This window comes from Limnohabitans rimovensis (SeqCode) (assembly GCF_965234775.1).
Classification (GTDB): domain Bacteria; phylum Pseudomonadota; class Gammaproteobacteria; order Burkholderiales; family Burkholderiaceae_C; genus Limnohabitans; species Limnohabitans rimovensis.
In genome coordinates this window covers 111052-165500 of sequence record NZ_OZ248570.1, presented here as the reverse complement: position 1 = coordinate 165500, position 54449 = coordinate 111052, and the positions used below count along the sequence as shown (strand labels likewise).

Sequence of the window (54449 nt, the reverse complement as noted above, 5' to 3'; positions counted from 1 at the left end):
CTCGGTCAATTTGAGCGCCGCCTGCGAGAACAATGCCTTGACGTTGGTATTGATGACTGCCATGAGAATATTGATTCAATCAATATGCTTGTGCAATATTCGTACCATTCGTCGAGATTTATTTGGGTATTTAAGTATTCAAAAAACCCATTTCACTGTCAAAAACATGACTGATCACACAGGTCTGCGTCGGCGGGGTCTGTCAAAGGCTGAGTGCGGCGCCCCCAGCCTGCAGCCAATGGTGGAGGCCAGTGCGCCTTCGGGTGGCAAGGTGCAGTCGATGACACGGGGCAGCCAAAAGGAAATCCATTGTTCATGGAAGATCGCCATGGGTTTGAGGGTTCATGCTAGCCTTGTCCGATGCAATATCTAACCAGGGCCTACCCTCAGATGAGCCATTCAACATGAACCCAGACGAATACTGGCCCTCTTGTGGCCACACCCAGTTGCGCGTGAATGGGCAAGGCCATTTGACGGTGACCGATGACTTTTTGCGTTGGTTATTGCACCGACCGGAGTTGGCCCCGATCGATCAATCCTGCGCGCATGAGCGGGCCTTGCACGAGCGACTCCTGGATCATCCGCGCAGCGACATTGATGCTGCACATTTGGCTCCATTGAAGGATCGCGATGCCGCTGAAAACTACGCCATTTGGGCGCGCTTTCGCCAGCGTTTGTTGGCCAAGCCGACTTTAGAGGCCAGTTATTTGGCCTTGTTTCAAGGCCAGGGCGTTGATGTTCCGCCCCTGTTGGTGCAGCAACTCACACAGGTGTTGCTGCGCCACATCTTGGGCACCACCGCGACGGCGTTGCAAGTGCGCATGGCGGAAATGCTGTTTCGGGTTCAAACCATATCGGTTCAAGAGGATGGCTCGGTCATGGCCGCCGACCGGGACACGGTGGAGCGCTTTGCCACCACCGGTGGTTTTGGCAGCTTGGGCGAGTTGCTGCAGCAAGGTGGCATGAGCCTGCGCACGGTCGATCTCGATGTGTTGCGTGCTGACAATGCGCCCTCCTACTGGGCGCGCAGCGAGTCGTTTGACTGGGTGGTGTGCATGAACCGGGGTGAACCGGCGCTTGACGCCTTGTGCGAGGTGCTGCGCCGGTGGATTGCTCATTTCTTGGGTATCGGTGTGCACATCCAAACCGTGACCGACATTGATGATGAAAACTGGGTCTGGCACACCGGGTTGGATGCCCAATCCAGCGCGATGTTGAATGCCCTGTACCAAGGCCAAGAGGTGGCTCCCGAGCAGATGCAACGCATGATGTGTTTGTTTCGGTTGGACTTCAACGCTCCCCAGGACATGCGTGCTGATCTGCAGGGCCACCCGGTGTATTTGGGCATGGCCGTTGACGAGCGCAAAAACCTGCAACTCAAACCGCAAAACTTGCTGGTCAATTTGCCCCTGGCCCAGCGCTCTTGAGCGCCGCCTGTTTGGTGCGTCCGTTGCGCCCGATGCGGCCTCCGCTGCACGCACACATGGTCTGCCACAAGCCACTGCAAGCTGGCCGCAGTGGCTACACTCGTTGACCACCATGAAAACCGCCACGCGCTTGATTGTTCGAACCTTTGTGATGGCCGCCGCACTCGGTGGGGCTGGGAGCATGGCCAGTGCCGCTGAAGTTTTGGTCGCGGTGGCCGCCAACTTCATGCAACCGATGAAGCAAATTGCCCAGGCATTTGCCCAACACAGCGGGCACCAGGCCCAGTTGTCTTTTGGTGCCAGTGGACAGTTGATGGCCCAAATCCAGAATGGCGCACCCTACCAAGTCTTGTTGTCGGCCGATGCCGCTATGCCCGCCCAATTGGTGCAAAAGGGATTGGCGGTACCCCACACCTCATTCACCTATGCCGTGGGTCAATTGGTGCTGTGGAGCGCAGACCCCAAGGTGGTGGATGGGCAAGGCGATGTGTTGCGCAAAGCGTCGTTTCAGCGCATTGCGCGCGCCAATCCCAAGCTGGCACCTTATGGTGCCGCCACCATGCAAGTGGTGGAGCGCATGGGCCTGGGCGCGGCTTTGGAAAAAAAATGGGTGCAAGGTGAAAACATCAACCAAACCCATCAATTTGTGGCTTCGGGCAATGCCGATCTGGGCTTTGTGGCCCTGTCACAAGTCGGGGCAACCGGGTCTCAACCCACAGGTTCCCAATGGTTGGTTCCCAGCCATTGGCACGATCCCATTTTGCAAAACGCCGTCTTGTTGACCAAGGGCAAAGACAATGCAGCGGCCATCGCCTTGATGGTGTTTTTGAAAACACCCACCGCCCGCGACATCATTCGCCAAGCGGGCTATCGCTTGGACCCCCCATGATGAGCGGATGGTTCTCGGATGCCGCCTCCGCATGGAGCGCCGTGGTCTTGACGGTGCAACTGGCCAGTGTCACCACGGTTTTGTTGTTGATCGTGGCCACCCCTTTGGCCTGGTGGTTGTCGCAAACCACTTCGCGTTGGCGTGCGCCCATCTTGGCGTTTGTCACCTTGCCCTTGGTGTTGCCGCCCACGGTGCTGGGCTTTTACCTGCTGGTGGCGATGGGCCCGCAAGGTTGGTTGGGGCAGTGGACACAAGCCATGGGCTGGGGCTTGCTGTCGTTCACTTTCAGTGGTTTGGTGTTGGGCTCCATGGTGTTTTCATTGCCGTTTGCGGTGCAGCCTTTGCAACATTCGTTTGAAGCCATGGGCCGGCGCCCGATGGAAGTGGCGGCCACCTTGGGGGCACGCCCGCTGGATGCTTTCTTCACCGTGGCCTTGCCCTTGGCGCGACCGGGCATGGTCACCGCCGCCATCTTGAGCTTTGCCCACACCGTGGGTGAGTTTGGTGTGGTGCTGATGATCGGTGGCAATGTGCCAGGCCAAACGCGGGTGGTGTCGACACAAATTTATGGCCATGTCGAGGCCATGGAGTACCCCCAAGCCCACGCACTGGCCTTGGGCATGTTGGTGTTTTCGTTTGTGGTGTTGTTGGCCTTGGCCGCGGTCAAGCGGCGCTGGCCGGGGGTGGGTTCTTGAGCATGGGCCACAACCACATCCGCTTGCGCTTGCAGCGGCCCAACCATCTGTTGTCGCTGGACGTTTCCTTGCCCGACCAGGGCATCACCGTGATCTTGGGCGCATCGGGCTCGGGCAAAACCAGTTTGCTCCGCTGCGTGGCGGGCTTGGAGCGGGCCCAAGACGCGCATGTGGAGATGGGTGGTGTGGTGTGGCAAGACGACCCGCAAGGCGTTTTTGTGCCCACCTGGCAGCGCGCGGTGGGCTATGTGTTTCAAGAGGCCAGTTTGTTGCCCCACTTGGATGTGATGCAAAACTTGGCCTATGGCTTGAAGCGGGCGGGCCAACGTGTCACCACACACAGCTTGGAGCAGGCTGTTGATCTGTTGGGCATTGGTCCGTTGCTGGGCCGCTCCACCGCAGGTTTGTCGGGTGGCGAGCGCCAACGGGTGGCGCTGGCGCGTGCGCTAGCCAGCCAACCGCGTTTGCTGTTGCTCGATGAACCCATGGCGTCCTTGGACGCGGCCCGGCGTCAAGACATCTTGCCTTGGTTGGAAAAAATGCGTGACGAACTGCATTTGCCCATGCTGTATGTGACCCATGCGGTGGACGAAGCCGCCCGCTTGGGCGCACACATGCTGGTGCTGGAAAATGGCCAGGTCAAAACCCAGGGTTCGGTGGCCGAGGTGTTTGCCAACATTGAGCAACCCATGTGGGTGGGCGAAGACATGGGCGCATGGCTGCAAGGCAGCGTGGTCGAGCGCCACGCCGGTTGGCATTTGTGCCGCGTGGCTTTTGACGGCGGGCAGATGTGGCTGCGCGACAGCGGTGTGGAATTGGGACAGATGGTGCGCATGCGCGTCTTGGCGCGCGACGTCAGCATCGCCACCGAAGCGCCGCTTCACACCAGCATCCAGAACCAACTCAGCGCCGTGATCGAGGCGGTGGCGCCCGATGCCCACCCCTCACAGGTGTTGGTGCGATTGCGCGTGGGGCCGTGGGCGGTGCTGGCGCGCATCACCCAAAAGGCGTGGTCGGATTTGTCCTTGCACACAGGCCAAGCGGTGTGGGTGCAAGTCAAGTCAGTGGCCGTGGTGGCTTGAGGGTTTGCGCCGGTGTGGCGCGGCTGGCCGCTTTCTTGCCCTGGACCCTTGAGCGCACAAGGGCCTCGAGCGGCGCTCTCCTGGCGGTGGTTGGGCCATGATTGGCAAATCCAACAGAGTTTTACCCCAAAGGGTGCGCGACGATATATCGCCTCAGGGCTTTAGCAAGGCATGCACCCAGGCCAGTTGCTGGGGCAAACACACCGCGTGCAAGTCGTATTTTTCAACCATGGTTTGGCGTGCTTGCCGCCCCAGGCGTTCGCGCTCAGCGGGGTGGTCCAGCAGGTGGACGATGACCTGGACCCACAGCGGTACATCAAAAAAAGGCACCAAGTGGCCGTTGACCTGGTGCGCCATGACCTCCGCCACAGGCGGGGTGTCGCTGGCCACAATGGCCGCGCCCATGGCCATGGCTTACCTCGTCGCCGCCCACCAATACCACGTGGGCGCGCGGGCGTTGTTGCAGCAAGGCCGGCAAGCAGCGCATGAACACGTGGTAGCCGCGGTAGGGCTCGAGGTTGCGGTTGACAAAGGCCACCACCTCATGGCCTTGTGCCACCAAGGCCGGGGCCAAGTGCTTGAACTGCCCCGGAAAGTTTTGGTGCACCAATAAGATTTTCAATGGATGGGCTTTCAAGCGAAATTCAATCCCGGTAAGTCGGGTCCATCCGATCGAGCATGCGCAGCAGGCCAGGCCACTCCATCACGCCATAGGGGCGGCGGGTTTGGGGTTGGTAGTTGAGGTAGGTTTCTTGCAGCACCGCGTCGGGCACGGTTTGCAAGGGGGTGTTGCAGGCCATGGCTTGCAGTTGGGCGCGGCACGACAGCTCCAGGCGGTGCATCCAGTTGAAGGCCTCGCCCACGGTGCGCCCGCAGGTGAGTAGGCCGTGGTTGCGCAGCACCATGGCCTCGCTGCTGCCCAGGTCGCGCACCAGCACGTCTTGTTCGGCCATGTCGAGCACCACGCCCATGTAGTCGTGGTAGCAGATGTTCAGAAAGCGCATCGAGGTTTGGTTCATCGGCAGCAAGCCGCAGGCCAAGGACGACACCGCCATGCCCGCAGGGGTGTGGGTGTGGATGACGCAGGCCACCTCGGGCCGTGCTTTGTGGATGGCGCTGTGCAAAATAAATCCGGGTTTGTTCAAGCCGTATTTCAGCTCGCCAAAGTCGGGTTGGTGCAGCACTTGGCCGTCATGGTCGATCTTGACCAAGCACGATGCGCTCATTTCCTCGTACATCATGCCGTAGGGGTTGGTGAGAAATGCGTTTTCTTCGTCGGGCACGCGCAAGGTGATGTGGTTGGCCATCATGTCTGACATGCCGTAATGCGCCACCAGCCGGTAGCAAGCGGCCAGGTCGACCCGGGCTTGCCATTCTTCGGGGGTGACATGGGATTTCAGTGAGGGCAGTGTCAATCGTCCCAGGCTCATGGTGTGTCTTTCGTTGGGTGGGTTTTATTCGGGCTTGTCGCCTGGGGTCACCCAGCGCGCATGCATTTGGCGGTCGTCCAAGGCCTTCACCACGGCCGCATTATGTGCACACCCAACTCTTTCTTAAGTGCCTGATCCCCATCAGCGCGCAGCTGGACTTTACCGCTGATGAAAAAGACAACTGCGAGGTGATTTTTGGCACGGCGTTTGACAACATCACCGCCTTTGCCGCGGGTCGGCCGCAAAACGTCGCTGCCTGATGCAGGTTTGGTGGGGCCCCGTCGGGATTGAGCCAACAGATGACCACGGTTTGATGCGACGCAAAAACCGATTGGCATCAAACTGATTTGTCGGCGGCTTTGCTGACCCACAGCTGCTCATCGGCGGCCAGGTTTTCCAGCAGTTTGAGCAGCACCCCCCGCGTGGCCTGGACCTCTTGCGCGCTCAGGCCTTGGGTGCTGACTTGGTTGGTTTGCTCGGCCAAGGGAACCAATTTTTTTTGCAAGGCCCGGCCTTTGGGCGTGAGGTAGACATACATGTTTTTTTTGTTCTCGGGCGCTTGGCGGCGCTCGATGTAGCCCAGCGCTTCCATGGCCTTCATGGCGCTGAAGGTGGTGGGCTCCATCACACCGGCTTGAACACTCAATTCGCGCTGGGTCAGGCCGTCGCTGTGCCACAAGATGCGCAAAAAAGCCCAGTGGCCAAACGGCACCTGGTGCTGGGCCAAGCGCGCTTGCAAGGCCCGGGTGTAGGCGCGGGCGGTGTCGCGCACCAAGTGGGCCAAGCGGTCGTTGGGCACCGCTTCTTGCCAGTGGCGCAGCAGTTGCTGGGTGTCTTTTTTCATGCCACCGGTGCGACTTGGTGGTCAGGGGTCACGGGGCTGCCGCTGTGCGCCGAATGCAACAAGGCCAAGCTCACCGCCGTGCTGGCGCGCGCCCAATGCCCGTTGTGCAAAGTGGTTTGGCCCGATTGGGCCGCGACCATTTCATCGATCACCTCTTGGCGCGGCACCGGGCTCAGCGGGACGGTCTCAAAGCTTTGGTGGTCGTGCCCGTCGATGGCCACGCCCGTGGGCGTCAAGCGCAAATCCGCGCGTTCGCAGCCAATGATGACCGGCCCAAAGTGCGGGTGGGCCAGCGGTGCGCTGTCGGGTGCGGGCGCGCTCCACAAGCGCCCGCCGTAGTTGCGCTCGGCTTTCAGTGCCGCCTCTTGCGCCGCGTCGGCCACGTTGCGCAAACGCGCCCGCGCGGCACCGTGCGTGCCGGGCGGTTTGGCAAAGCCCATTTCGTTGATGCCGTCCATCCACGCATCGCTGTCAAAGTGGCCGTAGCCGCTGTAGCTCATGCTGGCAAAAGCCCCGCCTTCAAACGCCAGCAGCGCGCTGTAGGCGCCTTCGGTGGGGCGCTCGGCGTCCCAGTTGCCGGTGTGGGCCATCACGCTGCGCACCAAACCGCCACCGAGCAAGCGCACCATGTCGACTTGGTGCGCGGCCTGGCTGTGGATGACCCCGCCGCCCGCATCGGTTTGCAACTCCTCGGGGCGGCGTGGGCGGTATAAAAAATCGGTGTATTGAAGGGTGTGGATCATGCGCACCCGGCCGTAGCGCCCACTGCGGATGAGTTGGTGGGCGCGCAGCACCGGCCCATTGAAGCTGTGGCTGTGCCCCACGATCAAGGCCGTGTGGGCTTTCTCGCAGGCCGCGATCATGCGGGTGCAGTCGGCCAAGTGGATGGCCATGGGTTTTTCCACCAGAACATGTTTGCCGTGTTGGGCGGCCAGCACCACATGCTCGGCATGGAATTGGTGCGGCGTGGCCACATAGACCCAGTCCACATCCGGGCGCTGGCACAAGGCCTCCACCGAGCCCACAGGGGGGGCTTGAAAGTCGCGCTCAAATTGGGCGCACGCCAGGGGCTGGGGATCGCAGGCGGCCACCAACTGCACCCGGGGGTCGTGCACAAAGGTGGGCATCATCAAGGTGAAGGCGCGGCCCAGGCCAGCCACACCGATGCGCAAAGGCCTCACAGGTCCAGCTCCAAGGTGGCGCCACCGACCGAGCGCGACACACACGGCATGAGGTGGGTGGCCTGTTCATCGGCCAACAGCACCAGGTCGCGGTGCTCCACCGCACCGGCGAGCAAGCCGGTTTTGCACGAACCGCAGGTGCCGCTCTCGCACGAGCTGGCCACACGCACACCCGCTTGGCGCAAGCTCTCCAAAATGCTGCGATCCGCTGGCACAGTGATGCGCTGGCCGCTGTGGCGCAACACCACCTCAAAAGCTTGGTTCTCGGCCCAACCCTGTTGGCTGGCGCCGAAGCTTTCAAAATGGATGTGGTGGGTGGGCCAATGCCCACTCATGTCGCGCACGCAGTCCATCAGGCCTTGTGGGCCACAGCAATACACATGGGCGGCGCTGGGGGTTTCCAACAGCGGCCACAGGTCCAGCGCTTGGCTGGGGTCGCCGGCGTCGTGGTGGATGGTCACATGGTCACGCCAAGGGGCTTGTTGCAACTCGTTCAAAAATGCCGTGCCCTCGGCGTCGCGGCTGCACACATACAAGTGAAATTTCGCCGCCGGGGTTTGGGCCAGGGTTTGCGCCATGGCATACAAAGGGGTCAAGCCAATGCCGCCAGCAATCAGGATGTGCTCGGGGGCTTGGGGGTCCAGGGCAAACAAGTTGTCGCCGCCGTGAAGGGGCAATTCGTCGCCTTCGTGAACCTCGTCAATCAAGCTGGCCGAGCCGCCACGCCCATTCGCCTCGCGCTTGACCGCAATCGCCCAATGGTCGCGCGCTTCGACAGGGCCGCACAGCGAATAACTGCGGATGTGGCCCTGGGGTGTGGACAAGCGGATGTGTGCACCTGCTGACCAATCTGGCAAGTCCTGGCCTTGCGGATGGGTCAATTCAAAGCGCACGATTTCGCGGGCGATGGGGTGTTTTCGGCGCACCCGCAAGGCGCTCAAAGGGGCGGCTGCCAAAGAGAAATGGGACATGGTTTGTACCAAAGCCCGAAGGCTTGACAAGGTGTAAACTGGATCCATAATCTTAGAGCACTAAGCAAATACGGGCAAGCCATTTCTGCGCCAGCCCAAACCGCCAGCCCAGGAGCGACCATGCTGACCCACGAAGAAAACATGTTGATGTGCCGTGTCGAGGGCGATGCCCCGATGGGCCAGTTGATGCGCCGCCACTGGCAAGTGGTGTGCTTGTCCGAAGAGGTGCCCGAGCCCGATGGCACCCCCGTTCGCGCCCGGGTCTTGGGCGAAAACCTGGTGGTGTTTCGCGACACCGAGGGCCAGGTCGGCGTGTTGGATGAGCAGTGCCCGCATCGGCGCGCATCGCTGGTCTATGGCCGCAACGAGCACGGTGGCTTGCGCTGCCTGTATCACGGCTGGAAGATGGACGTGAGCGGTCATGTGGTCGAGATGAGCTCGGAGCCCACGGGCAGTGGCTTGGTCAGCAAGGTCAAGCACAAGGCCTATCCCACCCACGAATGGGCGGGTGCGGTGTGGGCGTATATGGGCCCGCCGGAGACCATGACGCCCTTTGTGCCCCCGCGCTGGGCACCCACCGACGATGTGCAGGTGTCCATCGCCAAAATCATCATCCCAGCCAACTGGGCGCAAATTTTGGAGGGCCAAATCGATTCGGCGCACAGCTCCAGCTTGCACTCTTCAGACATGTTGCCCGCCCGTGTGGACGGTGCCAAGGCCAACAACGAAAACTGGTTGCGCCCCTCCACCGACAAAGCGCCGCGCATGCAAGTCGAGCTCAACGGCTATGGCTTTCGTTATGCGGCGCTGCGCCGACCGATCCAAAACGCCGCCACCCATGAGTACGTGCGCACCACGGTGTTTGTGGCCCCGGCAGCGGCCTTGATCCCGCCCAACGACCAATACAACGTGGCCAACTTCAACACCCCCATCGATGACGAACACACCGCGTTTCACTTCATCGCCTGGGGCGACCCGCAGACCACGCCCGACACGGCGGCATGGCGCAAGTTTTTGCACACCGAGGTGGGTGTGGATGTGGATACCGCCTTCCATCCAGCGCGCCATGTGGGCAACCATTTCAAGCAAGACCGCGCCGCCATGAAGGCGGGCAATTTCACTGGCATCCCTGGCATTCCGAACCAAGATTTGGCGATGTGGGTGGGCATGGGGCCCATCGTCGACCGCGAGCACGACCGCTTGGGCGCGAGCGACATGGCCATCGTGGCCTTTCGCCGCCAAATGCTGGACGCGGTGAAGTCCTTTGCCAATGGGGGCCCGGCCATCGGGGTGGGCGAGTTGCAAATCCCCGAAGCGGTTTGTTCCTTCCAAGGCGTGATCCCCAAAACCACCGATTGGCGCGTTTATTCAGCCCAGGCCTTGGGCGTGCCCGGCCCAGAGTTGGTCACCTGAACGGTCGCACCCCTGTCAATTTTTTAACCTCTGAATCAAAACACCATGCAACGCAGACACTTTTTGGCCGCAGCCTCATCCATGGCTGTCGCTTCTCCCACGGCATGGGCCCAGGCCTATCCCAGCAAACCCATCAAGTTGGTCGTGCCCTTCCCACCCGGGGGTGGTGCGGACAACCTGGCGCGGGCGGTCGCGCCCAAGCTGGCCGAATTTTTGGGCCAGGCCATCGTGATCGACAACAAACCCGGTGCTGGCGGCAATGTGGGCAGCGAGGGCGTGGCCCGTGCTGCGGCCGATGGCTACACCTTGTTGTACGGCACCAATGGCACCCACGGCACCAACCATGCGTTGTATGCCCGCACGGGTTTTGAGTTGCGCGACTTTGCCACCTTGGGGCGGGTCTCGTTCATCCCTGCGATGTTGGTGGTCAACCCCAACTTGCCGGTTCAAACCGCTGCACAGTTGCTCACGTATTTGAAGGCCAACCCTGGCAAGCTGTCGTTTGCCTCGGCGGGCAATGGCACCACCTCGCACATGGCGGGAGAGTCTTTTCGCCGCATGGCCGATGTGGATATCCAGCACATCCCCTACAAAGGGGGCGGCCCAGCTTTGACCGGCTTGCTGGCTGGGGACGTGCAAATGATGATCGACCTCACCGCCAATCTGTTGGCCCAAGTCCAGGCCGGCAAGCTGCGCGCCTTGGCCGTGACCACACGCCAGCGCGTGCGCGGCTTGGCCGATTTGCCCACCTTGGAAGAGGTCGGTTTGAAGGGCTTTGACCTGGCCGCCAGCGATGGCTTGTATGCCCCCGCTGGAACACCCCCAGCGGTGGTTGAGCGCATCAATGCCGCTTTGCAGCGCGCCTTGTCTGACCCCGAGGTGATGGAGCGTTTGCGCGGCCGCGGTGCCGAGCCGGTGCTCAGCACACCGGCTGAACACCAAGCGCACATCAACCGTGAATTTCCCATGTGGGCACGCTTGGTCAAAGAGACCGGCGCGCGGGTGGACTGATGGCCATGACCCCCGCCGCATTCGTTGGGGCACCGCCTCCACTGCCGGGCAAAATCATCGCCACGCGCCAGTACTTTCAGGCCATGGACAATTTTTTCCAGGTGTTTGCGGTGCGCCCGGGCGAGCGATTGCTCATGCTCACCGACCCGCTGCTCGACCCGGCTGTGATCCAAGCCGTGCAAGGCCTGTGCTTGTCGCGCGGGGCCCATTTCGAGATGTACATGGCCCCCAACACCACCTTGCCCGCCGTGCCAGAAACCGTCAAACCCTTGATCGCGGGCGTGGATGTGGTGGTCTCGACCTGGTTTTGCTCGATCGAAGATCCGTTCAACGTGGCCCAGCGCAAAGCCGGCCAGCGCTGGATCAAGATCACTTACTTCCGGGATCTGGATTTGCTGCACACGCCGCATGCGGCTTTCCCGGTGGATTTGGTCGGCGAGATCATCCGCGCCACCGAGCGGCGTTTCCCCAAGGGGCGTGATTTTGAATTGCGTTTCAGCGACGCACGTGGCTCCGACCTGCGGATTCCCTACACGGCGGCGATGCGCGACGCCATGTTTGCGGGCAACCGCTGGCGCGGCAAGATGAAGGCCGATGAACCCGGCTGCTACGTGCACTACCTGCCCACCCATGGCCCCAATTTTTGGGACAGCACGGCCATGAAACACGATGGCAATGCGGCCATCGCCATTGACGGGGTGCTCTACCCCCAAGGGGCGATTGGTTTCGACCAAGTCTTTGAAGAGCCCATCGCCGTCGAGTTTCGCAACCGCTTGGTCACGGCGGTGCACGGCCACAGCACCGAAGCCGGTTTGTTGCGCGAGATGCTGATGGGCGGCAAACTCATCGAGGGTGGGGGCTGCGGCTTCAATCCCCGCGCACCGCGAAACGTGATTTACCCAGCGGGCTCGAATGCGCCGGGGGCGTTGCACTTTGGCATCGACCTGGCCCAGCCCAGCGACTGGATTCGCCGCCACATGCCCAACTGGGAAGAGCCGCCCGTGCACCAAGACCTGGTGGTGCTTGACGCCACCGTCACGGCGGGCGAAGAAACCATCATTGACCAAGGTTTTTTGTGCGCCTTGCGCGACCCGCAAGTGGTGCAGGCCGCGGCGCGCTATGGCGACCCGGTGTCGATGCTCGAAGCACCCTGACATTTTTCAAGGAATTAAACATGCAGACCTCATCATTCTCACGTTTCAAGTTTGGGCTTTTGTGGTGTTGGGCCGTGGCTGCGGCCATGGGCATGGCCAGCAACGCCTGGGCCCAGGCCTACCCGAACAAGCCCATCAAATTCGTCATCACCCATGCCGCTGGCGGTTTGCCCGACACGGTGGCACGCATTTATGCCCAGCGCTTGAGTGAGCGTTTGGGCCAACCGGTCACGGTGGACAACAAGCCCGGAGCCAATGGCATGGTGGCGGCACAAGCCATGGCCTTGGCCCCCAAAGACGGCTACACCTTCATGGTGACCGATGGGTCGACTTTCTCCATCAACCCCTTGATCAGCAAGTCGCTGAGTTACGACTACAAGCGCGACTTTGTCGCCGTGTCGTTGGCGGCACGCGCGCCGCTGTATTTGGCGGTGCACCCGAAAACACCGGCCAACAACCTGCGCGAATTGATAGCTTTGGCCAAAGCCAAACCCGGTACCTTGACCTATGGCTCTTCGGGCATTGGCAGCACCCATCACCTGACCATGGAGTCGATGAAGGCGTCATTGGGGTTGGAGATCACCCACATCCCGTTCAAGGGCACGGGCCAATCGGTACCGGCCTTGGTCGGTGGGCAGGTGGACATGCTGTTCTCGGCCTTGCCCTCGTTGCTGGGCTTTGTCAAAAGTGGCCAGGTGCGTTTGCTGGGCAACAACGCGGCCAAGCGTTCTGCCCAAGAACCCAATGTGCCAGCCATTGCCGAGACCATTCCCGGCTTTGACTTTGCCCCGATCATCGCCGTGTTTGCTGCCACCGGCACCCCTGTTGCGGCCATTGAGCGCATCAGCAATGAGATGGCCGCCATCGCCAAAATGCCCGAGGTCGTGCAAACCTTGAGCAATGCAGGCATCGAGGCCATTGGCGGCAGCGCCGCCGAATGCCACCGTGCGGTGCTCGAAGAGGTCGATCGCTTGGGCAAGGCCGTGGCCCAGGCCGGGATCCAAAAGGAATGACCACAGCTGCACGGCCCCCAGGCGTTACCCAGCGCACCCACAGGGACCGTCTGGGCTTGGAAGCGGTGCGGCTTTGAGCGCGGTTGCGCTGTGGGACAACTGGTTGTCCACCCCTGGTTTGGCGCTCATGCTCACCGTGGGCGTGTTGTCGTTTTGTGTCGGTGGGGTGGTCAAGGGCGCGATTGGTGTGGGCCTGCCCATGCTGGCCGTGCCCATGATGTCGCTGGTCATGCCCGCGCCACAAGCCATGGCCTTGGTCGCTGTGCCGGTGATGGGCTCCAACCTGTGGCAGGTGTGGACGGTGGGCCAGTGGCGGCAAAACCTGCGCCGCTTTTGGCCGCTGTCGCTGGCGCAATTGTTTGCCACCGTCTTGACCGTGCGCATGACGCTCGAACTCGATGTGCGCCACCTCAACCGCATGCTGGCCGGGGTGCTGGTGTTGGCGGTGGTGCTGATGGCCTTCAAGCCGCAGTTTGACGTCTCACCAAGCCGCGAGCGCTGGGTCAGCGCATGTGTGGGGATGTTCTCCGGCATGTTGGGCGCGGTGTCGTCCTTGACGGGGCCGATCATCATCACCTACATGATGGCTTTGCGGCTCAGCCGCGAGCAGTTCATCGGTGGCATCAGCATCGTGTACTTGTTTGGCTCTTTGCCCCTGTACAGCGCCATGTTTTATTACGACCGCATGGGCCTGGGGGAAGTGGGGTTTTCTATATTGGCCTTGCTGCCCATGGCCGTGGGCTTGTACCTGGGGCGGTTCTTGGGCCAGTTCATCAGCGAAAAAGCGTTTCGCCAAGTTTTGTTCGCGTATTTGTTGACCATGGCGGTTTTGTTGGTATTGCGCTGATCAGGGTAAATACATACAAATATCGCGAATGTGCTTACATGATTAATCTATAAAAATATTATCATCTTTAGCATTTCAATCGAACCAAAACGGTACTTGACTGCGATGAAACAAGATGCAACACGGGATTTGGACGACTTCACGCTGGACGATTCCGTTCCTTATCTCATGATCCGCGTGAGTGGTCTGATGAACCGCCAGTTGGAGTTGGATTTGCGCCCCTTGAAGGTGAGCTTTCAGCACTGGCGCGTGTTGGCGGTGCTGGCCCAAAAAAATGGCAGCTCGATCACCGACCTGTCGGAGTACGCGGTGGTGCCCCATTCCAGCCTGAGCCGCTTGCTCAGCCGCATGGAGGCCGATGGCTATGTGCGCCGCCAAATCGATACCCAAGACGCCCGCACCGTGCGGCTCTACACCACGCCGCTGGGTGAGGCCATGTACCGGCGCATCTTGCCCATGGCCGTGGCCGTTCGCGAGCGGGCTTTGGTGGGCATGTCAGAGACGCAAAAAACCAGCTTGCTGGGATCGTTGAAGCACATGTTGGGGCGCATGCAAGCCGCCTGAACACTCGTCCCCCGCTGGCGTGGCAGCGGGGTTGAGTTTTTTTCCGGCGCTAAGCCTTGGTGGTCGCAGCGCGGGTGCGGGCAGTGACCTCGATCGCGTCGACGATGGCTTCGTAGCCGGTGCAGCGGCAGTAGTTGCCGCTGATGTGGGCGCGGATGTCGCTGCGGCTGGGGCAGCCGCCTTGTTCGAGCAAGGCGCTGGCGCACATCACCATGCCGGGGGTGCAAAAACCGCATTGCAAAGCGTTGCGCGCCACAAACGCTTGTTGCAGGTCTTTGTATTGCCCTTGGGCATCCAAGCCTTCAATGGTTTGCACTTCACAGCCCTGGGCTTGGATGGCCAGCATCAAACAAGCGCGCACGATGCGCCCATCCACCCGCACGGTGCAGGCACCGCACACGCCGTATTCGCACCCCAGGTGGGTGCCGGTCAGGCCCATCTGCTCGCGCAAAAAATCGGCCAGGTGTTGGCGCGGCTCGACCTGGGCTTGGACGGCCACGCCATTGACGTGCAAAGACAAGGGGTGCAAGGGGTTCATGGCAGTCTCGGGGGTGGCTGGTGTCACAGGCGGGGCCAAGCGCGCTGCAGCAGCACAGTGGCCAAGTGGCGCTTGGTGTCGGGCTGGGCTTGCAGGTCGGCCTCGGGGTGCAGGTCGGCATCGATGGCTTGGCGCAGGTCGGCGTAGCTGGGCATGCCGTCGCGGGCATTGAGCAAGGCTTCGGCGCGCACAGCGCGGGTGGGCCGGTCGCCACAACCCAAAAACACCAAGCGGCTGCGTTGGCTGGCCGGGTGCGACCAAGCGGCCAGGCCAGCCATGGCGTAGTCGCCGTGGCGGCGGCTGAATTCGTCAAACACCATGGCGCTGCCTGCCTCGGGCACCGGGATGCGCACTTCGGTGAGCAACTCACCCGGGGCCAGGGCGGTTTGGTACAGGCCTTGGAAAAAGTCGGCGGCAGCCACCTCGCGCGTGTCTTGGTGTGAGCGCAAGTGCAGGCGCGCGTCCAGGGCCAGCATGCATGCTGGCAATTCGGCGGCGGGGTCGGCCAGGCACAGGCTGCCGCCCAAGCTGCCACGCTCGCGGATGGCGGCGTGGGCAATGTGAGGCATCGCCTGGGCCAACAAGGGCAGGTGTTGGGCCACCAAAGGATGGGCCATCACCTGCGCGTGGCGCGCCAAAGCACCGATGCGCAGCGTGTCGCCGTCCAACGCGATGTTGTCCAGGCCGGGGATGCGGTTGATGTCCACCAGGAAACCGGGTTCGAGCATGCGAAACGACAGCATGGGCATCAGGCTTTGCCCACCGGCCAGCACCGTGGCGTCACTGCCGTGCGAGGCCAAGGCGTGCAAGGCTTCATCGAGCGTGCGCGGGCACAGGTAATCGAAGGCGGTGGATTTCATGGGCGCGTTGGGTGGCGGCGGTCAGTGCGGCTGGGTGTTCAGGCTTGCGGGTGTCGAGGCAGGTGTGCGTGCGCGCTGCGTTCAGGGTGCAGCCGGATCGATGCCAACCCAACCGCGGTGCGAGATGTCAAACACAATGCCATTGGGGTCGCGGAATTTGCGCTCAAAGTCCACTCCATTGCCGCCTTTGAGTTCGCGGTGGAAGGTGCCGCCGCTGGCTTTGATCTGCTCGCTCATGGCCTCCAAGTCGTCGACGATGAAGCCCATGTGGTGGATGCCCACAAAGTCTTTGCCGCGCTCGTCACCGGCCGCGTCGTCGGTGTGGAACTTGAGCAAGGTGAGGTTGATCACCCCGTCGCTCAGCGACAAGCCGTCGCCATAAGGGGTGACGACAAAATTCACCCGCTTCAAACCAAAGGCTTGTTCGTAAAAGGCCGCCGAGGCTTCCAGGTCGGGCACGGAAATGGCGATGTGGCGCAGTTTGGCAGTGGTCATGGGGGCTCCAGGGTTCAATCGGTTAAATGGGGGTGGATGGCGGTGTGAAGGGAGTGGGCATCAAGGGTGAGGGTGCGGCCTGTTCATGGCCGTTGGTCAAAGGCCGCCATGAGGTTGGCTTTGTGCTCAAACCCCACACCGGGGTGGGCGGGCACATGGAGGTGGCCATCGACCACCGGCACGCCGTCCCAAAAGCCGCCATACAAACGGCTGGGGTCGGGGGCCGATTCGTGGCTGCCCAGACCGAACGCGGCCACCACATGGGCGGCGAACAAATGGCCGGCATGCGGCCAAAAGGCTTGGCGCGACCATCCCAGCGATTCGGCGCGATCCATCATGTAACGGTACTCGCCCACGCCGTAAGACAAAGAGATGTCCATTTGCAAGCGGTCTTGGTTCGGGCGCAAGCCGCCGTAGCGCCACAAGTTGGTGGCGTCATCGAGCGAGAACAGGTTTTCGCCGGTGGCGACGGGGCCGCTGTGGCCTTGGCAAAAGGCAGTCAAGGCGGCGTAATCGAGCGCCGGGGTGGGCTCTTCCACCCAGGCCAAGCGATGCTCGGCCAGCACCGCCAGCACATCCGTGTGACCGGCTTGCCACTGGCCGTTCAGGTCCACCGCCAAGTGCGATGCCGGCAAGCCCGCGCTCAGGGCGCTGGCGATGCGCTGGGCATCGAGCTTGGCGTCACGCCCGCTGAGTTTGATCTTGACCGTGGTGTAGCCCCAGGCCAGGCACTGGGCGACTTCGTCGCGCAGCGCTTGCGGGTTGGGGTTGTCGGTGAAGTGGCCGCAGGAGGCGTAAGTGGCGATGCGTGGCGGCGCTGAAGTGGCCGCAGCAGTGGTGTGGACTCGCGCCGTTTCATTTGTGGTGGCAGTGGATGGCGCAGTGGCAGAGGTGCCCATGAGGCCCGTGGCATCGCGCAGGCATTGCCACAGCGGCAGGCCCATTTGTTTGGCGCGCAAATCCCACAGCGCTGCGTCGAGCAAACCCACCGCACCAGGGCGCTCGCCGTGGCCGCCTTGTTTCTCGCCGCGCATGAGCACGGCCACACAGCGCGCCGGGTCGATGTGGCCGTGTTCGTCGAGCAAATCGCTGGGTGCCGCAGCCAGCAAGCGCGGTATGAAGCGTTCGCGGAGCAGGCCGCCTTTGCCGTAGCGGCCAATCGAGTCAAACGCCAAACCGACCAGGGCCTCGCCGCCGATCGTTTGATCGGTGCGGATGACCAGGGCCGAGGCGGTCATTTGGTCAAAGGCAATCGAGGCGTTGCGCATCGCCGAACCAATCGGCAGCGTGGCTTCGTGGATGGCGGTGATCTTCATGCGCGTTGGCCCACCCGGCCCAGGGCCTGCAAAATTCTCTCGGGCGTGTAGGGCTGGCTGGCGATGTGCACGCCCCAAGGCGCCAGCGCATCGTGCACCGCATTGGCCACCGCCGCGCCCGCACCAATGGTGCCGGCCTCGCCAATGCCTTTGGCGCCGAGCAAGGTGTGGGTCACGGGGGTGTGCACATGGGCGATCACGATGTCGGGCATCTCACCCGCCATGGGAACCAGGTAGTCGGCCAAGGTGGAGGTCACGTGTTGGCCTTGCTCGTCGTAGCGGCATTCTTCAAACAGCGCCGCGCCAATGCCTTGCACCACACCGCCGCGCAACTGTTCGTCGGCCAGCAAGGGGTTGAGCACGCGCCCGCAGTCTTCCACCACCCAATGTTTGAGCAGAGTGACAAAGCCAGTGTCGGCATCGACCTCGAGCCAACTGGCTTGGATGCCGTTGGAGGCCATGAAGGGCCGCTGGGGCACCGCGCTGGCGCTGGCGATGGCAAAGGATTGGGGCTGAAAGCCAGCGGGCAATTCGTGCAGGCGAAAGTGCAGCATTTGCGCCAGGCGCTGCCATTCCACACTTTGCGTCCCATGGTGAAACGCGCCGTGGCGCCATTGCACCTGGGTGGCATCCACCTGCATCACCGCCGCAGCGAGTTGGGTCAATTGCGTCAGCAGTTGTTGGGCGGCCAGCAACGCGGCCTCGCCACCGACCACCATGCCGCGCGACGCCCAGGTGCCGCCACCGGCGGGCACGCTGTGGGTGTCGCCACGCACCACGCGCACGGCGGCCATGTCCAGGTGCAGGCTTTGGGCCAGCAACTGTTGCAGCACGGTATCAATCCCCTGGCCTTGGTCGGTGCTGCTGATCATGCAGGTCACACCGCCATCGGGCTCCAAGCGCAGCACACAACCGTCTTGGGCGGTGATGGGCGCACCAGCGGCGCCATAAAACGCTGGGCCAGGGGCGGTGAGCTCGACAAACGCCGCCAGGCCCAAACCCAAGTGGCGGCCTTGAGCGCGCATCTCAAGCTGTTGGGCGCGCAAGCCGGGGTAATCCATCAGTTCGAGCAAGCGCTCCAAACAGGCGTGGTGCGACAGGCCACCCAGGTCCATGCCATTGGCGCCGGTGGCGCCATGTTGGGCCGTGACGCGGTAATTGCGCCGGCGCAATTCGGCCGGGTCCAGGCCCAGCGCGGCCGCGCCCGCGTCCATCAATTGCTCGGTGATGGCGCAAGCCACCGGCTGGCCCACGCCCCGGTACGCGCCCACCGGGGCTTTGTTTTGGTAGGCCACGCGCAGCTGCGCTTGCAGCACCGCCCCCGCATAGGGCGCACCGACCAATGACACGGTTTGCATGCCTTCGAGCACGCTGGTGCGCGGGAACATGGAATAGGCGCCAATGTCCATCAAGTCGTCCACCGCAAAGCCCAGCACCTGGCCTTGCGCATCGAGCGCCAGCTGGGCGTTGACGCGGTGAGAGCGCGCATGCACATCGCTGTTAAAGGCTTCAAAACGGTCGCTGATGAATTTCACCGGTTGGCCCAACAAAACCGAAGCCGCTACGGTGGCCATCTCGTCGTCGTACACATGCAGCTTGATGCCAAAGGCGCCACCCACATCGGGTGTGAGCACGCGCACATCGGTCTCGCGCAAACCAAACAACTGCGCCAACAAGGCGCGCATTTGCTGCGGCACCTGGGTCGATTGGTGCACCGTGAGGTTTCGGCTGGACGGGTCAAACTCGGCGATGATGGCGCGCCCCTCCAGCGGAACACCGGTGTGGCGGGCGTAAACCAACTCGCGCTGCACCACGCAATGCGCTTTTGCGGCCACTGCGGCAAAACTGTCGCCGCCGATCTGGTGGGCCAGGGCCAGGTTGCTGCCCAGGCTGGGGTGGATCAGCGGGCTGTCGGCTTGCAAAGCGGCGGCCGCATCGACCACCGGCGGGCATTCTTCCCAAGCGATGTCGATCAAGGCCATGGCGTCTTCGGCCACGGCGCGGCTGGTGGCCACCACCAGCACCACCGGTTGGCCTTGCCAATGGCTTTGGCCATCGGCCAGCGGGCCTTGGGCCGCGCTGCGGTGCTGGGGCAAGGTGGCCAAGGCGGTGGTCCAGGTTTGGCAAATGCCGGCCAAATCGCTGGCTTGCCAGACCCCGCGCACACCGGGCAGGGCGCGGGCCGCACTCAGGTCAGGTGCCGACCAACGGGCATGGGCCCACGGGCTGCGCAAAAAGGCCGCGTGCAGCAAACCGGGCACGCGCAGATCGTCGGTGTAGCGGCCACGCCCGGCCACATAGCGACGCGCGCCCTCGCGCGGCAGGCCTTGGCCAACCCAATCGTGGGGCGGTGCATTCACGCGGGGCTCGCTGTTCATGCGGTTGTGGTGGGGCGTGGGGTCCATGGCGCAGGCCTCACAAGGGGAAGGGCAGGGCGCGGTGCGCGGCATCGGCGTCGATCAGGTCAACGCGCTTGAGGGCGATTTTCAAGCCCTGAGGCGTGCGCTGCAATCGGTGCAAGACCTTGGCGCTGAAGTGGCGTTGCACCCCGGCGCGCTGCTCCACGATCCACTGCATCGAGCTGACCACCACCTGGTGCGCGCTGCTGTCTTGCAAGCGCACTGCGCTCACATGGTGGTGGGTGCGCGAGGGCGGGGTTTGCACATGGGTCATGGGGTGCAGCAAGCGCTCGGCGCGCAGCAACAACACCTCGGGGGTTTCATCAAACAAGGCCAGGGCGGGCTCGCTCTCCAGCGCTTGCGAGTGGGTGGGCATCCAGTAGCGCCCATCGGCGGTGAACAAATTCACCCAAGCGACAAAACCGCGTGCGTCCAGCAAGGCGGCTTCGTCCCACACAAAACGGTGCCAATCGGGCGGGTTCCAGTCGGTGGGGTTGTGCATGCAGCTGGCCTCAGGGGGTGCGCATCCATTGCAGCCAAGCCTGCAATTGGTGGCGGATCGGCAGCTCGCTGGTGCCAGCGGCTTGCCAGTGGCTGGGGCTGATGGTTTGGTCGCCGCCCAAGCCTCGGCTGGTGTCGATCCAATCGTTGAGGCCTTGGCTCAGGCCTTGTTGGCAGCGTTCGAAAATTTCCAGGTCGTCGCTGGCCACCAGGGAGCCCGGTGAGCTGGCGGTGTTCAAAAAGCGCAGGCTCAGGGCGTGCATCTCGGGCGGTGCGCCTTCCATGGCAAAGCAGTAGCTGGTGACCAGGGTTTGGTCCACCGCCAGGGGTTGCACCATGCGCACGGTTTGAAAGCGCGAGTTCACCGATAAATTGGGCCAGATCAGGTTGTTGAAGCGGTCCACGGCCAACACCGCCTGGGTTTTCTCCGGGCCGTGGCGCTGCACCAAGGCGGCTTGGTAGGCGTTGAACACCGGATCCTCGCGCTGTGCGGCGATCACCCCGCCCCGGTAAAAGCCACCCATGTACACATGGCCTCCGGCATGGGCGTGCAAATCCACGCCATCCCATTCGCTGAGTTTCAAACCATTGGCGAGCAGCATCTGGGTGGTTTGCCCGGTCACGCCGTCGTGGGCGGCCCATTCGGGATGCTGGCGCGCCACCGCCACCGCGCCGCCGTGCACAAACATCGGGTGCACCAAGTCGACCGCATTCTCCATGAACAGCTTCCAGTTGCCCTGGTAAAGCATGCGCAGCTTGCCGCCGGTTTGCACCAAGCGGCCGCTGGGCGAGCGGTCGACCATGTTGTCGAGCGCACTGGCGAGACCGCCCAAAAAATCCACCAGGGGAGCCGCTGACTCACTGTGGCAAGCAAAGATGAAGCCGCGGTAACTTTGCACCTGGCGGATGCGTGTCAGGCCACGCTGGGCCGTGTCGGCGCTGGTCGCGTAGCCCTGGGGCAAGGGCATGGCTTGCAATTGGCCATCGAGTTGAAACGACCAGGCGTGGTAGGCACAGGTGAATTGGCGCGCCTGGCCTTGGGGCTGCACCACCAAGCGGGCACCGCGGTGGCTGCAGCGGTTTTCAAACGCGGCCAGGCCGCCATCGGCTTGGCGCACCACCACAATTTCTTGGGTGCCCATGTGGGCCAAGATGTGGTCGCCAGGTGCGGGCAGTTCGCTCTCGTGGCCCACATACACCCAGGCGCGCTGAAAAATGCGTTCTTGCTCCAGGGCAAATACCGCCGGTTCGGTGTAGATGCTGCGATGCACCCGGTGGGGCTGCACCCATTCGTCAGCATCCCATTGTTTGAGGCCGTCGAAGAGGTGTTGGGCAGGCATGTTCATTCGAGCTGGCTTGCCGCTTTAATTGTTTGCAAATGCATGGAGCGAATGCTAGTTTGCGCAAGGGTCATTTGTCAATTCAGGCTAACGTGATGGGCCAACACTTCTGTGGTCTGCCAATTTCAAGCCAGTGCCAGCAAGGCGCGCAGGTGCTGGGCAAAAAACCCATCCTCCGGGCCCATGGCGTACAACATTTCAAAATGGTTCAGGCCGGCACCCATGTGCCAGGTGCTGTCCATCCCCCGGGCTTGCAGGGCTGCGTTGAAATCGATCCCTTGGCGGATGAACTCGGGCGACTCGTTTTGGCCAATCAGCAAGCGCACCGGGTGGGCTATGCGGTCCAGGTGGCGCTGTGGGCTCAAGGCCTCGACCAGTTCGGGGGTGAATTGCACATAGCTGCTGCGTGCGCTGTGGCTCACGGCCTCCAGGTCGTACATGCCGCTGCAGCTGAGCAAACCGCGCACCTTGAGGCCCGCAGGGCGCGTGGCCACAGGCGTGGTGGCCAAGGTGGCGGCCAAGTGCGCGCCCGATGAGTGGCCGACCAAGACCACGCGCTGGGCATCGGCATCGTGCGCCGCCGCATGCTGCACCACCCAGGCCAGGGCGCGTTGCACTTGATCGGCGAGCACGCCGAGTTGGCCGTCTCGGTCGGTGACCGTTGAAAAGTCTGGCACCACCAGGTTGCAGCCCGCAGCGGTGAGCCATTCGGCGGCCATCGCATAGTCTTGGGCGCGACCGCGCCGCCAAGCCCCGCCATGCACAAAAAACACCAGCACGCCGCTGGCCTGGGGGCTGCGGTACCAATCCAGTGCTTCATCGGGGTGCGCGCCATAGGCATGGCGCTGGTGCAGGCCTCGCGCTTGCAAACGCGCTTGCACCGCTTGGCTGAACGCCGCGCAGGCGGGCAGCACTTCGGAGGCGTTGGGCGCGTGGTGGACTTGGTCGTAGGCCCAGTCGAGTTGGGCTTGGGTGAGTTCGCGCCAAGGGGTCGGGGTGGGGATGTGCATGGGATTCAAGGTGTGGGGCAAAGTGCCGCTGGGCAGCGCTTTCGCGGTGGCGGGTCGGGGAGAGGCGGTTTTCAGCGCGCAGCCAGGGCGTCGCGCTTCCACATTTGCCAGGGGCGATCCAGGTGCTGGTCGTTCATTTCGGCGGTGGCGCTGGCTTCGCCGTCGGTGAGGTAGCTGACCTCGCCCAAGGGCATGGACATGGCTTGCAAGCGGGCGTTGTTTTCGGTGTAGATGGCGCGGTAAACCACTTGTTTGATCGAGCTGCCCACCGCCACGCTGCCGTGGCCGCGCATCAAGGCGACAGGGTGTGAGCCCAGCACCTCGGCCAAGGCTTTGCCCAGGGCGTGGTTGCGCACCAACAAATCAGAGCTTTCACCGGCGCTGTGGCGAATTTCAAAGACCGGTGTGGTTGCGCCCAAAAAACCGCTCATGTGGCAGATGGGGCGCAAGCGCGCGCCGGTGACGCCAAACGGGATGACCGAGGGCGAATGGCTGTGGATGACGGCATTCACATCGGGGCGCATTTTGAAAATTTCGCCGTGGATGAAACGCTCGAGATAGGTTTTGCGGCCACGCTCGTCGATCACGTTGCTGTCGAGGTCGCAGGCCAGGATGTCGTCGGCCTGCACCAGGGCCGGGGCCATGCTGCGGGCAATGAAAAAGCGCTGCGGGTTGGCCGGGTCGCGCACGCTGATGTGGCCAAAGCCGTCGAGCACACCTTGGTTGACCAAGATGTGGTTGGCCAGCACCAAGTCGTCGATGAGGGCGGGGTCGGGATGGGTGCTCATGGGGGGCTTCTCCTGTGGACAAATGGGTGGGGGATGAAAACGGCTGACTGTATCGAAAGGCCATGCACCTGGCTTGCGCTTGGGCGACAAGTTGGGGTGCACAGGCGGGGTGGGCCGCAGGCCTAGCGGGTCCCCCGCTCAGCGCGGGCAGGCGGCTTGCAACAAGGCTTGCACGCCGGGGGCTTGGTTCATGCCCCAGCAAGCGGCGATGGCGGCTTGGGCGCGGTCGGCACCAATGACGCCATCGGCCAGGCTGTGGAATTTGGCTTCGAGCTGGGCGTCGCTCATGGGGTTTTGCATCGAGCCAATGGCGTGCTCGACAAACACATGCACTTGGCTGCCGTCTTTGAGGTGGGCAGTGACGTCGGCCGAGGCCTCGTCGATGTGGTCGTCGACCACCGCTCGCACCTTGGCGCGCAAGGCCACGGTGTCGGCGCGGGTGACAAAGGCGTCTTCGTATTCGTCTTCACCGGCGCGGCCGACCATCAAGCCTGCGGCGCAGCCGTGGTAGACGCTGAATTTGGCTTGCAAGCCGTCGGCGGGGGTTTTTTTGCCGGTCAATTCCAGCACCAGCGAATGCACCTTGAGGTCGATGCGTTCGATATCTTCGGGCGCGATGCCCTTGGCGCGCAATTGCAAGCACGCGTCAATGCTGGGATGCACCACGATGCCGCAGGCAAACGGTTTGTAGGTGTTGAATGAAATTTCAAAGCGCTCGCCCAGCTCGTCGGTGATTTCCGACCAGTCGTGTTTGGTCGACACGGTTTGGATGAAGCCGCGCGGTGCCTCCAGGGCTTTGGCGCTGGCGGTGAAACCGCTTTGGGCCAACAAGGCGCTGGTCAAGCCGGCGCGCGCACTGCCACCGGGGTGAAAGGGTTTGGTCATGGTGCCAAATTGCTCGCGCATGCCGATCGGTTGCGAGGCGGCAATGCCCATGGCCATGGCGGTTTGCTGCACATTCAGGCCGAGCAAGCGCGCACAAGCGGCGGCCGCGCCCACGCTGCCGGTGGAGCCCGTGATGTGCCAGCCGCGGTCGTAGTGGTCGGGGTACATGCAGTTGCCAATGCGGCACGACACATCGATGCCCAGCACCAAGGCGTCGATGATTTGGCGGCCCGAAAAATGCCGGTGCTCGGCCAGTGCGAGCAATGCCGACGCCACCGGACCGGCGGGGTGGATGATGGTCTTCAGGTGGGTGTCGTCAAAGTCAAAGGTGTGCGACGAAATGCCGTTGATCAGGGCTGCGGCACCCATGTCCACCCGTTCGCTGCGCCCGAGCAGGCTGGCTTGGGGCGCCGAATCAAAGGCTTGCATGGCGGCCAAGGCGGCTTGCACGCTGTCGTGACCGGCCGCGCCAATGGCGCATCCCACCCAATTGAGCCAGGTGCGCAGGGCTTCATGTTCGACCGCGTCACTCCAACCGCGTGAGGGGTGAGTGGCCACATGGCGGGCCAAGATGTCGGTGATCGGGGGGGCGTTGTGGTCGGCGCTGACTTGGGTGTTGCGGGCCATATCGATCCTTGTGGTGGGGTGTCTTTATAAATAGAGGGCTCTGGCGGGCCACTGGGGTGCGTGGGCACTTCAGCGCGGCGCGTGCCGGGGCGTCAATCGATCTCGATGCCCCGCTCTTTGGCCACCTGGGTCCAACGTGCGATGTCTTGGCGGATGTATTGGGCAAAGGTATCGGGGGCCATGGGCATGGGTTGGATGGCCTCGGCCGACAAGCGTTCTTTGAGCTCGGGGTTGTTGATGGCTTTGTTGATTTCTTCGTTCAAGCGGGCGGTGATTTTCTCGGGCAATTTGGCCGGGCCCACGATGCCATACCACTGCACGCCATCAAACCCGGCATAGCCGAGTTCGGCAAAGGTGGGGACATCGGGGATCAGCGGGTGGCGCTTGAAGCCGGTCACGGCCAGCGCCCGCACCTTGCCCGATTTGATGTGCGGCAAGGCCGCGGCCAAGCCGGGAAACAAGGCCTGGGTTTGGCCACCCATCAAATCGGTGAAGGCCGGGCCAATGCCCCGGTAGGGCACGTGCACACTGAAAAACTGGGCTTGCAACTTGAACTGCTCCATTGCCAAATGGGTCAGCGTGCCTTGGCCGGCCGAGCCGTAGCTCAGGCCCGCAGGGAACTTTTTCGCATGGGCCACAAAAGCCTTGAGGTCGTTGACCGGCACGCCCGGGTGGACCACCAGCACATTGGGCGTGCCGCCGACCATGGCGATGGGGCTGAAGTCTTTCACCGCGTCGTAAGGGAGTTTGCGCACCGCGGGGTTGGTGCCGTGGGTGCCCACGTAGGCCAGCAACAAGGTGTGGCCATCGGCCGGGGCGCGCGCCACATTCGCCGAGGCAATGGCCCCGCCGCCACCGCTTTGGTTGTCAACCACAAAGGACTGGCCCAGCGCTTTGGTCAGGCGTTCGGCCACGGTGCGGGCGATCAAGTCCACCCCGCCGCCCGGGGCCACGGGGGCCACAATTTTGACGGGCTTGCTGGGGTAGTCGCTGGGGCTTTGGGCCCAGCTTGGTGCCAGGCCCAGGGTGCACAGGGCCACGCTACAGGCTGAAAGCCACCGATGCAAAATAAAACGCGCCTGTGACCCGCCAGACCAGAGCCGGCGCGGGCAAGCAGCCTGCCGTTGCCTGGTCACATGCAGGCGCACCATCAATCCAGTTTGATGTTGGCTTGCTTGATCGCCACCGTCCAACTGGCGATGTCGGCGTCCAACAATTTGGTGGTGTCGCTGGGGCTCAAGTAACGCACCTCAATGCCGGCTTGTTCGCCGCGTTGGCGTGTTTCGGGCAACTCCATGCTGCGTTTGACATCGGCAGCGAGCTTTTGCACCACCGCCGGGGGGGTGCCACTGGGCGTATACAGCGCGACCCACGACTCGAGCAAAAAACCGGGCAAGCCGGCCTCGGCAATGGTGGGCACCTGGGGCATTTGGGGGTGGCGGATTTTCCCGGTCACCGCCAAGCCCTTGAGCTTGCCGGCCAACACATGGCCCATCACCGATGGCGGGGTGGTCATGAACACCTGCACCTGGCCCGACAGCACGTCTTGGATGGCCTGGCCTGAGCCTTTGTAGGGCACATGGACCATGTCGGTGCCGGTTTGTTGCTTGAAAATTTCGGTGCCGATGTGCGACACCGAGCCATTGCCTTGCGAGGCGTAATTGACCTTGCCCGGGTTGGCCTTGAGGAAGGCGATGAACTCTTTCAAGTTGTTCACCGGCAGCGAGGGGTGGACCGCAATCACATTGGTGGCCACGGTGATCAGGCCCACGGGGGTCAGGTCGCGCAGCTCCCAGCCCACCTTGTCCATCAAGATGTGGTTGGCCACGTGGTAGCCCGAGTAGGAGATCAACAAGGTGTGGCCGTCTTTGGCCGAGCGGGCCACGGTTTGGTAGGCCAAGTTGCCGCTGGCGCCGGGTTTGTTGTCGATCACCACCGATTGGCCGATCAGGCGGGACAAGGGGTCGGCGACCAAGCGTGCCGAGGTGTCAACCAAGCCGCCCGGCGGGTTGGGCACCACCAAGCTGATGGCGCGGCTGGGGAAGGCCGGTGTTTGGGCCAACGCAGCGCCGATCCCCAGGCTGGCCGTGATCAACAGCATATAAAAGCGGTGGGTGGTTTTCATGGGCAAGCTCCAACAGTGGGTGAGGGACCATTATTCACCAGCTCCCGGGACAAGGGGCCCGGTTTTGCCGCGCCGGCGACAAGGGCTGAGGCGGGCAGGTCAGTGTCACCCAGCGGCGGTAAGATCCATCTCCTGTATGCCTTACCCCACCTGTTCACCGATGACCACGCCAGGGTTTCAGCGCGCTGTGGGGCCCCGACTTCAGGGGGCAAAACACAGATTGACCCCGGGGGTCTGTCGCGGCTCAGCCAAACCAACACCACACACCGGTGCAACGCCCGGTGGTGAGTTGAATCAAGGCGTCAATCACCATGCCGACGGCCAACACCGGCACGCCCAGGTACAGCAGGGCCATGGCGGCTGCGCCCCAGGTCAGGCGCGGTTCGGGCAAGCGGTGCCCCATCACGGTTTGCACGGGGGCGCGGCGAATCCAGCGGGTCAATCGGTTCATGGTGGAGACATTCTAAAACCATGAAAGTCATCTGGGACGGCCACGACGCCAAAGCCTGGGACCTGGACCATGGCCGCTTGGCTGGCGCTTTGCAACAAGACTGGGCTTATGGCGAGACCATGATGGCGCTGGGCGTGGCTTGTTTGCGGGCGCGGGTGGAGCGCGATGGCCAACCCCTGGCCCTGGCCCAGTTCATTGCGCGCCGGGTGGGCCTGATCGCCACCGTGGCCTTGTGCGCCCATGGCCCTTTGTGGTTGCAGCCCTTGTCGCCCCGCGAAAAGGCCCAGGTGTTGGTGGCCCTGAAACGCCAGTTGCCCTTGTGGCGGCCCCGTTTGGCTTTGTTTTCCCCCGACGAAACCGAGGCCACATCGGGCCTGCGCTGGCCGGGAATGACCCGGGTGGTGACCGGCGAATCCACCGTGATCATCAACCTCGAGCACAGCGATGCCCAGCTGCGCGCGGCCATGGACCCGCGCTGGCGCAACCGCTTGGTGGCCGCCGAAGGCGCCGGTTTGCAGGTGCAGCGGGTGGGTGCCAACCCGGCGCAATACGCTTGGTTGATGGAAGAAGAGCTCAAGCAGCGCTTGGCGCGCGGCTTTTCAGGCTTGCCCCTGGACTGGATTCACCACTACATCCATGCGCGCAAACATGTGTCCAAAACCGCGTTGATCTTGCGCGCCGATGCGGCCGGCGAGCGGGCTGCGGCCATGTTGTTTTTGATCCACGGCCAGGTTGCCACCTACCAAGTGGGTTGGTCCAGTGAGGCCGGTCGCGATCTCAATGCCCATAACCTGATCTTGTGGCAGGCGATCCAAGAGCTGCGCCAGCGCGGTGTGCGCCGGCTTGATTTGGGTGGCGTCAACACCCAGCGCAGTGCGGGTTTGGCACGTTTCAAAATGGGCAGCGGGGGTGAGGTCATCACCCTGTGCGGCACCTACATGTGATGCAGCCCCACACCGGTTTGGAAATCCGCGATCTGGCTTGCGAGCGCGGTGGCAAAACCCTGTTCACCGGGCTCAACCTGTCTGTTTTGCCCGGTCAAAGCCTGCACCTGCAAGGTGACAACGGCAGCGGCAAAACCAGTTTGCTGCGCTTGTTGTGCGGGCTGGCGATGCCCCTGGCCGGCCAGGTGCTGTGGGCGGGGCAGCCCACCACCCAAGCGCGCGAAGATTTTTTGCGCGACATGCTCTACCTGGGCCATGCCTTGGCCTTGAAAGAGGGTTTGAGCGCTTTGGAAAACCTGCATTTCGCCGCTGCCTTGAGCGGCCAGCCGTGGGTGCCCGATGCGGCGTTGCAGGCCTTGCACCAAATGGGTTTGCGTGGGCGTGAGCACCTGCCGTTGCAGGTCTTGTCACAAGGCCAAAAGCGGCGTGTGGCCTTGGCCCGTTTGGGTCTGAGCCCGGCGCGGCTGTGGTTGCTCGACGAGCCCTTTGTGGCTTTGGACAGCGCGGCTTGTGGGGTGTTGCAAGTGCTGATGCAAAACCATGTGACGCGCGGGGGCATGGTGGTCTTCACCAGCCACCAGGCGGTGAATTTGGCGAGCGGCGACAACCGCAGCCACCGATTGGGCCGGGTATGAGCGCGCTGTGGTCTTTGCTGCGCCGCGACCTGCTGTTGGCTTTGCGCCGCCCCAGCGAGGTGCTGACAGTGGTGTTTTTCTTTGTGGTGGTGGCCGCCTTGTTCCCCCTGGCGGTGGGCCCCGAGCGGGCCACCTTGCGCATGTTGGCGCCGGGTGTGTTGTGGGTGGGGGCATTGCTGGCGAGTTTGCTGGCGCTGAACCGCTTGTTTGAGGCCGATCACCGCGACGGCACCTTGGAGCAAATGCTGTTGTCGGGCACGCCATTGACCTTGCTGGTTGTGGCGAAAATCGCCGCGCATTGGGTCTTGTGCGGTTTGCCATTGGTATTATTGGCTCCCTTGCTGGGGGTCTTGTTTGACCTGTCTGGCGATGCCCTGGGCGTGTTGGCCCTGTCCCTCTTGATCGGTACCCCCGTGTTGTCTTGTATTGGAGCCATTGGCGCAGCCCTCACCCTGGGTTTGCGTGGCGGCGGTGTCTTGCTCGCCTTGTTGGTACTGCCCTTGTTTGTGCCGGTGCTGGTATTTGGTGCCGGTGCGGTCGAGGCCTTGGCCGCTGGCTTGGGCAGCGGGGCTCATTTGTCGATATTGATGGCTTTATTGCTTTTGTCTGGTTTGTTCAGCCCTTGGGCCTGCGCCCAGGCCTTGCGCATCGCCCTGGAATAAGCCCATGCGCCGCATTGCCTGGACCCATTACGCCGCACCCCAGACCTTTTATGGTTTGGCTGGTGTGTGTTGGAAGCCCTTGGCGCTGCTGGCCTTGGCCTTGGCCCTGGCGGGCATGTGGGTGGGCTTTATGGTGGCCCCTGCCGATGCCCAGCAGGGTGAGGGTTACCGCATCATTTTTGTCCATGTGCCGGTGTCATGGATGTCGATGATCATTTATTTGGCCATGGCCTTTTGGGGCGTGGTGTGTTTGGTGTTTCGCGCCCGAATGGCTGGCATGCTGAGCCAAGCCCTGGCGCCCACGGGTGCGCTGTTTGCATTTTTGTCGCTGTGGACCGGGGCCTTGTGGGGCAAGCCGATGTGGGGCGCCTGGTGGGTGTGGGATGCTCGGCTGACGTCGGAGTTGATTTTGTTCTTTTTGTACATCGGCTTCATCGCCTTGACCTCGGCCATTCAAGACCCGCGCCGGGCTGATCGCGCGGGTGCTTTGGTGGCCATTGTGGGCGCGGTCAATGTGCCCATCATTTATTTCTCTGTCAAATGGTGGAACACCTTGCACCAGGGTGCTTCGGTGTCCTTGACCCGCTCACCCAGCATGGCGCAAACCATGTTGTGGGGCATGCTGCTCATGGCTTTGGCGTGCTGGGTTTACACGGTGGCCATCGTGCTTTACCGCACGCGCAGCCTGATCTTGCAGCGCGAACGCCATGCCGATTGGGTCGCCCAGTTGCCCGAATTGAGTCCTGGGGTGCGGCCATGAGGTGGGAGAGTTGGTCTGCTTTTTGGCACATGGGCGGTTATGCCCTGTACGTATGGGGCAGTGTGGGCGTGAGTTTTGCCCTGCTGGGCCTGGAGGCGTGGTGGGCCCGGCGCGAGCGCGAGCGGACCTTGGCCTGGTTGCGCGCCGAGCAAGCGGCGCATGCGCATGACAGTTTGGGGGGACAACCATGACAGCACGCCAACGCCGGTTCATGTGGGTGGCAATAGGGGTGCTGGTGCTGTGCGCCGCTGCCGCTTTTGTGCTGAATGCGTTCCAGAGCAATTTGGTGTTTTTCTTCACCCCCACCCAGGTGGCCCAAGGTGAGGCCCCCCAAGGGCGCATCTTTCGCATTGGCGGTTTGGTCAAGGACGGCAGCTTGCAGCGCCAAGATGTTCAAGTGCAGTTTGTGGTGACCGACACGGCCCGCGACATACCCGTGGTGTATAGCGGCCTATTGCCCGATTTGTTCAAAGAAGGCAAGGGCGTGGTGGCCCAGGGCCGCTTGGGGGCGGATGGATTGTTCACAGCGACCGAGGTGCTGGCCAAACACGATGAAAACTACATGCCGCCTGAAGCGCAACACGCTTTGGACAAAGCCACGGCGGACCAAGCGGCTCAAACGGTCAAACCATGAAAGACAGCGATGCTTGCTGAACTCGGACACTTTGCACTGATCTTGGCGCTTTTGGTGGCCTGCGTTCAGGCCACCTTGCCTTTGTGGGGGGCTTGGCGCGAAATCGCCGCATGGCAAGCGCTGGCGCGTCCGGCGGCATTCGCCCAGTTTGGCCTGGTGGCTCTGTCGTTTGCGGCCTTGACGGCGTGCTTTGTCAACAACGACTTTTCAGTCTCGTACGTGGCCCAGCACTCCAATTCTTTGCTGCCCACGGTGTACCGGGTGGCGGCGGTATGGGGCGGTCATGAAGGTTCGTTGCTGTTGTGGGTGCTGATGCTGGCCTTGTGGACGGCGGCTGTGGCGGCGTTTTCTTTCAGCCTGCCCCAGGCCATGGTGGCGCGGGTGGTGGGCGTGCTGGGTTGGGTGTCGGTGGGTTTTTTGCTGTTCATCTTGGCCTTGTCCAACCCCTTTGAGCGTTTGCTGCCAGCCGCGGCCGATGGGCGCGACTTGAACCCCTTGCTGCAAGACCCCGGTTTGATCATTCATCCGCCGATGTTGTACATGGGCTATGTGGGCTTCTCGGTGGCCTTTGCCTTTGCCATAGCCGCCTTGATGGCGGGGCGCTTGGATGCGGCTTGGGCGCGCTGGTCACGGCCATGGACGGTGGTGGCTTGGTTGTTCATGACTTTTGGCATTGGCCTGGGTTCGTGGTGGGCTTATTACGAACTGGGATGGGGTGGTTGGTGGTTTTGGGACCCGGTGGAGAACGCCTCGCTCATGCCCTGGTTGGTGGGCACGGCGCTGATCCATTCGCTCATGGCCAGCGACAAGCGCGGCAACTTCAAGGCCTGGACGGTGTTGCTGTCGATCAGCGCGTTTTCGCTGTCGCTGCTGGGCACATTTTTGGTCCGCTCGGGGGTGCTGACCTCGGTGCATGCTTTTGCCACCGACCCCAAACGGGGGGTGTTCATCCTGATGTTTTTGGCCGTGGTGGTGGGTTTTTCCCTCACCTTGTATGCCTGGCGCATGCCCAAGGTGCGCATGGGGCAAGCGGTGAGCTTGCTCTCGCGCGAAACCCTGCTCTTGGCCAACAGTGTGTTGCTGGTGGTGGCTTGTGCGGCGGTGCTGCTGGGCACCATTTACCCGCTGGTGATCGATGCGCTCAACCTGGGCAAGCTGTCGGTGGGGCCGCAGTATTTCAATGCGGTGTTCGTGCCCTTGATGGTGCCTTTGTTGGTCATCATGGTGCCGGGCACGGTGGTGCGCTGGCGCGAGTCGCAGTGGAGCGAGTTGCTGCTGCGTTTGCGCTGGGTGGCGCTGGCTGCCCTGGGGGTGGGTTTGGCTGCGCCGGCATTGGCGGGTGAATGGTCCATCGGCGCGGCATTTGGCTTTTTCTTGGCCGCCTGGGTGGTGCTGGGGTCGGTACAACACATGGTGTTGCGGTGGCGTCAACCGGGGCAGATTGGGGCGGCCTACTGGGGCATGCAATGCGCACACATTGGTTTGGCGGTGGTGGTGGCCGGCATCACAGGTGTCAAGTCGTATGAAGTGGAACGCGATGTGCGCATGGGCGTGGGCGATGTGGTGACCATCGAGCCCTATGCGTTTCGCTTGCAAGGCATGTCCGAGGTGAAAGGACCCAATTACCGGGCGGTGCGCGCCGATGTCGAAGTGCTTAAAAATGGCCAGCCCATCGACCGCCTGTACCCCGAAAAGCGGCGCTATTTTTCGACCGCTATGCCCATGACCGAGGCGGCGATCGATACGGGCTTCATGCGCGACCTGTATGTGTCACTGGGAGACCCCATCGATGGGCCTACGCCGCAATGGAGCATGCGGGTGTATTACAAGCCTTTTGTTCCCTGGATCTGGGCGGGTGTGCTGTTGATGGTGTTGGGCGGTGGCTTGGCCGCCGTGGACCGGCGCTACCGCGCCGCAAGCCCCCGCACTGAAACCATGCCCACCGGTGTGGCGCCGCAAGGTGGCGCATGAAGAAGTTCCTCATTCCATTGGTGCTGTTTTTTGGTTTGGTGATTTTTTTGGCTTTGGGCTTGCAACGCGACCCGCAGGCCATTCCCTCGCCCTTGGTTGACAAGCCAGCCCCTGCCTTCAGCCTGCCCACGCTCGATCCGGCGGCGGGCGCGTTCAGCCCGGCCGAGATGCAAGGCCGGGTGTGGTTGCTCAATGTCTGGGCGACCTGGTGCGTGGCTTGCCGCAAAGAGCACCCGCTGTTGGTGGACTTTGCCCAGCGCCATCAGGTGCCCATCGTGGGCATGAGCTACAAAGAAATTCAGCCCCAAGACGCACAAGCGCAGGGTATGGACGCCAACGCCAAGCTGCAATTCGCTCGTGAACGCAGCCAGGTGTGGTTGTCGCGCTATGGCAACCCGTATGTGCTGTCGGTGATCGACTTGGATGGGCGCGTGGGCATCCAGTATGGCGTCTATGGCGTGCCCGAGACCTATGTGATCGACAAGCAAGGGGTGATCCGCTACAAGGCAGTGGGCGAGGTCACCCCCGCCATCTTGGCCAGCAAGGTCTTGCCCTTGATCCAAAAATTGAATGCTTCTTGATGGGCGCATTCAACCCTTCCGCCCTTTTTGCCCGGTTGGCTGTTTCCATGCGGCTTTGGGGCCTGGGTCTGGTCATGGTGGGCGTGATGCTGTCTCCCGCAGTGGCCCAAGGCCCTCAGCCCGCTGGACCTGGGGTGGCCGCGCTGCCAACCGCTGCCTCTGAGCCCGCAGGGTCGCTGTCAGCGGCTCCCCTGGCCAGCGGCCAAGCCGTGGCCGCACCCACCATCACCCTGGGCCCTGAGGCTGCGCCGATGACCGAAGAGCCCGTGCTCGAGGCGCGCTTGCTCAAGCTGTCTGAGGAGTTGCGTTGTTTGGTGTGTCAAAACGAATCACTGGCTTCTTCGCGGGCCGAGTTGGCCGATGACTTGCGCCGCGAGGTGCGCGACTTGTTGCGCGAGGGCAAATCCGACCAAGCGGTGAAAGATTTTTTGGTGGAGCGCTATGGCGACTTTGTGCTCTACCGGCCCGAGCTCAAGCCCTTGACGTGGCTGCTGTGGTTTGGCCCCTTTGTGTTGTTGCTGGGCGCGGTGGCCGGCCTGGGGTGGTACTTGCGCCAGCGTCGCCAGTTGGCCGACACGGCCCCGGCCTTGAGTGATGCGGAACGCGCGCGTGTGGATCAATGGTTGAAGGACTGATGTGAATGTTGCTCTGAGTTTTGTGGTCCTGACCTTGCTGATGGTGGTGGCGGTGTTGGGCGTGTTGGTGTGGTCTTTGTGGCGCCCACCGGTGCAGGCCGCCGCTGACGCCCATGAACAAGCCAATGCGCAGGTGTACCGCGATCAAAGTGCGGACTTGGCGCGCGAGCATGCCTTGGGGCATTTGAACGATGCCGAGTATGCCCAGGCCCAGGAGGAGCTGAAACTTCGCTTGCGCGACGATTGGGTCAGTGGTCCGGTTCAGGCGCACGGCGGGGTGACCCACAGGCCGCGCAAAACAGTCTTGGCCCTGTGCCTGATGCTGCCGGTGTGTGCCGTGCTGCTCTATGGCGCTTGGGGCTCTCCCATGGGTTTGGATCCGGCGGCCCTGGCCCGTTCGGCCCCCGATGAAGGCCCCAATGCCACGGTCACCCCTGAAAAGATTGCGCAGATGGTGGGCCAATTGGAGCGCCGCTTGCAAGACGAGCCCAACAACGTGGACGCTTGGGTCATGCTGGCGCGTTTGCAGCGCAGCCAGGAAAAGTTTCCCGCGTCTGAAAAATCCTTTGCCAAAGCTCTGACCCTGACCCCTGATGACGACCTCGCCGTTGAACGCGCTGAGGTCGTGGCGCAGGTGCAAGGGGGCGACTTCAGCGGCGAGCCTTGGGCCGTGATCAACCGCATCTTGAAGGCCAACCCGAACCAAAACAATGCGCTGCTGTTGGCTGGCAGTGCGTCGTTTTCCGAGGGGCGTTTTGCCCAGGCCATTCAATATTGGGAGCGGGTGCGGGCCAGCTTGCCACCCCAGTCGGAAGACATCAATGCCTTGGACAGCGCCTTGGCCCAAGCGCGTGAACGATTGGCCCCTGGGCGCGCCAGCGCCCAGCTACCTGATTTGGGGCGCGCCAGCGCCCAGTCACCAGATACGGGGCGCGCCAGCGCCCAGCCCGCCTCCCCCCCGAGTGTGTCGAATGCGCGCATCGCTGGCCGCGTCAGCTTGGCCCCCGAGCTTGTGGCCCAAACCAGCCCCAACGACACGGTCTTCATTTATGCCACGCCGGCGCAAGGTGGGCGCATGCCGCTGGCGATTGTGCGCACCACGGTGGCGGCACTGCCCTTTGATTTTGTGCTCGATGACAGCCAGGCCATGGGGCCACAATCCAAGCTCTCCAGTGCCAGCGAGGTGGTGCTCAAGGCCCGGATTTCCAAAACCGGTCAGGCCATGGCCCAACCGGGTGAGCTGGGGGTCAGCCTGGGGCCGATCAAAAACCCATCCAACCAACTCAGCTTGGTGATCCGCGGCCCTCTGCCATGAAAAAGGGGCTGCCACAGCAGCCCCTGGCATGACCATTGACAGACCCGGATTCAGCCCGATAGCAAACCGTGGGTGCGGGCAAAGTGCAGGGTTTGGGTGCGGCTTTTCACACCCAAACGGCGGAACAGACGCCACAAATGCACCTTGACGGTGTGCTCGCTGATGCTCAGCTCGGCAGCGATGTCGCGGTTGGACAGGCCCCGGTCGAGCATCACGATCAATTGCTTTTGGCGCTTGGACAGCTTGGTGTCGGTGGGCGCCATTTCCTCGAAATTGGCATCAGCGGACATCAGGCCTTGGATGGCTGCGGAGATGTCGTTGGGGGGGGATGACTTTTCAATGTAGAGGTCGGCACCAGCTTCAATGCAGGTTTCCTCGGCCTCACCCGCAGGCATGGCCGACAGCACCACCAGCGGAACCTCGGGGTACATGGCCTTGGTGTCGTGGACCGCGCTGGTGCCTTTGACGCCGGGGAGCAGAAGGTCCAGCACAAATAACTCAGGGGTTCCATGCTTGATGATGGCCGCTGGCAATTCGCTGAACTTTTCGAGCTCGACCACCACCGAAGTGGGGCGCAGCCTGCGCAGCAGCATGCCAATGGCTTGGCGCACCAAGGGATGGTCGTCGATGATAAATAAGCTCATGGTTTTTCTCCAGGTCAGTAGTTCAGGCCAATGGCCTCGCGCACTTCGCGCATGGTTTGCCGTGCTGTGATGCGTGCACGTTCGGTGCCTGCGTCCACAATGTCACGGACAAGTTGGGGGTGATCCAAATAGGGCTGGGCGCGTTCTCGCATGGGTTGTTGCTCAGCCAAGATGCCGTTTATCACCGGCTGTTTGCACTCAATGCAGCCAATGCCGGCGCTCTTGCAGCCTTGTGTGACCCACGCGCGGGTGGGCTCGTCGCTGTACACCAGGTGGAATTGCCACACGGGGCATTTGTCGGGGTCACCGACATCGCTGCGCTTGACCCGCGCTGGGTCGGTGGGCATGCGTTTGACTTTGTGCGCCACGCTGTCGGCTTCTTCGCGCAAGGCAATGGCGTTGTTGTAGCTTTTGCTCATCTTCGCGCCGTCCAAGCCTGGCAGGCGGCTGGTGGGCGTGAGCAAGACCTGGGGCTCGACCAGCACCGAGCGGCCCGTGCCTTTGAAGTGGCCCGACAGTCGTTCGCGGTCGTCGGCGTCGAGTTCGGGGGCCTGGGCCAGGTAGGCCATGGCCCCTTCCAAGGCTTTGGCGTCGCCGGTTTCTTGGTATTGCTTGCGCGACTTTTCAAACCGCTTGGCGCTGTCGCGGGGCAACTTGGCCAAGCTGGCGGCAATGCGCTGTTCGGCGTTGCGCTCACGCCCATACAAGTGGTTGAAGCGGCGTGCCGCTTCGCGGGTGAGTTCCACATGGCTGGCTTGGTCTTCGCCCACCGGCACATAGTGGGCTTTGTAGATCAGGATGTCCGCCGCTTGCAACAGCGGGTAGCCCAAGAAGCCGTAGGTGCTGAGGTCTTTGTCTTTGAGCTTTTCTTGCTGGTCTTTATAGGTGGGCACGCGTTCCAACCAACCAATCGGGGTGCCCATGGCCAACAAGGTGAACAACTCGGCGTGCTCGGGCAAGCGGCTTTGCAAAAAAATGGTGCATTGCGCGGGGTCCAACCCAGCGGCGAGCCAGTCGATGACCATTTCATAGACGTGCTGCTCGATGACGCTGGCGTCCTCGTAGTGGGTGGTCAGGGCGTGCCAGTCAGCGACGAAGTAAAAGCACTCCATCTCAGACTGCAAGCGCACCCAGTTTTTCAAGGCGCCGTGGTAGTGCCCCAAATGCAAAGCGCCGGTGGGGCGCATGCCAGATAAAACGCGTTCACGTGCCATGCTCATCCCAGCAACCACTCAACAGGGGCCATCAGCCAACGCAAGGCGTCCAGGGTCAGGCCCATGAAGGGCTGCATCCAGATGCCGTTGATGACGCCAAACAACACCAGGGCCATGACGATGTAAAACCCCCAGGGCTCAATGCGCGAAAACTGGATAGCTTGCTTCATGGGCAGCAAACCCACGGCAATACGCCCGCCGTCCAGCGGGGGCAGGGGGAAGAGGTTGAACACAAACATCACCACATTGGTCAAGATGCCGGCTTTGCAAACCTCTAGGAAAAAGCGCTCTTGCACACCCACGAACAGCAGCAAATACAGCACCGTCCACCACAGCAGGGCTTGCACAAAGTTGATGCCCGGCCCGGCCAAGGCCACCCACACCATGTCGCGCTTGGGTTGGCGCAGTTGGCCAAAGCGCACCGGCACCGGTTTGGCAAAGCCAAACAGCAAAGGGCCCATGGGGGTCATGGCGGTAGACAGGTACATCAAAATGGGTAACAAAATCGTGCCCACCAAGTCGATGTGGGCCATGGGGTTCAGGGTGACACGCCCCATGACCCAAGCGGTGTCATCACCCAGCATGTGGGCGACATATCCATGGGCTGCTTCATGCAAAGTAATGGCAAACAACACAGGCAGGGCGTAAATCAAAAGTGTCTGAATCGAATCGGATAAATTCACCCCTCCATTGTGCAATGAAACCAGATGATTTAATCCGAAATGAATCAAAGATTTAACAAATGAAGCTCACCCCGACCCTTTCGCACCAATATGGGCTCGTCACCTAGGTCCATAGGCGTCAAATCGACCACGGTGGTGGGCTCCAAGCTGCAGGCCCCCGCATCCATCACCGCGCTGAGCACTTTTTCATACCTTTCTCGAATCTCTTCGGCGTCGTTGAGGGCTTCGGTTTGGCCGGGTGGGATCAAGGTGGTGGCCAACAACGGCTGGCCATGGGCTTGCAAAAGGGCTTGCAAGCTGGGGTGATCGGGCACGCGCAGGCCGATGGTTTTGCGCTGCGGGTGGCTGACGCGCCGGGGCACCTCTTTGGTGGCTTCCAATATAAAAGTGAACGGCCCCGGCGTGGCCGCTTTGAGCAAGCGAAATTGGCGGTTGTCCACCTTGGCGTAACTCGACAAATCAGAAAGGTCACGGCACAGCAAGGTCAGGTGGTGGCGTTCGTCCACACCCCGGATGCGGCGCAGGTGGTCTACGGCGGTTTTGTCGTCCAGGTGGCAGACCAAGGCGTAGCTGGAGTCGGTGGGCACGGCCATCACCCCGCCCGAAGCCAGCAGTTTGACCGCGATCTGAATCAAGCGCGCTTGGGGGTTTTGGGGGTGAACTTGAAGAAACTGTGCCATGGCGATCGGGCCAAACGTGGAGTGCGCATGCGCTAAAGCCGGCCCATCTCGGGTGGGGCTTTTTCACGTGCATTGAGCCAGCCTGCGCCGGCACCACAGACCATGATCAGCACCATGCCGACCAAACCCCAGCCAGCGGGCACAAAGGAAAACGCCACCCAACCGGCCAAGGTGGAGAACACCACTTGCAGGTATAAAAAAGGCGACAAGCGCACCGGGGTGACGCGGGCAAAGGCCAGGATGAACAAATAGTGCGCGGTCGAACCGAGCAGTCCACATGCCACCAACAGGGCCCAGTTGAGCGGGCTGATGTCGGTGGTCCAGTGCCAGTACACCAGGCAAGAGACCGCAGCGGTGCCCACCCAACCGGTGTAGAAGTGCATGGTCATGGGGCTTTCGGTGCGTGCCATGTAGCTGGTGAGCAATTGAAAGGCGGTGTAGAACAACACCATCGCCAGGGGCAGCACGGCCACGGCCCCAGCCAGGTGGCCGCCCGGTCGCACGATCATCATGGCACCGGCAAAGCCGCCCAAGATCAGCACCCAACGCAGCGGTGAAATGCGCTCTTTGAACAACATGCGCGACAACACCGTCACCGCCAGCGGGGTCAGCAAAGCGATGGCGGCAAATTCGGCCAAGGGCATGTGCTGCAGGCTCAAAAACCCCAGCACGCTGCACATCATCAGCAAAAAGCCACGCAGCAATTGCAATTTGGGTTGTTGGGTGCGCAACAGGCTGCGGCCTTGGCGTGGCCACAGCGTCAAGCTGGTGGAGACGGCTTGCACCACGTAGCGAAACCACAGCACCATCACCATGGGCAACAGGTTCACCAGGTGCTTAATGATCGCGTCCAGCACGGCAAAGCAAATCATCGACAAAATCAAGTAGCCGATACCGGCCCAGGTTCGGCTGGGGCTCATGGGTGCTGAGGCGCAGGCCTCATTGGATGCGGTGCTCGACCAGTTCCCAAATCGGGGTCAAACCCTTGGGCAGTTCTGGCAGCAGGCCCAAATCGATGCGGCTCTCATGCGGGCTGTGAAAGTCACTGCCGCGCGACGCTGCCAAACCAAACTCTTGCGCCACTTGGGCATACACCGTGGCCTCGTGGGCCGTGTGGCTGCCGGTGACCACCTCCACCCCCACCCCGCCATGGGTTTTGAATTCGGAGAACAAGGCGTATTCCTCGTTGGCGGTGAATTTGTATCGGGCTGGGTGGGCAATCACCGCCACCCCGGCGCATTCGGTGATCCATTGCACCGCTTCGCGCAAACTGGCCCAGCGGTGTGGCACAAATCCTGGCTTGCCTTCGGTGAGGTAGTTGCGAAACACCTCATGGGTGTCGCTGCAGACCCCGGTCTCGACCAAATGGCGCGCAAAGTGGGTGCGCGAGATCAGCTCAGGGTTGCCGACAAAGCGCAAGGCCCCTTCAAAGCAGCCCGGGATGCCCACGGCGGCGAGTTGGTCGGCCATTTCTTGGGCGCGTTGTTCGCGACCGCCACGGGTTTTCAGCAGACCTTGGGCCATGCGCGGGTCGTGTGCGTCAAAGCCCAGACCGACGATGTGCACGGTTTTTCCAGCAAACGAGACCGAAATTTCGGTCCCTGTGAGGTATTGCATACCGGCAGATTTGGCGGCCGCCAATGCCCGTGCTTGACCGGCAACTTCATCGTGATCGGTCAGCGACCACAGGTTGACGCCATTGGCAGCCGCGCGCTCGGCCAGCGCCTCGGGCGTGAGGGTGCCATCTGACATGACAGAGTGGCAGTGCAGGTCGGCGTTGAGGTTGGACACGGGTGGATTTTAGGCCGGGGCCTGTATTTGCGTTGAGCGCGCCCAAAGCGGGCCCAGTTTGGGCAGGGCTTGCATGGCGTTCGCGGTGCTGGCTTGGGCCAGATCTGCCAAGGGCATGCCGCGCAACTCGGCCAGGCATTGGGCGATGCGCACCAACTCGGCGGGTTCGTTGCGCCCCATCACAACCCCTTGCGCGCGCTCGGCCTGGGTGCGGTAGAGCCAGCGCGGTGGGATGTCGGGGGCGTCGGTTTCCAACACCAAAGCGTTGAGGGGCAACTCTCTGGCCAAGCGGCGCAACTGCAAGGCGCGTTCAAAAGTGAGGGCACCACCAAAGCCCAGTTTGAAGCCCATCGCCATGAATTGATCCGCCTGTTGTCGACTTCCATTGAAGGCATGGGCCAGGCCGCCCACCACCGGGCATTGGCGCAAACCGCTGAGCAACGCATCGGCCGAGCGGCGCACATGCAACAGCACTGGCAAACCGTGGCGCTGCGCCAGCGCCAGTTGGGCGCGGTAGAAATGCTGTTGGCGCGCCATGTCCAAGCCGGGGACAAATCCATCCAGACCGATTTCTCCCACCGCCACCAAATGCGGGTCGCCTTGGGCCTGGTTCAGGGCTTGTTCCAGGGCCTGTAAATCTTGTTCTGTCGCGTGTGGGGTGAACAAAGGATGGATGCCCAACGCATAGGCGTCGCCATGCGCTGTGGCCAGCGCCCGCACCCGCTCGAAATCGGCCGCCCGCACAGCGGGCCACACGCACAAGCCCACCCCAGCTTGGCGTGCCCGCGCGCGCACCGCGGGCAGATCGGCGGTAAATTCAGGCGCGTCCAGGTGGCAGTGGGTGTCGATCCAAAGCGGCATGTCAAGGTGTCATCAGACGGGTCATGAAGTTAAAACTTTTCCATCTTATGATAAGAGTCATGACCAAGACCTTCTTCATCACCCTATTTGCCGTCTTGGTGGGACTGCTGGCGGGGCCACTGTGGGGCCAAGACATTCAAAAAGTCTTGCTGCATTCACATGACAACAAAACCGCAATCGAGATGAAGTTTTTGAGCGGCAATCGTTTTGACATGCAAGTTACCGAGTCCAAATCTGGCATCCATGGCGACCCGCAAGCCAAGACCGAGGTTTTAAGCGGAAGCGGCAAACGGGTGGCCGACCGCATGGAGTTGTCTGTAGATGGCCGCTCCATTGGCTATGTACAAATGTGGACGGGCAACGGCCAAATCCAAGCCCAGCTTTATTGGGGTGGGCAGCAGGCCCCGCGCGCTTTTGTGGGCGCGGCATTTCGCTGAGCGCGCGCTGCACAACGCCGTCAGCGCCAAAAAAGCGCATCCCAACAGTCATTCAATTGCACCGGCCCAGGACATCTGGCCTCGGCAAAGCTTTTGGGCATCAACCGCTGAGTTGACCCGCCACCAAAGCCAATTGCCGCGCACAGCGTTGTGCCAGTCGCAGGTCATGGGTCACCACCACCACCGCGCTGCCGTGCACCTGGGCCAGTTCCAGCAGCAAGCCAAAAACACCATCGGCCGTGTGCTGGTCTAAGTTGCCGGTGGGTTCGTCGGCCAAGATGCAGGCCGGGCGCGTCACCATGGCGCGGGCCAGGGCCACGCGTTGGCGCTCACCGCCAGACAACTCTGCCGGGCGGTGCTCGGCGCGCTCGGCCAAACCCACTTGGGCCAACAACTGCCGGGCTTGTTCGGCAGCTTGGTGGCGGTCCATGCGCCGAATCCACAGCGGCATGGCCACGTTGTCCAAGGCGCTGAACTCGGGCAGCAGGTGGTGAAACTGATAGACAAACCCCAGGTGCGCATTGCGCAGCCTCCCCATGGCCGCTGCATCCAGGTTCGCCAAGGCCTGGCCCATCAAATGGACACTGCCCTGGCTGGGGGTGTCCAACCCCCCCAACAAATGCAGCAAGGTGCTTTTGCCCGAGCCCGACGCCCCCACGATGGCCACTGTGTCGCCCGCTTGCACTTGCAAGTGGACATCGCGCAGCACCGTCACGTCCAAAGGGCCTTGGTGAAAGCGCTTGCCCAAACCCAGCGCTTGGATCACGGGCTGCATGGGGGTGCGCTCATTCATAGCGCAAAGCCTCAGCGGGTTGGATGCGGCTGGCGCGCCAGCTGGGGTAGACGGTGGCCACAAAAGACAGCGCCAGCGAGATCAGCGCTATCGGCCAGATGTCGGCGCTTTGCGGGTCGCTGGGCATGCGGCTGATGAGGTAAATATCGCGCGGCAAAAAACTCGCGCCCAAGGCGTTTTCAATCGCGGGCACGATCACATCGATGTTATAGGCCACGCCCAGGCCCAGACCCAAGCCGAGCAAGGTGCCGATCACCCCGATCAGCGCTCCTTGCACCATGAAGATCGACATGATGCTGCCCGGGCTGGCACCCAAGGTGCGCAAGATGGCGATGTCGGCGCGTTTGTCGGTGACCAGCATCACCAAGGTGCTGACCAAATTGAAAGCGGCCACCGCCACGATCAGGGTGAGGATGATGAACATCATGCGCTTTTCCACCTGCACCGCGGCAAACCAGGTGCGGTTTTGCCGCGTCCAGTCGCGCACCCACAGGCCGGGGAGCATGGGCATCAACTCGTCGGCGACTTGGCGCGCGCGGTGCAAATCGCGCAGCTTCAAGCGCACGCCGCTGGGCCCTTCCAGTCGAAACAAGGTTTGGGCATCGGCCAGGTGCAACAAGGCCATGTTGGCATCGTATTCATAGTGGCCAGAATCAAACACGCCCACCACTTGCATTTGTTTCAACCGGGGCAAAACCCCTGCAGGGGTGATTTGTCCGCCCGGCGCGATCACCGTCACTGGCTCGCCCACCCGCACCCCCAGGCTGCGCGCCAACTCGCTGCCCAGCACCACCCCAAAGCGACCGGCTTGCAGTTGTTCGCGCACCGCGGGGCTGAGCTGCAGGCTCAGGTCGGTGACCGCGCCGTCCAGCGCCGGATCGATGCCGCGCACCACAGCGCCTTTCATGTCTTCGCCACGGGCGATCAAAGCTTGGGCCGCCACAAACGGTGCGCCGGCCACCACATCGGGGTGTTTCAAGGCCTGGGCCAAGGTGGCCGCCGCATCGGGCAGGGCGCCGCCATCGGGGGCGTACACCTCGATGTGCGACACCACCCCCAGCATGCGGTCGCGCACCTCTTTTTGAAAGCCGTTCATCACGCTCAATACGATGATGAGCGCGGCCACCCCCAAGGAGATGCCCAGCATCGACACCCCAGAGATGAATGAAATAAACCCATTGCGCCGGGTGGCGCGCCCGGCGCGGGTGTAGCGCCAACCCAGCACCAGCTCGTACGGAATGAATGAGGGGTTGGGGCGCGACATGGGTGTGGATTGTGTCATCTTGCACAATGCGCCCTGTGCCAACGCCCCATGCCATCGTGATTCCCTCTGCCCTGGTGGACCCCGAGGACAGTGCTTTTGTCCAGGCCTTGGCCGGGATGCGATTGCCCCACTTGTCGGCTTTGCTGGCGCGCTCGCGGGTGCAGCGCAGCCCCGAGCACCCCGCCCAGCGCTTGAGCACGGTGCATGAATGGGCCCAAGCCCAAGCCTGGGGTTGGACGCCCACAGACGGTTTGTTGCCTTGGGCAGCCATGCGCGCCCAGGCCTTGGGCTTGGACACCGCGGGCGAAAAAGCCTGGGCGGTGTTCACCCTGTGCCATTGGCATGTGGCCCAAGGCCAGATCACCATGGCGTCGCCAGCGCGTTTGGGCGTGACCGACGCCGAAAGTGATGACTTGCGCCTGGCCATGCAAACCTATTGCGAACAAGACGGCATCCAGTTGCACCCCGATGGCCCAGGCCGGTGGTTGGCGGCCTCCGAATTGTTTCGTGGCTTACCCACCGCCAGCCTGGACCGCGTGGTGGGCCATGCGGTCGAGGATTGGTGGGCCGGTGCCGGCATCAGCCAGCCCAGCGAAGCCGCCCAGCACTTGCGCCGCTTGCAAAACGAAATGCAGATGTTGTTCTACACCCATGCCTGCAATGAATCGCGCAACCCAGCCATCAACTCTTTTTGGATCAGTGGCACTGGGGATTTGGCCGCTGCCCATGTTCGGGGTGGCCACTTGGCCCCTGCCGCCCATGCGGGTGACAAGACCGCAGCCATGTCGCCGTCCCATGGCACCCCAGTGACGCAGTCCGTGAATGGCGACGGCATGTGGCCCCACCCAGCCTGGCAGCACCCAGCGGTGCAGCGCTTGCACCAAGCCGCCCAAATGCGCCATGTGGCGGCTTGGGTTGAAGCTTGGCATGCGCTGGACGCCCAACTGCTGGCGCCCTTGGCGAATGCGCCTCTCGCTCAACTGGTGTTGTGCGGCACGCGCCATGCCTGCGTGGTCCAATCCGAGGCCTCTGTTTGGCCGCCCTGGTGGCGCGCTTGGCGGGCCCCCACTTTGCAACAGGCTTTGTTGGACCGATGAAATTCACTCAACGCGATATCCCCCCGCGCAGCCTATGGGCGCTGGAGCAAGCCGGCGTGCATCCCTTGTTGGCGCGCTTGTTCGCGGCCCGTGGCGTGCATGGGCCGCAAGACCTCGACCCCGACCTGGCACACCTGTTGCCGCTGCAAAATCTCAAAGGCGTTCAAGAGGCCGCCGTGTTGTTGGCCGATGCCATTGCGCGCCAAGCCGCCTTGTGCATCGTGGCCGATTACGACTGCGATGGGGCCACCGCCTGCGCCGTGGCCTTGCGCGGTTTGCGCATGCTGGGCGCCCAACGGGTGGACTTTGTGGTGCCCGACCGGGTGGTGGATGGCTACGGCCTGACCCCGCCCATCTCTGAGCGCGTCAAAGCCCAAGGTGCCGACGTGTTGATCACGGTGGACAACGGCATCGCCAGCGTGCAAGGTGTGGCGCGGGCGCGCGCTTTGGGCTTGCAGGTCTTGGTCACCGACCACCATTTGCCCGGCCCCGAATTGCCCGAGGCCGATGTGACCGTCAACCCCAATCAACCCGGCTGCACCTTCCCCAGCAAAAACCTGGCCGGTGTGGGCGTGATGTTTTATGTGCTGTTGGCCTTGCGCGCCGAGCAGCGTCGCCGCGGCGTGTGGGACGCGCCCGGTCAAGCCACGCAGCCGCGCTTGGACAGCTTGTTGCCCCTGGTGGCTTTGGGCACGGTGGCCGATGTGGTGCGCTTGGACGCGAACAACCGGCGCCTGGTCACCCAAGGGTTGAAGCGCATCCGCAAAGGGCAAATGCCCGCCGGCATGGCCGCCTTGTTTGTCGCCGCAGGGCGCCACCCCGAGCGCGCCAGCGCGCAAGACTTTGGCTTTGCTTTGGGCCCGCGCATCAACGCCGCAGGCCGTTTGGCCGATATGCGCCTGGGGATTGAATGCTTGCAAACCGATGATGTGTCGCACGCCACCCAATGCGCCCAAGCGCTGGACCAGATCAACCGCGAGCGCCGCGACATCGAAGGCGGCATGCGCGAACAAGCCTTGTTGCTGGCCCAGTCCATGCTTGACGGCTTTGACGAACCGCCCAGCGCGCTGTGCTTGTTTGACCCCGACTTCCATGAGGGCGTGGTGGGCATTGTCGCGGCCCGCATCAAAGACCAATGGCACCGCCCCACATTTGTGTTTGCCGCCAGCCAAGCCGATGGCAAGGGCGAAGAGCTCAAGGGCTCTGGCCGTTCCTTGCCCGGGTTTCATTTGCGCGATGCCCTGGACTTGATCTCCAAACGCCACCCGGGTGTGCTGCTGCGCTTTGGGGGCCATGCCATGGCCGCCGGGTGCACCATCCATGCCGATCACATCGATGTGTTTGAGTCGGCCCTGCAACAGGTGGCCCAGGAGTGGTTGGACGAGGCCACCCTGCAGCGCCGCTTGGAAACCGATGGCCCTTTGCTGCCCGAATACCGGCGCGTGGAGTTGGTCGAGCAACTCAACAGCGAGGTTTGGGGCCAAGGTTTTGCCGCCCCCACGTTTTGTGAGGAGTTGGAGGTGGTGAGCCAGCGCTTGGTGGCTGAAAAGCATTTGTCCCTGCGCTTGCGCCACCAAGGCGAGATGGTCGACGCCATTTGGTTTGGCCGTGTCCAGCCTTTGGCTGCGCGCGCCACCTTGGCCTACCGCGTCGAGACCGATGCCTGGCAAGGCCAAAACCGGGTTCGGTTTGTCATTGAAGCCGCCCAAGAATGAGGTCGTCCCCCATGTCCCGCATCAAACGCAGTGCCAGCACCGGTTTGCCCACGGTGAATTTTTCTGACCATGGCTCAGTGCGCTATTTGCACCTGGGCACCGATTGGGTTCAGGGCTCGATGTGGCCCGACCGGCCCTTTGACATCCACCTGGATTATGTGCAGCGCATGATGGGTTGGTTATTGTGGGTGCCGCCTGAAGAGGTGGTCCACCTCAAGGCCATGCAACTGGGATTGGGGGCGGGCACCTTGACCAAGTTTTGCGCCAAAAAACTGGGCATGCACACCACGGCGATTGAAATCAACCCCCAGGTGGTGGCGGCGTGTCGTTTGTGGTTCAAACTGCCACCCGACAGCGAGCGCTTGCAAGTGGTGTTGGGCGACGCCGCCGAAGTGGCCGCGCACAGCCATTGGCGGGCCCAGGTGGACGTTTTGCATGTTGATTTGTATGACCATGAAGCCGCTGCACCGGTGCTCGACAGCGAGGCTTTTTATGCCGATTGCCGCCAATTGCTCACGCCCAGCGGTTGCATGGTGGTGAACCTGTTTGGGCGCAGCCACAGCTATGCGCGCAGCCTGGAAAAAATCAGCGCCGTGTTTGGCGCAGATGCGGTGTGGGCGTTCAAGCCCACGCGGGAAGGCAATACCGTGGTCATGGCCCAACGCACCCGCGCGGTGCCTGAACCAGATGCTTTGCTGTCGCGCTCGCTACACATCGAGCAACACTGGGGTTTGCCCGCGTCCAAGTGGTTGCGGGTGCTCGCGCCCGCCACCATGTCACATGGGGATTGATGGTTTTTGAGGGCGCCTCGGGCGTGATCCTTTCGGCGAGGGGGCGGCGAAGCGGTCAAATCGTATACAAAAATCCAGGGTAATAGGTGAAACCCACATAGACGCAGCACCATAACCTGCACACAATCGGCCAGTTTTGTTTCATCGAGGAGATCATTCGTGAACATCAAAAGTCAGAAAGACTTTTTCTCAGGCCTCATGTTTTTGGTGGTCGGTGCCGCTTTCGCATGGGGTGCAACCAAATATTCCATCGGCACGGGCGCGCGCATGGGCCCGGGGTATTTCCCCTTGTTGTTGGGTGTGATGTTGGCGGTTTTTGGCGCCATCATCTGCTTCACCTCTTTGGTCGTGGAAACCGCCGATGGCGAAAAAGTGGGCCGCTTTGGATGGCGCCCCATCATCTACATCCTGGGCGGCAATCTGGCCTTTGGCGTCTTGTTGGGCGGCTTGCCCAGCATTGGCTTGCCCCACATGGGTTTGATCGTGGGGATTTTTGCCCTCACCATCATTTGCAGCAAAGCGGGCAATGAGTTCCGTTGGCGCGATGTGCTCTTATTGGCTTCTGTGCTCAGCGTGGGCAGCTACATGGCCTTCATTGTCTTGCTCAAACTGCAAATTCCGGTTTGGCCAAAGTTCATCACCGGTTAAGGAGAGACAGAGCATGGATTTAATCGCAAACCTGGCCACTGGTTTTGGGGTGGCTTTCACCCCCATCAACCTGATGTACTGCCTGATTGGTTGCATTTTGGGTACCTTGATTGGCGTGTTGCCCGGCATTGGCCCGGTCGCCACCATCGCCATGTTGTTGCCCGCCACCTACGCTTTGCCGCCGGTGTCGGCATTGATCATGTTGGCCGGTATTTACTACGGCGCGCAATACGGTGGCTCCACCACGGCCATTTTGGTCAATCTACCGGGAGAGTCGTCCTCGGTGGTGACCATGATCGATGGCTACCAAATGGCCCGAAAAGGCCGAGCGGGGCCGGCGCTGGCCGCTGCGGGCTTGGGCTCGTTCTTTGCCGGTTCTGTGGGCACCTTGATCTTGGCCGCCTTTGCTGCCCCTTTGACGGAGTTGGCCTTCAAGTTTGGCCCTGCCGAATACTTCTCGCTGATGGTGCTGGGCCTGATCGGTGCCGTGGTGCTGGCGTCTGGCTCTTTGATCAAGGCGATTGCCATGATCGTTTTGGGCTTGTTGATGGGATTGGTGGGCACCGACGTGAACTCCGGTGTGGCGCGCTTCAGCTTTGATATCCCCGAGCTGACCGACGGGGTGGGTTTTGTGGTGATTGCCATGGGCGTGTTTGGGTATGGCGAAATCATCTCCAACCTGTCGCAACCCGAAGAAGACCGCCAGGTTTACACCGCCAAAGTGCAAGGCTTGTTCCCCACCTTGACGGACATCAAATTGATGATCCCCGCCATTTTGCGTGGCACGGCTTTGGGCTCCATCCTCGGCGTCTTGCCGGGTGGCGGCGCCTTGTTGGCCGCGTTTGCCGCCTACACCATTGAAAAGAAAACCCAACTCAGGCCTGGTGAAGTGCCTTTCGGTCAGGGCAATATCCGTGGCGTGGCGTCTCCCGAGTCGGCCAACAACGCCGGTGCGCAAACCTCCTTCATCCCCTTGCTGACCTTGGGCATCCCGCCCAATGCGGTGATGGCGCTGATGGTGGGTGCCATGACCATCCACAACATCCAGCCTGGCCCCCAGGTGATGACCAGCAACCCCGAGTTGTTTTGGGGCTTGATTGCCTCGATGTGGATTGGCAACTTGATGCTGGTGATCTTGAACCTGCCCTTGATTGGCATGTGGATCAAGCTGTTGTCGGTGCCGTATCGCCTGCTGTTCCCCGCCATTGTGTTGTTTTGCGCCATCGGCGTGTATTCGACCAACAACAACACCTTCGACATCTGGTTGGTGGCGCTGTTTGGCTTTGTGGGCTACATCTTCATGAAACTGGGCTGCGAGCCTGCGCCTTTGTTGTTGGGCTTTATCTTGGGCCCCATGATGGAGGAAAACCTGCGCCGTGCCTTGTTGCTCTCGCGCGGCGACTGGTCGGTGTTCGTCACCCGCCCGCTGTCGGGTTCCTTGTTGGCCGCCGCTTTGGTGTTGCTCATCATCGTGCTCTTGCCATCGGTCAAGGCCAAGCGCAAAGAGGCCTTTGTCGAGGAGTGACCTGTGCCGCTGGGCCGTTGGCCCAGTGCCTGTCATCTGCGGCACCTTCGGGTGCCGTTTTTTTTGGGGCTCCAGCGCAGGCCTTCGCTATCATCTGCGCATGAACTTCAATTACCAAACCCCCTACACATCGACCCGTTTGCCTGTGTTTGCGCGCAATGTGGTGTCCACCTCGCACCCTTTGGCCGCTCAGGCGGGTTTGCGCATCTTGTGGCAAGGTGGCAATGCCGTTGACGCCGCCATCTCCGCTGCTGCCGCCCTGACCATCACCGAGCCGGTGAGCAATGGTTTGGGCTCGGATGCTTTTTGTATTTTGTGGGATGGTCAGCAGCTGCATGGCCTCAATGCCTCAGGCTCTGCGCCCCAGGCCTGGACACCGGGCTACTTTCAGTCTAAATATGGCGCATCGGCCACCACGCCGCCCAAGCGCGGCATGGATTCGGTCACCATCCCTGGTGCGGTGTCGGCCTGGGTCGCCTTGAGCGAGCGTTTTGGCAAGTTGCCGTTTGAGGATTTGTTGCAACCGGCCATCGAGATCGCTGAACGCGGTTATTTGTTGCCCGTGGTGGTGCAGCAAAAGTGGGAAGCCGCCACCCCTGAGTTGCAATCTTTGCCCGGATTTGCCCAAAGCTTTTTGCCCTGGGGCCGTGCCCCCAAGGTGGGTGAGTTGTTCAAATTTCCAGCGGCAGCGCGCGGCTTGCGTTTGATCGCGCAAACCAAGGGCCAGGCGTTTTACGGTGGCGAAATTGCCCAAGCCCTGGCGCGCTTTTCAGCTGACAACGGCGGCAGCCACCAGGTGAGCGACTTTGCCCAGTTCAAGCCCGAGTGGGTCACGCCCTTGGCGAAAAATTACCGCCAGCACACCTTGCATGAAATCCCGCCCAATGGCCAAGGCATCGCCGCCCAAATTGCTTTGGGCATTTTGGAAAACTTCGATCTGGCCAGCCTGCCCGTCGATGGTGTGGCGTCGCAGCACCTGCAAATTGAAGCCATGAAATTGGCTTTTGCGGATGTGTACCGTTTTGTCGCCGAGCGCCAAGGCATGGAGGTCAGCACCGAGCAAATGCTGGACAACGCCTACCTGGCCCAGCGCGCCAAGCTGATCGACATGAAGCGCGCCCAGGCTTTTGGCGCGGGCAACCCGGTCAAGGGCGGCACGATTTACCTCACCGCGGCCGACGAAAACGGCATGATGGTCAGCTTCATCCAAAGCAATTACATGGGCTTTGGCTCGGGTTGCGTCGAGCCCACCTACGGCATCAGCTTGCAAAACCGCGGCCATGGCTTCACCGTGTCCACCGACACACCGAACCAAGCCAATTTGGTCGCACCGGGCAAGCGCCCGTTTCACACCATCATCCCGGCCTTTTTGACACAAGATGGTCAGCCGGTGATGAGCTTTGGCGTGATGGGCGGCAATATGCAACCCCAAGGCCATATGCAAACCGTGGTGCGCATGCTCGACTACCAACAAAACCCCCAAGCCGCCTGCGACGCGCCGCGCTGGCGCTTCAACCAGGGTTTGGAAATCAATGTCGAATCCAGCATGAACCCGCAAACGGTGCAAGGCCTCAAAGACCTGGGCCACCATGTCGATGTGATCAACGACAGCTACCAAGACTTTGGCGCTGGCCAGTTCATTTGGCGCGCCGGTGACCCCAAAGTAGAAGGCTATGTGGTGGCCAGCGACCCGCGCCGCGACGGCTTGGCCGCCGGGTTTTGAGCGCTGCCAGCACCACATCTGCCGCCTGTGCGACAAGGGGTTAGCCCGACTGTCGTGCGCACCCTGCGGGTGATAAATTGACCCGTTTTCAATTCGGGGGTTGATGTGAAATTCTTTGCACTTGGTCAATGCTTGATCGCGGTCACCGCATGGTGCCTGCTGGGCGCGGCGCAAGCCCAAACGGCCTATCCCAATCGCGCTGTTCGTTTGGTGGTCGCCGCAGCCCCTGGTGGCGGCACCGACATCTTGGGCCGGATGATGGCCCAACGTCTGAGCGACCGTTTGGGTCAGGCCTTCGTGGTGGAAAACAAAGGCGGTGGCGGCGGCAGTGTGGCTGCCGATTTTGTGGCCAAGTCGCCAGCCAATGGCTACACGCTGTTGGTGACCAATGACCAACTCACCGTGGGTGCGAGTTTTGCGGGTGCCTCCAATTACGATGTGATGAAAGACTTTGCGCCGATTGGTTTGATCGGCCGCACCTCGATCGTGGTGGGCGTGAACCCATCGGTACCGGCCAACACCATTGGTGAATTGATCGCCTTGGTGCGGGCCAACCCTGGCAAATACAGCTTTTCCTCTTGTGGACACGGCACACCCTTGCATTTGGCCGGTGAGATGCTCAACCTATCGGCGCGCATCGACATGGTCCATGTGCCCTACCGGGGATGCTCCCCCGCCTTGGCCGACGCAGTGTCGGGTCAGGTGCCCATCTTTTTTAACATGATCAGCAACTCCTTGCCGCATGCCAAAAATGGCAAGGTGCGTTTGCTGGCTGCGGCGTCTTTGCAGCGTTTGCCCAGCCAGCCGCAGCTGCCCACCATTGCCGAAGCTGGGTTTCCGGCCTTTGATGCCTACCCGTGGTTTGGCATTTTGGCGCCTGCTGGAACGCCCCGCGAGATCGTGCAAATGCTCAGCCTTGAGGTGGCCGCTGCGGTGCAAAGCGCTGAGATTGGCGACAAATTGCGGGGCATGAATTTCGAACCCACCGTGGCCACCCCCGAATCTTTTACCGACATCATGCGCTCGGACCTGGTGCGCTGGGGCCGGGTGGTGCGCGAGGCCAAAGTGAAGGCTGCACCCGAATGAAGCCTGGCCCTGCTCGGGCGTGATGCCTGAAGGTGTGCCCATACAACCCTCTGTGGAAATTTGATGATGAATGTCGAAAACCGTTTTTGCCAGGTGTCTGGTGTGAAAGTTCACCTGCGCCAAGGTGGGCAAGGGCGCCCGATCTTGTTTTTGCACGGTGCCGGTGGCGTGACGGGGTGGAGCCCCTTCTTTGAACAACTGGCCCAGGGCGCCCAGGTCTGGGCGCCAGATCACCCGGGCTTTGGCCAATCGGACGACCCAGCGTGGATCAAGCACATGCCTGACCTGGCCATGTTCTACCTGGACTTTTTGGACCAGTTGGCCCCTGCCGAAGGATTTGATGTGGTGGGCCACTCCATAGGTGGCTGGCTGGCCGCCGAGATCGCGGTGCGCAACAGCCGCCATGTGCGCAGCCTGACCTTGATGGCCAGCGCGGGCTTGCGGGTGCCGGGCACACCCATGGGCGATATTTTCATTTGGAACGACGAGGAAACCGCGCGCCACTTGGTGTTTGACCCCGACCTGCGCGCAGCGCGCTTGGCCGCCCAACCCAGCGAGGAAGAGGCCGATATCTTGGTGCGCAACAAGTTCAGCTTTGCCAAGCTGGCCTGGCACCCGCGCTTGTTCAACCCCGATTTGCAAAAGTGGTTGCACCGCATCCAAGTGCCCACCCAGGTGATCTGGGGCGACCACGATGGTTTGTTCCCGCTCGCCTATGCCCAACATTGGCACCAACAGTTGCCCGCCAGTGCATTGCACATCGTGCCCGATTGCGGACATTCCCCCATCAACGAAAAGCCCGCCGAAACCGCGGCGCTGATTCACCAATTCATTGCCAAAACCGCCGCATGAAAATCCTCAACTTCACCCTGATGCCCTACCGTCCGATGGACATTCCGGCATCCAAACAACACCGCTCAGCTTGGGTGGTGTTGCCCAACACCTTTTACGACCCCGAGTTGGGCGCGCAGGAATACGAGAGCTACATCGACATGCTGGCCGAATCGGAAACCCTGGGCTTTGATGGTGTGTGTGTCAACGAGCATCACCAAACCGCTTATGGGCTGATGCCCGCGCCCAACCTGATCGCCAGCGCCTTGATCCAGCGCACCAAGCGCATCCGCATTGCGATTTTGGGTCGCGCCTTGCCCCTGGTGGGCAACCCGATTCACATCGCCGAAGAGTTCGCCATGCTCGACAACATGTCGCGCGGGCGCATCATCGCGGGCTTTGTGCGCGGCATCGGTGCCGAATACCACAGCACGGCGATCAACCCTTTTTACTCGCACGAACGCTTTCACGAGGCGCACGACTTGATCGTCAAAGCCTGGACCACCCCAGGCCCTTTCCCTTGGGAAGGAGAGCATTACAACCTCAACTACGTCAACCTGTGGCCACGCGTTTACCAGCAACCCCACCCGCCCGTTTGGGTGCCCTCGCAAGGCTCGATCGAAACCATTGAATGGGCGGCCCACCCGAGCCGGCGCTACCCCTTTTTGGTGAC

Annotated in this window: 60 protein-coding genes (2 of these 60 only partly in view); 32 read left to right on the top strand and 28 right to left on the bottom strand. The window is 62.0% G+C overall.

What is annotated here, in order from left to right; genetic code table 11:
* A protein-coding gene (locus AC8GFZ_RS15750; protein WP_506645864.1) for a flagellin N-terminal helical domain-containing protein crosses the window boundary here: on the bottom strand, positions 1–63 show its 5' portion. It extends 1044 nt beyond the left edge of the window; 63 of the gene's 1107 nt are visible here — the first part of the coding sequence; its start codon is at positions 61–63; the stop codon falls past the left edge of the window.
* Between the two features lie 341 nt (positions 64–404).
* Between AC8GFZ_RS15750 and AC8GFZ_RS15745 the strand changes: the two genes are divergently transcribed.
* From AC8GFZ_RS15745 to modC, 4 genes are all read left to right on the top strand, one after another.
* A complete protein-coding gene (locus AC8GFZ_RS15745; protein ID WP_506645863.1) occupies positions 405–1427 on the top strand; it encodes a DUF6352 family protein in 1023 nt (340 codons plus the stop codon).
* A gap of 112 nt (positions 1428–1539) precedes the next feature.
* Positions 1540–2316, top strand: a complete 777-nt coding sequence (modA, locus tag AC8GFZ_RS15740) for a molybdate ABC transporter substrate-binding protein (RefSeq protein WP_506645862.1) — start codon at positions 1540–1542, stop codon at positions 2314–2316.
* Positions 2316–3011 (top strand): molybdate ABC transporter permease subunit, encoded by a 696-nt coding sequence (gene modB / locus AC8GFZ_RS15735; RefSeq protein ID WP_506645861.1) that lies wholly within the window; start codon positions 2316–2318, stop codon positions 3009–3011. The genes modA and modB overlap by 1 nt, the downstream gene beginning before the upstream one ends.
* A 2-nt stretch (positions 3012–3013) precedes the next feature.
* Positions 3014–4093, top strand: coding sequence for a molybdenum ABC transporter ATP-binding protein (modC, locus tag AC8GFZ_RS15730; protein ID WP_506645860.1), 1080 nt, complete (start codon positions 3014–3016; stop codon positions 4091–4093).
* A gap of 153 nt (positions 4094–4246) precedes the next feature.
* On the opposite strand, the gene AC8GFZ_RS15725 is transcribed toward modC, so the two are convergent.
* On the bottom strand, positions 4247–4504 hold the full coding sequence (locus tag AC8GFZ_RS15725) for a glycosyltransferase (RefSeq protein ID WP_506645859.1): 258 nt from the start codon (positions 4502–4504) through the stop codon (positions 4247–4249).
* Here AC8GFZ_RS15725 and AC8GFZ_RS15720 point away from each other — a divergent pair.
* On the top strand, positions 4503–4706 hold the full coding sequence (locus AC8GFZ_RS15720) for a hypothetical protein (protein WP_506645858.1): 204 nt from the start codon (positions 4503–4505) through the stop codon (positions 4704–4706). The genes AC8GFZ_RS15725 and AC8GFZ_RS15720 overlap by 2 nt on opposite strands.
* Before the next feature lie 31 nt (positions 4707–4737).
* Here the strand turns inward: AC8GFZ_RS15720 and AC8GFZ_RS15715 are convergent, their stop codons facing one another.
* Complete coding sequence (locus AC8GFZ_RS15715) at positions 4738–5523, bottom strand: class II aldolase/adducin family protein (RefSeq protein WP_506645857.1); 786 nt, start codon at positions 5521–5523, stop codon at positions 4738–4740.
* A gap of 104 nt (positions 5524–5627) precedes the next feature.
* Between AC8GFZ_RS15715 and AC8GFZ_RS15710 the strand changes: the two genes are divergently transcribed.
* Positions 5628–5783: a hypothetical protein gene (locus tag AC8GFZ_RS15710; RefSeq protein ID WP_506645856.1), complete on the top strand. Its 156-nt coding sequence runs from the start codon at positions 5628–5630 to the stop codon at positions 5781–5783.
* Between the two features lie 77 nt (positions 5784–5860).
* Here AC8GFZ_RS15710 and AC8GFZ_RS15705 read toward each other — a convergent pair whose 3' ends face one another.
* From AC8GFZ_RS15705 to AC8GFZ_RS15695, 3 genes are read right to left on the bottom strand one after another with little or no spacing between them, the layout of a single operon-like run.
* Complete coding sequence (locus AC8GFZ_RS15705) at positions 5861–6367, bottom strand: MarR family winged helix-turn-helix transcriptional regulator (protein ID WP_506645855.1); 507 nt, start codon at positions 6365–6367, stop codon at positions 5861–5863.
* A complete protein-coding gene (locus AC8GFZ_RS15700; RefSeq protein ID WP_506645854.1) occupies positions 6364–7548 on the bottom strand; it encodes a Gfo/Idh/MocA family protein in 1185 nt (394 codons plus the stop codon). Before AC8GFZ_RS15700 ends, AC8GFZ_RS15705 begins: the two co-directional genes overlap by 4 nt.
* Positions 7545–8519: a PDR/VanB family oxidoreductase gene (locus AC8GFZ_RS15695; RefSeq protein ID WP_506645853.1), complete on the bottom strand. Its 975-nt coding sequence runs from the start codon at positions 8517–8519 to the stop codon at positions 7545–7547. The genes AC8GFZ_RS15700 and AC8GFZ_RS15695 overlap by 4 nt, the downstream gene beginning before the upstream one ends.
* Positions 8520–8639: 120 nt before the next feature.
* On the opposite strand from AC8GFZ_RS15695, the gene AC8GFZ_RS15690 reads away from it, so the two are divergent.
* The 6 genes from AC8GFZ_RS15690 to AC8GFZ_RS15665 all read left to right on the top strand — a co-directional run bounded on the left by AC8GFZ_RS15690 (position 8640) and on the right by AC8GFZ_RS15665 (position 14521).
* A complete protein-coding gene (locus AC8GFZ_RS15690) occupies positions 8640–9932 on the top strand; it encodes a Rieske 2Fe-2S domain-containing protein (RefSeq protein ID WP_506645852.1) in 1293 nt (430 codons plus the stop codon).
* Between the two features lie 45 nt (positions 9933–9977).
* A complete protein-coding gene (locus tag AC8GFZ_RS15685; RefSeq protein ID WP_506645851.1) occupies positions 9978–10943 on the top strand; it encodes a Bug family tripartite tricarboxylate transporter substrate binding protein in 966 nt (321 codons plus the stop codon).
* A 5-nt stretch (positions 10944–10948) separates the two neighbouring features.
* A complete protein-coding gene (locus AC8GFZ_RS15680; RefSeq protein WP_506645850.1) occupies positions 10949–12097 on the top strand; it encodes a hypothetical protein in 1149 nt (382 codons plus the stop codon).
* A gap of 20 nt (positions 12098–12117) precedes the next feature.
* On the top strand, positions 12118–13110 hold the full coding sequence (locus AC8GFZ_RS15675; RefSeq protein WP_506645849.1) for a Bug family tripartite tricarboxylate transporter substrate binding protein: 993 nt from the start codon (positions 12118–12120) through the stop codon (positions 13108–13110).
* Positions 13111–13183: 73 nt separating this feature from the next.
* Positions 13184–13957: a sulfite exporter TauE/SafE family protein gene (locus tag AC8GFZ_RS15670; protein ID WP_506645848.1), complete on the top strand. Its 774-nt coding sequence runs from the start codon at positions 13184–13186 to the stop codon at positions 13955–13957.
* 105 nt (positions 13958–14062) lie between these two features.
* Positions 14063–14521, top strand: a complete 459-nt coding sequence (locus AC8GFZ_RS15665; protein WP_506645847.1) for a MarR family winged helix-turn-helix transcriptional regulator — start codon at positions 14063–14065, stop codon at positions 14519–14521.
* A 49-nt stretch (positions 14522–14570) separates the two neighbouring features.
* Here AC8GFZ_RS15665 and AC8GFZ_RS15660 read toward each other — a convergent pair whose 3' ends face one another.
* From AC8GFZ_RS15660 to AC8GFZ_RS15600, 13 genes are all read right to left on the bottom strand, one after another.
* Complete coding sequence (locus tag AC8GFZ_RS15660; RefSeq protein WP_506645846.1) at positions 14571–15059, bottom strand: (2Fe-2S)-binding protein; 489 nt, start codon at positions 15057–15059, stop codon at positions 14571–14573.
* 23 nt (positions 15060–15082) lie between these two features.
* Positions 15083–15919: an FAD binding domain-containing protein gene (locus tag AC8GFZ_RS15655; RefSeq protein ID WP_506645845.1), complete on the bottom strand. Its 837-nt coding sequence runs from the start codon at positions 15917–15919 to the stop codon at positions 15083–15085.
* An 81-nt stretch (positions 15920–16000) separates the two neighbouring features.
* Positions 16001–16414 carry a VOC family protein gene (locus AC8GFZ_RS15650; RefSeq protein WP_506645844.1) on the bottom strand — a complete coding sequence of 138 codons (414 nt, stop codon included), beginning with the start codon at positions 16412–16414 and terminating at the stop codon, positions 16001–16003.
* A gap of 83 nt (positions 16415–16497) precedes the next feature.
* Positions 16498–17730 (bottom strand): enolase C-terminal domain-like protein, encoded by a 1233-nt coding sequence (locus AC8GFZ_RS15645; RefSeq protein WP_506645843.1) that lies wholly within the window; start codon positions 17728–17730, stop codon positions 16498–16500.
* The gene (locus AC8GFZ_RS15640; RefSeq protein ID WP_506645842.1) at positions 17727–20135 is read right to left on the bottom strand and encodes a xanthine dehydrogenase family protein molybdopterin-binding subunit; all 2409 of its coding nucleotides are present in this window, start codon (positions 20133–20135) and stop codon (positions 17727–17729) included. Before AC8GFZ_RS15640 ends, AC8GFZ_RS15645 begins: the two co-directional genes overlap by 4 nt.
* Before the next feature lie 10 nt (positions 20136–20145).
* Positions 20146–20631, bottom strand: coding sequence for an aromatic-ring-hydroxylating dioxygenase subunit beta (locus AC8GFZ_RS15635; RefSeq protein ID WP_506645841.1), 486 nt, complete (start codon positions 20629–20631; stop codon positions 20146–20148).
* Between the two features lie 10 nt (positions 20632–20641).
* Positions 20642–21976: an aromatic ring-hydroxylating oxygenase subunit alpha gene (locus tag AC8GFZ_RS15630; RefSeq protein WP_506645840.1), complete on the bottom strand. Its 1335-nt coding sequence runs from the start codon at positions 21974–21976 to the stop codon at positions 20642–20644.
* 119 nt (positions 21977–22095) lie between these two features.
* Entirely contained in the window at positions 22096–22980 is an 885-nt protein-coding gene (locus AC8GFZ_RS15625; protein ID WP_506645839.1) for an alpha/beta hydrolase, read from the bottom strand.
* A gap of 71 nt (positions 22981–23051) precedes the next feature.
* On the bottom strand, positions 23052–23768 hold the full coding sequence (locus tag AC8GFZ_RS15620; protein WP_506645838.1) for a class II aldolase/adducin family protein: 717 nt from the start codon (positions 23766–23768) through the stop codon (positions 23052–23054).
* A gap of 138 nt (positions 23769–23906) precedes the next feature.
* A complete protein-coding gene (locus tag AC8GFZ_RS15615) occupies positions 23907–25280 on the bottom strand; it encodes an MmgE/PrpD family protein (protein ID WP_506645837.1) in 1374 nt (457 codons plus the stop codon).
* A gap of 92 nt (positions 25281–25372) precedes the next feature.
* A complete protein-coding gene (locus AC8GFZ_RS15610; protein WP_506645836.1) occupies positions 25373–26320 on the bottom strand; it encodes a Bug family tripartite tricarboxylate transporter substrate binding protein in 948 nt (315 codons plus the stop codon).
* 110 nt (positions 26321–26430) lie between these two features.
* Entirely contained in the window at positions 26431–27405 is a 975-nt protein-coding gene (locus tag AC8GFZ_RS15605; RefSeq protein WP_506645835.1) for a Bug family tripartite tricarboxylate transporter substrate binding protein, read from the bottom strand.
* Positions 27406–27649: 244 nt separating this feature from the next.
* On the bottom strand, positions 27650–27856 hold the full coding sequence (locus tag AC8GFZ_RS15600; protein WP_506645834.1) for a hypothetical protein: 207 nt from the start codon (positions 27854–27856) through the stop codon (positions 27650–27652).
* Between the two features lie 20 nt (positions 27857–27876).
* Here AC8GFZ_RS15600 and AC8GFZ_RS15595 point away from each other — a divergent pair, with 20 nt between their 5' ends.
* The 10 genes from AC8GFZ_RS15595 to ccmI are packed head-to-tail and all read left to right on the top strand — an operon-like array spanning position 27877 to position 35993.
* On the top strand, positions 27877–28800 hold the full coding sequence (locus AC8GFZ_RS15595; protein WP_506645833.1) for a peptidoglycan bridge formation glycyltransferase FemA/FemB family protein: 924 nt from the start codon (positions 27877–27879) through the stop codon (positions 28798–28800).
* Positions 28800–29435: a cytochrome c biogenesis heme-transporting ATPase CcmA gene (gene ccmA / locus AC8GFZ_RS15590; protein ID WP_506645832.1), complete on the top strand. Its 636-nt coding sequence runs from the start codon at positions 28800–28802 to the stop codon at positions 29433–29435. The genes AC8GFZ_RS15595 and ccmA overlap by 1 nt, the downstream gene beginning before the upstream one ends.
* Positions 29432–30097, top strand: coding sequence for a heme exporter protein CcmB (gene ccmB / locus AC8GFZ_RS15585; RefSeq protein ID WP_506645831.1), 666 nt, complete (start codon positions 29432–29434; stop codon positions 30095–30097). The genes ccmA and ccmB overlap by 4 nt, the downstream gene beginning before the upstream one ends.
* A gap of 4 nt (positions 30098–30101) precedes the next feature.
* Positions 30102–30857, top strand: coding sequence for a heme ABC transporter permease CcmC (gene ccmC, locus AC8GFZ_RS15580; protein WP_506645830.1), 756 nt, complete (start codon positions 30102–30104; stop codon positions 30855–30857).
* Positions 30854–31048 (top strand): heme exporter protein CcmD, encoded by a 195-nt coding sequence (ccmD, locus tag AC8GFZ_RS15575; protein WP_506645829.1) that lies wholly within the window; start codon positions 30854–30856, stop codon positions 31046–31048. Before ccmC ends, ccmD begins: the two co-directional genes overlap by 4 nt.
* A complete protein-coding gene (ccmE, locus tag AC8GFZ_RS15570; protein ID WP_506645828.1) occupies positions 31045–31491 on the top strand; it encodes a cytochrome c maturation protein CcmE in 447 nt (148 codons plus the stop codon). The genes ccmD and ccmE overlap by 4 nt, the downstream gene beginning before the upstream one ends.
* A 9-nt stretch (positions 31492–31500) precedes the next feature.
* The gene (locus AC8GFZ_RS15565) at positions 31501–33462 is read left to right on the top strand and encodes a heme lyase CcmF/NrfE family subunit (protein WP_506645827.1); all 1962 of its coding nucleotides are present in this window, start codon (positions 31501–31503) and stop codon (positions 33460–33462) included.
* On the top strand, positions 33459–34043 hold the full coding sequence (locus AC8GFZ_RS15560; RefSeq protein WP_506645826.1) for a DsbE family thiol:disulfide interchange protein: 585 nt from the start codon (positions 33459–33461) through the stop codon (positions 34041–34043). The genes AC8GFZ_RS15565 and AC8GFZ_RS15560 overlap by 4 nt, the downstream gene beginning before the upstream one ends.
* A gap of 47 nt (positions 34044–34090) precedes the next feature.
* Positions 34091–34678, top strand: coding sequence for a cytochrome c-type biogenesis protein (locus AC8GFZ_RS15555; protein ID WP_506645825.1), 588 nt, complete (start codon positions 34091–34093; stop codon positions 34676–34678).
* A gap of 1 nt (position 34679) precedes the next feature.
* Positions 34680–35993, top strand: a complete 1314-nt coding sequence (ccmI, locus tag AC8GFZ_RS15550) for a c-type cytochrome biogenesis protein CcmI (RefSeq protein WP_506645824.1) — start codon at positions 34680–34682, stop codon at positions 35991–35993.
* A gap of 50 nt (positions 35994–36043) precedes the next feature.
* Here ccmI and AC8GFZ_RS15545 read toward each other — a convergent pair whose 3' ends face one another.
* Genes AC8GFZ_RS15545 through AC8GFZ_RS15515 form a run of 7 tightly spaced genes read right to left on the bottom strand, consistent with a single transcriptional unit; the run spans position 36044 to position 41866 of the window.
* Positions 36044–36637, bottom strand: a complete 594-nt coding sequence (locus AC8GFZ_RS15545) for a response regulator transcription factor (protein WP_506645823.1) — start codon at positions 36635–36637, stop codon at positions 36044–36046.
* 14 nt (positions 36638–36651) lie between these two features.
* Positions 36652–37851 carry a tryptophan--tRNA ligase gene (locus tag AC8GFZ_RS15540; protein WP_506645822.1) on the bottom strand — a complete coding sequence of 400 codons (1200 nt, stop codon included), beginning with the start codon at positions 37849–37851 and terminating at the stop codon, positions 36652–36654.
* A 2-nt stretch (positions 37852–37853) separates the two neighbouring features.
* A complete protein-coding gene (locus tag AC8GFZ_RS15535) occupies positions 37854–38534 on the bottom strand; it encodes a site-2 protease family protein (protein WP_506645821.1) in 681 nt (226 codons plus the stop codon).
* Between the two features lie 44 nt (positions 38535–38578).
* Entirely contained in the window at positions 38579–39214 is a 636-nt protein-coding gene (locus AC8GFZ_RS15530; RefSeq protein ID WP_506645820.1) for an L-threonylcarbamoyladenylate synthase, read from the bottom strand.
* A gap of 32 nt (positions 39215–39246) precedes the next feature.
* A complete protein-coding gene (locus AC8GFZ_RS15525) occupies positions 39247–40134 on the bottom strand; it encodes a DMT family transporter (RefSeq protein WP_506645819.1) in 888 nt (295 codons plus the stop codon).
* 19 nt (positions 40135–40153) lie between these two features.
* Positions 40154–41005: a 3',5'-nucleoside bisphosphate phosphatase gene (locus tag AC8GFZ_RS15520; protein WP_506645818.1), complete on the bottom strand. Its 852-nt coding sequence runs from the start codon at positions 41003–41005 to the stop codon at positions 40154–40156.
* Between the two features lie 9 nt (positions 41006–41014).
* On the bottom strand, positions 41015–41866 hold the full coding sequence (locus AC8GFZ_RS15515; RefSeq protein WP_506645817.1) for a TatD family hydrolase: 852 nt from the start codon (positions 41864–41866) through the stop codon (positions 41015–41017).
* A gap of 59 nt (positions 41867–41925) precedes the next feature.
* Here AC8GFZ_RS15515 and AC8GFZ_RS15510 point away from each other — a divergent pair, with 59 nt between their 5' ends.
* Positions 41926–42303, top strand: coding sequence for a hypothetical protein (locus AC8GFZ_RS15510; protein ID WP_506645816.1), 378 nt, complete (start codon positions 41926–41928; stop codon positions 42301–42303).
* A 100-nt stretch (positions 42304–42403) separates the two neighbouring features.
* Here the strand turns inward: AC8GFZ_RS15510 and AC8GFZ_RS15505 are convergent, their stop codons facing one another.
* Both AC8GFZ_RS15505 and AC8GFZ_RS15500 read right to left on the bottom strand, forming a co-directional pair.
* Entirely contained in the window at positions 42404–43096 is a 693-nt protein-coding gene (locus AC8GFZ_RS15505; protein WP_506645815.1) for an ABC transporter ATP-binding protein, read from the bottom strand.
* A complete protein-coding gene (locus AC8GFZ_RS15500; protein WP_506645814.1) occupies positions 43089–44360 on the bottom strand; it encodes a lipoprotein-releasing ABC transporter permease subunit in 1272 nt (423 codons plus the stop codon). The genes AC8GFZ_RS15505 and AC8GFZ_RS15500 overlap by 8 nt, the downstream gene beginning before the upstream one ends.
* 26 nt (positions 44361–44386) lie before the next feature.
* Here AC8GFZ_RS15500 and AC8GFZ_RS15495 point away from each other — a divergent pair, with 26 nt between their 5' ends.
* From AC8GFZ_RS15495 to AC8GFZ_RS15455, 9 genes are all read left to right on the top strand, one after another.
* Positions 44387–45457, top strand: coding sequence for a hypothetical protein (locus tag AC8GFZ_RS15495; protein ID WP_506645813.1), 1071 nt, complete (start codon positions 44387–44389; stop codon positions 45455–45457).
* The gene (gene recJ / locus AC8GFZ_RS15490; RefSeq protein WP_506645812.1) at positions 45454–47172 is read left to right on the top strand and encodes a single-stranded-DNA-specific exonuclease RecJ; all 1719 of its coding nucleotides are present in this window, start codon (positions 45454–45456) and stop codon (positions 47170–47172) included. Before AC8GFZ_RS15495 ends, recJ begins: the two co-directional genes overlap by 4 nt.
* Positions 47173–47183: 11 nt before the next feature.
* A complete protein-coding gene (locus AC8GFZ_RS15485; protein ID WP_506645811.1) occupies positions 47184–47963 on the top strand; it encodes a class I SAM-dependent methyltransferase in 780 nt (259 codons plus the stop codon).
* Between the two features lie 159 nt (positions 47964–48122).
* Positions 48123–48611 carry a tripartite tricarboxylate transporter TctB family protein gene (locus AC8GFZ_RS15480; protein ID WP_506645810.1) on the top strand — a complete coding sequence of 163 codons (489 nt, stop codon included), beginning with the start codon at positions 48123–48125 and terminating at the stop codon, positions 48609–48611.
* 13 nt (positions 48612–48624) lie between these two features.
* A complete protein-coding gene (locus AC8GFZ_RS15475; RefSeq protein ID WP_506645809.1) occupies positions 48625–50136 on the top strand; it encodes a tripartite tricarboxylate transporter permease in 1512 nt (503 codons plus the stop codon).
* Positions 50137–50236: 100 nt separating this feature from the next.
* Positions 50237–51859 carry a gamma-glutamyltransferase family protein gene (locus AC8GFZ_RS15470; RefSeq protein ID WP_506645808.1) on the top strand — a complete coding sequence of 541 codons (1623 nt, stop codon included), beginning with the start codon at positions 50237–50239 and terminating at the stop codon, positions 51857–51859.
* A gap of 105 nt (positions 51860–51964) precedes the next feature.
* Positions 51965–52945 (top strand): tripartite tricarboxylate transporter substrate binding protein, encoded by a 981-nt coding sequence (locus AC8GFZ_RS15465; RefSeq protein ID WP_506645807.1) that lies wholly within the window; start codon positions 51965–51967, stop codon positions 52943–52945.
* 66 nt (positions 52946–53011) lie between these two features.
* Positions 53012–53797: an alpha/beta fold hydrolase gene (locus AC8GFZ_RS15460; RefSeq protein ID WP_506645806.1), complete on the top strand. Its 786-nt coding sequence runs from the start codon at positions 53012–53014 to the stop codon at positions 53795–53797.
* On the top strand, positions 53794–54449 hold the 5' portion of the coding sequence (locus AC8GFZ_RS15455; protein ID WP_506645805.1) for an LLM class flavin-dependent oxidoreductase. The gene runs 511 nt beyond the window's last position; 656 of the gene's 1167 nt are visible here — the first part of the coding sequence; its start codon is at positions 53794–53796; its stop codon lies beyond the right edge, outside the window. Before AC8GFZ_RS15460 ends, AC8GFZ_RS15455 begins: the two co-directional genes overlap by 4 nt.

Excerpts from the sequence above, each read along its gene's own strand:
- AC8GFZ_RS15530 (WP_506645820.1), bottom strand. The coding sequence starts at position 39,214 with ATGGCACAGTTTCTTCAAGTTCACCCCCAAAACCCCCAAGCGCGCTTG.
- ccmC (WP_506645830.1), top strand. The coding sequence starts at position 30,102 with ATGCGCCGCATTGCCTGGACCCATTACGCCGCACCCCAGACCTTTTAT.
- AC8GFZ_RS15565 (WP_506645827.1), top strand. The coding sequence starts at position 31,501 with ATGCTTGCTGAACTCGGACACTTTGCACTGATCTTGGCGCTTTTGGTG.
- modB (WP_506645861.1), top strand. The coding sequence starts at position 2,316 with ATGAGCGGATGGTTCTCGGATGCCGCCTCCGCATGGAGCGCCGTGGTC.
- AC8GFZ_RS15630 (WP_506645840.1), bottom strand. The coding sequence starts at position 21,976 with ATGAACATGCCTGCCCAACACCTCTTCGACGGCCTCAAACAATGGGAT.
- modA (WP_506645862.1), top strand. The coding sequence starts at position 1,540 with ATGAAAACCGCCACGCGCTTGATTGTTCGAACCTTTGTGATGGCCGCC.
- AC8GFZ_RS15720 (WP_506645858.1), top strand. The coding sequence starts at position 4,503 with ATGGCTTACCTCGTCGCCGCCCACCAATACCACGTGGGCGCGCGGGCG.
- AC8GFZ_RS15525 (WP_506645819.1), bottom strand. The coding sequence starts at position 40,134 with ATGAGCCCCAGCCGAACCTGGGCCGGTATCGGCTACTTGATTTTGTCG.
- ccmA (WP_506645832.1), top strand. The coding sequence starts at position 28,800 with ATGCAGCCCCACACCGGTTTGGAAATCCGCGATCTGGCTTGCGAGCGC.
- AC8GFZ_RS15555 (WP_506645825.1), top strand. The coding sequence starts at position 34,091 with ATGCGGCTTTGGGGCCTGGGTCTGGTCATGGTGGGCGTGATGCTGTCT.
- AC8GFZ_RS15485 (WP_506645811.1), top strand. The coding sequence starts at position 47,184 with ATGTCCCGCATCAAACGCAGTGCCAGCACCGGTTTGCCCACGGTGAAT.
- ccmE (WP_506645828.1), top strand. The coding sequence starts at position 31,045 with ATGACAGCACGCCAACGCCGGTTCATGTGGGTGGCAATAGGGGTGCTG.
- AC8GFZ_RS15505 (WP_506645815.1), bottom strand. The coding sequence starts at position 43,096 with ATGAATGAGCGCACCCCCATGCAGCCCGTGATCCAAGCGCTGGGTTTG.
- ccmB (WP_506645831.1), top strand. The coding sequence starts at position 29,432 with ATGAGCGCGCTGTGGTCTTTGCTGCGCCGCGACCTGCTGTTGGCTTTG.
- AC8GFZ_RS15515 (WP_506645817.1), bottom strand. The coding sequence starts at position 41,866 with ATGCCGCTTTGGATCGACACCCACTGCCACCTGGACGCGCCTGAATTT.
- AC8GFZ_RS15745 (WP_506645863.1), top strand. The coding sequence starts at position 405 with ATGAACCCAGACGAATACTGGCCCTCTTGTGGCCACACCCAGTTGCGC.
- AC8GFZ_RS15660 (WP_506645846.1), bottom strand. The coding sequence starts at position 15,059 with ATGAACCCCTTGCACCCCTTGTCTTTGCACGTCAATGGCGTGGCCGTC.
- AC8GFZ_RS15640 (WP_506645842.1), bottom strand. The coding sequence starts at position 20,135 with ATGGACCCCACGCCCCACCACAACCGCATGAACAGCGAGCCCCGCGTG.
- AC8GFZ_RS15695 (WP_506645853.1), bottom strand. The coding sequence starts at position 8,519 with ATGTCCCATTTCTCTTTGGCAGCCGCCCCTTTGAGCGCCTTGCGGGTG.
- recJ (WP_506645812.1), top strand. The coding sequence starts at position 45,454 with ATGAAATTCACTCAACGCGATATCCCCCCGCGCAGCCTATGGGCGCTG.
- AC8GFZ_RS15625 (WP_506645839.1), bottom strand. The coding sequence starts at position 22,980 with ATGCACATCCCCACCCCGACCCCTTGGCGCGAACTCACCCAAGCCCAA.
- AC8GFZ_RS15460 (WP_506645806.1), top strand. The coding sequence starts at position 53,012 with ATGAATGTCGAAAACCGTTTTTGCCAGGTGTCTGGTGTGAAAGTTCAC.
- AC8GFZ_RS15560 (WP_506645826.1), top strand. The coding sequence starts at position 33,459 with ATGAAGAAGTTCCTCATTCCATTGGTGCTGTTTTTTGGTTTGGTGATT.
- AC8GFZ_RS15725 (WP_506645859.1), bottom strand. The coding sequence starts at position 4,504 with ATGGCCATGGGCGCGGCCATTGTGGCCAGCGACACCCCGCCTGTGGCG.
- AC8GFZ_RS15620 (WP_506645838.1), bottom strand. The coding sequence starts at position 23,768 with ATGAGCACCCATCCCGACCCCGCCCTCATCGACGACTTGGTGCTGGCC.
- AC8GFZ_RS15595 (WP_506645833.1), top strand. The coding sequence starts at position 27,877 with ATGAAAGTCATCTGGGACGGCCACGACGCCAAAGCCTGGGACCTGGAC.
- AC8GFZ_RS15655 (WP_506645845.1), bottom strand. The coding sequence starts at position 15,919 with ATGAAATCCACCGCCTTCGATTACCTGTGCCCGCGCACGCTCGATGAA.
- ccmD (WP_506645829.1), top strand. The coding sequence starts at position 30,854 with ATGAGGTGGGAGAGTTGGTCTGCTTTTTGGCACATGGGCGGTTATGCC.
- modC (WP_506645860.1), top strand. The coding sequence starts at position 3,014 with ATGGGCCACAACCACATCCGCTTGCGCTTGCAGCGGCCCAACCATCTG.
- AC8GFZ_RS15600 (WP_506645834.1), bottom strand. The coding sequence starts at position 27,856 with ATGAACCGATTGACCCGCTGGATTCGCCGCGCCCCCGTGCAAACCGTG.
- AC8GFZ_RS15645 (WP_506645843.1), bottom strand. The coding sequence starts at position 17,730 with ATGAAGATCACCGCCATCCACGAAGCCACGCTGCCGATTGGTTCGGCG.
- AC8GFZ_RS15545 (WP_506645823.1), bottom strand. The coding sequence starts at position 36,637 with ATGAGCTTATTTATCATCGACGACCATCCCTTGGTGCGCCAAGCCATT.
- AC8GFZ_RS15540 (WP_506645822.1), bottom strand. The coding sequence starts at position 37,851 with ATGGCACGTGAACGCGTTTTATCTGGCATGCGCCCCACCGGCGCTTTG.
- AC8GFZ_RS15605 (WP_506645835.1), bottom strand. The coding sequence starts at position 27,405 with ATGAAAACCACCCACCGCTTTTATATGCTGTTGATCACGGCCAGCCTG.
- AC8GFZ_RS15470 (WP_506645808.1), top strand. The coding sequence starts at position 50,237 with ATGAACTTCAATTACCAAACCCCCTACACATCGACCCGTTTGCCTGTG.
- AC8GFZ_RS15500 (WP_506645814.1), bottom strand. The coding sequence starts at position 44,360 with ATGTCGCGCCCCAACCCCTCATTCATTCCGTACGAGCTGGTGCTGGGT.
- AC8GFZ_RS15615 (WP_506645837.1), bottom strand. The coding sequence starts at position 25,280 with ATGGCCCGCAACACCCAAGTCAGCGCCGACCACAACGCCCCCCCGATC.
- AC8GFZ_RS15685 (WP_506645851.1), top strand. The coding sequence starts at position 9,978 with ATGCAACGCAGACACTTTTTGGCCGCAGCCTCATCCATGGCTGTCGCT.
- AC8GFZ_RS15715 (WP_506645857.1), bottom strand. The coding sequence starts at position 5,523 with ATGAGCCTGGGACGATTGACACTGCCCTCACTGAAATCCCATGTCACC.
- AC8GFZ_RS15680 (WP_506645850.1), top strand. The coding sequence starts at position 10,949 with ATGACCCCCGCCGCATTCGTTGGGGCACCGCCTCCACTGCCGGGCAAA.
- AC8GFZ_RS15495 (WP_506645813.1), top strand. The coding sequence starts at position 44,387 with ATGCGCCCTGTGCCAACGCCCCATGCCATCGTGATTCCCTCTGCCCTG.
- AC8GFZ_RS15635 (WP_506645841.1), bottom strand. The coding sequence starts at position 20,631 with ATGCACAACCCCACCGACTGGAACCCGCCCGATTGGCACCGTTTTGTG.
- AC8GFZ_RS15705 (WP_506645855.1), bottom strand. The coding sequence starts at position 6,367 with ATGAAAAAAGACACCCAGCAACTGCTGCGCCACTGGCAAGAAGCGGTG.
- AC8GFZ_RS15475 (WP_506645809.1), top strand. The coding sequence starts at position 48,625 with ATGGATTTAATCGCAAACCTGGCCACTGGTTTTGGGGTGGCTTTCACC.
- AC8GFZ_RS15665 (WP_506645847.1), top strand. The coding sequence starts at position 14,063 with ATGAAACAAGATGCAACACGGGATTTGGACGACTTCACGCTGGACGAT.
- AC8GFZ_RS15690 (WP_506645852.1), top strand. The coding sequence starts at position 8,640 with ATGCTGACCCACGAAGAAAACATGTTGATGTGCCGTGTCGAGGGCGAT.
- AC8GFZ_RS15510 (WP_506645816.1), top strand. The coding sequence starts at position 41,926 with ATGACCAAGACCTTCTTCATCACCCTATTTGCCGTCTTGGTGGGACTG.
- AC8GFZ_RS15650 (WP_506645844.1), bottom strand. The coding sequence starts at position 16,414 with ATGACCACTGCCAAACTGCGCCACATCGCCATTTCCGTGCCCGACCTG.
- AC8GFZ_RS15675 (WP_506645849.1), top strand. The coding sequence starts at position 12,118 with ATGCAGACCTCATCATTCTCACGTTTCAAGTTTGGGCTTTTGTGGTGT.